The following is a 57671-nucleotide window of genomic DNA, read 5'->3' on the forward strand; positions in this document are numbered from 1 at the left end:
TGGTCGTGAATTTTCCGCTTTGGCGAACTCAACCATTGTTTCTCGTATTGCGACTCGAAGTATCAGTACCGCAGTATCGGTAATGGTACCGAACTCTCTTGGTCCTGGTGAGCTGCTATCGCACTATGGTACGCAAGAGCAAAAAGATTACTGGTTGCCTCGTTTAGCTGATGGTACAGACATCCCTTGTTTCGCCCTAACTGGCCCTGAAGCGGGTTCTGATGCGGGTGGCATACCTGATCAAGGCGTAGTTTGTTACGGCACCCATGAAGGCAAAGAAGTGCTTGGCGTGCGAGTTAGTTGGAATAAACGCTACATCACGCTTGCGCCAGTTGCGACAGTGCTCGGGTTAGCATTTAAACTGCAAGATCCTGAAGGGCTACTTGGAGACAAGAAAGAGGTTGGCATTACATGTGCGTTGATTCCCGCTGACCATGAAGGTGTCGAGATAGGCGAGCGCCATGATCCTCTGGGGTCTGCGTTCATGAATGGCCCAACTCGTGGTGAAGATGTCTTCATCCCTATGGACTGGTTGATCGGTGGCGCTGATTACGCAGGTAAAGGTTGGCGTATGCTGGTTGAGTGTCTTTCTGCTGGTCGTGGTATCTCTCTCCCAGCGCTTGGCACAGCGATTGGTCACCTTACTACACGTACAACAGGTGCTTATGCTTACGTGCGTAAACAGTTTGGAATGTCGATCGGTAAGTTTGAAGGTGTTGCAGAAGCAATGGGGCGCATTGGTGGTCTTACTTACCTACTAGAAGCGACGCGTACGCTAACGACGACTTCTCTCGATATGAAAGAAAAACCTGGGATTGTAACCGCGATTGCCAAGTACCACATGACGGAAATCGCGCGTACCATTCTAAATGATTCGTTTGATATCCATGCGGGTCGTGCGATTCAAGATGGCCCAATGAACTATCTTGCTAAACATTACCTTGGTATCCCGGTTGCTATCACCGTTGAAGGCGCGAATATTCTGACTCGTAACCTGATGATTTTTGGTCAAGGTGCGACTCGATGCCACCCATATGTTCTAAAAGAAATGGAAGCCGCGGCGAATCCAGATTCTGAACAAGGTGCGAAAGAATTTGACAACCTACTCTTTAAACACATCAAGCACGCGCTCGGTAATACATTCGGTGCATTTGGTGCAGCACTAACTGGTTCTCGATTTGTTAACGCGCACATGAGTGGCCCAACGCAGCAATACTACAAAGACATTACTCGTCTTAGTCGTGCACTTGCAGTAAGTGCAGACTTTGCGATGTTAACCTTAGGTGGAGACTTGAAGCGTAAAGAAATGATCTCAGCACGTTTGGGTGATGGATTAAGCTATCTATACATGGCATCTGCTGCCTTGAAAAAGTATGAAGATGAAGGCCGTCAACAAGGCGATCTAGACTTCGTTCATTACGCTGTTCAACACTGTTTGTATAACGCTTCTAAGTCATTAAATGAGGCTTACACCAACTTCCCTGTGAAATACGTTGGCGGTGTGCTTAAGGGGCTATTGTTCCCGCTTGGTAATCATTTCAATAAGCCAAGTGATGAGCTGTGTGTGAATTTGGCTGAAGCGATGATGACACCAGGCGCGCAACGTGATCGCCTCACGCATCTGTGCTACATCGGAAAATCAGAGGATGACAGCGTAGGCTTAATGGAGAATGCATTCCTTGCAATGTACGACATTAAACCTTTGGAGCGTAAACTTATGAAGGCTGCGAAGGATGGTAAAGTGGCTCGTAAAGGTCTGCTGCATGACCGTTTGCAGCAAGCATTTGAAGCAGGCGTGTTAACTGAGCAAGAAATTGATCAAATCATGGCTGCAGATAAATTGCGCTACAAGGCGATTCAAGTTGACCACTTTAGTCATGACTTTTCTGAAGTGCGAACTCATAGCCCAAAAAAGTCGCAGTTGAATCCGGCGGCATAATAGACAACTAATGTTAAGAAAAGCACCTCAATGAGGTGCTTTTTTGTATTCTTGGGGAGTGGATGGTGGGATAGTGCTCCAACCACTTGCCTTTTAAGAGCATTTTTACAGAAATTAGATGCGAAATCCCAACGAAACTTTTATCCTAACAAGGTTTTTTAAAGGAAGTTGAATATGATCATCAAACCTAGAATTCGTGGATTTATCTGTACTACAACGCACCCTGTTGGTTGTGAAGCTAACGTAAAAGAACAAATTGCGTACACCAAAGCGCAAGGTCCAATCAAAAACGCACCTAAGCGTGTTCTTGTTGTTGGTGCATCAAGTGGCTACGGTCTATCTTCTCGTATCGCTGCGGCATTTGGTGGCGGTGCATCAACTATCGGTGTTTTCTTCGAAAAAGAAGGTACTGAGAAGAAACCAGGTACAGCAGGTTTTTACAATGCCGCTGCTTTTGAAAAGCTAGCGCGTGAAGAAGGTCTGTACGCAAAAAGCTTAAACGGCGACGCTTTCTCAAATGAAGCGAAACAGAAAACTATCGAGCTCATCAAAGAAGACTTAGGTCAAATCGATATGGTGGTTTACTCACTGGCATCTCCAGTACGTAAAATGCCAGAAACTGGTGAATTAGTTCGTTCATCTCTTAAACCTATCGGTGAAACTTACACATCAACGGCTGTTGATACCAACAAAGATGTGATCATCGAAGCTAGCGTTGAGCCTGCAACAGAAGAAGAAATCAAAGACACTGTCACTGTAATGGGCGGTGAAGATTGGGAACTTTGGATTAATGCGTTGTCTGATGCTGGTGTTCTTGCTGAAGGTTGTAAGACCGTCGCGTACAGCTACATTGGTACTGAGCTAACTTGGCCAATTTATTGGGATGGTGCACTAGGTAAAGCAAAAATGGACCTAGACCGTGCAGCGAAAGCGCTAAACGACAAGTTAGCAGCAACAGGCGGCAGTGCCAATGTTGCGGTACTTAAATCTGTGGTAACTCAGGCGAGTTCTGCAATTCCTGTTATGCCACTGTACATCGCAATGGTATTCAAGAAAATGCGCGAAGAAGGTGTACACGAAGGCTGTATGGAACAAATCTACCGTATGTTCAGCCAACGTCTATACAAAGAAGACGGTAGCGCGGCAGAAGTTGATGAGATGAACCGCCTACGTCTGGATGACTGGGAACTTCGTGACGACATTCAGCAGCACTGTCGTGAGCTATGGCCTCATATTACGACTGAGAACCTAAAAGAGCTGACTGACTACGTTGAGTACAAAGAAGAGTTCTTGAAACTATTTGGTTTCGGCGTTGAAGGCGTAGATTACGAAGCGGATGTGAATCCAGCAGTTGAAGCAGACTTCATTCAAATCTAATCACAGACTAGATAACCAATAAACAAAAGGCGCTCATTGAGCGCCTTTTTGTATTTCATAGCCAAAGTGAGTATTAACTTAGTATTATCAGTATCGTACCAGCTAGCGTCATTAAAATATTCGCAATCGCATAGGTACCCGCATAACCAAGGGCTGGGATGGTGGACTTGGCGTAGTCGTTAACGACATCCATAGCCGGAGCGCAAGTACGGGCGCCAATAATGGCACCGAAGAGCAGGGCACGGTTCATCTTGAGTACGTGTGCGCCAACTAAGTAAGCCAGAACCACAGGCACAACACTGACAATAAATGCCAAACCAATGACTTTTGGTCCTACTTGCGTTAGGTGCTCGAACATCTTTCCACCTGCACTTAGACCAATTCCCACCATAAAGAACATCAACCCTAGATCTTTGACCATATTCAGCGCCCCTTGTGGGACATAACCGAAAGTAGGGTGATTTGCTCGTAAGAAACCAAGCGTAATACCGGACAACAGAAGACCCACCGCATTACCCAAACTGAAAGACACCTGACCGAACGTCATTGTGATGAGGCCAAACAGAATACCCAAAATAAAGAAGCTACAAAAAGCGAGCAAATCGGCCATTTGACTGTGGATCGAGATGAAACCGATTTTTTCCGCCAGTCCATGTACTCGGCTTTTCTCGCCGCTCACTTGAAGGACGTCTCCTTTAGCGAGCACAATGTCTAAGTCCATAGGCATTTCAATCTGAGCGCGAACTACGCGGTTTAAGAAACAGCCAAACTCAGACAAATTCAAATCCGATAAACGCTTACCAGCGATAGCGTCACTTTTTACGACGATTTCTTCTTCAACGATGCGCAAATCAAGCAAGTTACGGTCGAATACTTCTTTACCATTACGGAAGCTAGGGTCTAAGCGAGCATGGCTGTCAGGGAAGCCAACCAGTGCAATTTCATCTCCCTCTTGCAAGATAGCATCACCATCTGGGTGGGCGAGAATACCATTGCGACGGATTCGTTCAATGTAACAGCCAGTTTGACGATAAATACCCAGTTCTCGCAAGTTTTTACCATCAGTCCAGTCAATTAGCTCTGGGCCCACTCGGTAAGCTCGAATAATGGGTAAATACACTTTTCTCTGGCTTGAATTTCCAAGGCCACGCTCTTGTGCGATTTGCTGCGCGGAATCAGAAAGGTTTTGTTTTTGCAGTTTTGGCAACAATTTAGCAAACATGATCATGCTAATTAAGCCGACCAGATAAGCCATCGCGTAGCCTACGGATAGATTTTCTAATACCAGAGAAAATTCCATATTCCGCGGTATAGTCGCAAGGCCAGAGTTAAGAGCATCTTGTGCACCAACCAGTACTGGCGTTGCGGTCAATGCGCCTGCCATCATACCGGCGGATAAGCCAAAATCGAGGCCGAAATAGTGACTCAAGCCATACGTTAAGCTGACCGCAGACACGAGAACAGTCATGCTTAAAATAAAATAATGCTTACCATCTCTGAAGAATATACCAAAAAAGTTTGGTCCAGCTTCAATGCCAACGCAGTAGATAAACAGCATAAAGCCAATGGTTAAAGCTTCTGCATTAAATGAGAAACCAAGGTGGCCCATAACCAAAGAGGTAATAAGAACGCCAATAGAGTTGCCTAATTGTAATTTGCCAAATCGAATTTTTCCGATGGCAAGGCCAATGGCTAATACGACGAAGATTAGAAGGATAGGGTTTTGTTCGAGAAGGTATACGACGTCTATGTTCACTGTGTGGCTCGGTAGAGTGTGTGCCAAAAAAGATTAAGAACTGTGAATTGTAACTAAATATAGCAAAAAGATAAGTGAATTTTTTTAGGTTTTACCATTAGTTGACTTAACGTAATAACCAGCTGAAAAATAATAAAAAAGCCGCATGAAGCGGCTTTTTTGAAAACAGTCTTTATTACTCGTCAAATAGACCTAGGTGCTCTTTCGCGTATGCTTCGAATTCGTCGCAGCCACCGATGTGCTCTTGGTCGATAAAGATCTGAGGAACGGTTTCAACTGGTTTACCAACTGTTTTCTCAAGATCTGCTTTAGAAATACCCTCAGCGTGAATATCAACGTAACGGTAGTTGAAGTCATCACGTTTTGCTTTTAGCGTTTCTGCGTGCTCTTTTGCACGAACACAGAAAGGACATGCAGGGCGACCAAAGATAACAACGAACATAATCTTATTTCTCCTAAATCTATTCTTTTTTGAAAGCGTACAAAACATAGCGGCTGAGTGCGCTTTCTTTTGTTGGAGTAACTATGCCCGATCCAGATACGGAAATAAAGCGGCAATTACCTCTTGGTTCTATAGGTGAAATCTATCGAATAAAAACTAAACGCGCGTGCTTATTTTACGGCTCTGAAGTATGTGAAGTGACACATAAAAAACATACATTCTAAAGGGTTAATGATGGCAAGGTGGAATTGGTCAATTTTTTTTGTTTAAAAAAATAGCAATCTATTTTGGCTATACGCAAATAACTTCAACTCTTACATAAGTGTTAAATCAGAGGGCGAGAGGTTATTTGGGTATATTCTTTTGGGAGGGTGTGTATGTTTCAGTTTATGACTGCAACAAGGATTATATTTGGTGAAGGTGCACTTCAATCTTCATTGTCCGTTATTAACCAATTTGGCTACAGTGTTTTGCTGGTTACTGGGCAGGATACCCAACGAGCCGCCCCCATTATCCAATATCTTAAAGCTCAAAATATGCGTTACCAGCACGTAGCTATCGTTGGTGAACCATACATCACGATGGTAGAAGAGACCGCAGTGCTCGGTAGAAAATTCCAACCTGATATGGTGGTTGCGATAGGTGGTGGCAGCGTCATCGATATGGGCAAAGCCTTAGCTGCCATTATTCCCAATCAAGGCAATGTTTACGATTACGTAGAAGTGGTAGGAAGAAGCGTCCCTTTAAAAGCAAAGCCTCTTCATTTTATTGCAATTCCTACGACAGCAAGCACCGGTTCAGAAGTGACCAGAAATGCTGTGCTGAAATCTGGACAAGATAAAGTGAAAGTGAGTCTTCGAAGCCCTGATATGCTCGCAGACGTTGCCATTGTAGACCCGACACTTACTTACGGGACCGACCAATACACATCTGGACGTGGCGCAATGGATGCGTTCACTCATTTAATGGAAGCGTATGTGTGTGGTGAGCCAAACCCTCTTACTGATATGGTCTGCGAAGAGGGGCTACGCCGTTTAAGCCGTTCAGTGATTGCCGCTTGTAAGCAAGATAATCATAAGGCGCGCTCTGATTTATCGTTCGCTGCATTGCTTGGTGGTATGGCGATTACTAATGCCAAATTAGGTGCTGCTCATGGGTTAGCATCGGCGTTAGGAGGCAAGTTAGACGCCCCCCATAGCGTTATTACGGCTCGCCTAGCTCCGCACGTGATGCAGGAGAACATTAACGCTGCTAAACTCGCGGGTAGGAATGATGTGATAAGTCGTTATCGTAAGCTGGCCCAATTAGTCACTGAGCGAGTAAATGCTAACGAACACGATGGAATTCTTTGGGCAAATATGGTGCTAGATAAGTTAGCGTTACCGCTACTGGCTCAATTTGGAGTATGCCAAATCTCTTTTGAGCAAGTGGCGAATGATGCGCTTAAATCAATGGCAATCAAAGGGAATCCTTTACCTCTTAATCAGGAACGTTTGATACACATATTGCAGCAAGTCTGTGATTGTAGTGGAGAGTGTGTAGCAGAGAGTGCACAACATGTCAGTTCTGTTGAAGTACTGGAATCAAGAACGGACTTATCGAGTGTCAACGACTTAGGGTGATTGCTCCCTTAGCAGCATTAAAACAAAAGGGGAGCCTTGAGCTCCCCTAGATAAAGTATTGACTAAGCTTTAGTGCTTAGTACTGGCTTAGTTTGTCATAGCGACTGTCTTTCAACGCATCTTTTACGCGTTTTAGGTTCTCACGGAAACCTGTACCACGGCGAAGAGTGAAGCCAGTTGCTAGCACATCAATCACTGTCATTTGTACAACTCGGCTTGCCATTGGCATGTAAACGTCGGTATCTTCTGGAATATCGAGCGTGATGGCCAGCGAGCTTGCCTTTTCTAGAGGAGAATCCTTCGCTGTAATCGCAATAACCGTTGCGCCATTTTCACGAGCAAGGTTCGCTATTTCTACCTGACTCTTTGTTCGACCGGTATGAGAAATAAGAACCACAACATCATTATCACTGCAGTTGATACAACTCATGCGCTGCATAACAATATCTTCAAAACAAGTAATTGGAATATTAAAGCGAATAAACTTGTTTTGTGCGTCTCGGGCAACAGAAGATGATGCACCAAGGCCAAAGAATGAAATGCGCTTCGCTTGCGTTAGCAAATCGACCGCACGGTTCACTTGCATTGGATCTAGGCTATTTTTCGCGACATCTAAACACGCCATCGTCGATTCGAAAATCTTATGGGTGTACGCGTCTGGGCCATCGTCTTCTTCCACATTACGGTTAACGTAAGGGGTGCCGTTTGCTAGGCTCTGTGCCAAGTGAAGCTTAAAATCTGGAAAGCCCTTGGTGTCCAGACGACGACAGAAGCGGTTTACAGTGGGCTCACTAACGTCAGCCATTTTAGCCAGCGTTGCAATGCTTGAATGAATTGCAGTTTGTGGAGACGCCATAATTACTTCCGCAACTTTGCGCTCTGACTTACTGAAATTCTCCAGGTTTTTTTGAATTTTTTCTAATGTATTCATAGTGTTCACGAGGGTATAGAGAACAACTCGCTGGCTCTGCTAACGAAAGGAAACACGAAGATTCCGGAGTAGAGTGGGGCGTTAACGAAAACAACCAGCGCCATAGAATCAGTATAAACCTGATCTTCAATCAGTCTAAACCAATAACGGGTACTATTTAGTGAGAATTTGACAGGCCTCAAACAAAATGTTGTAAAAACTACAGAATTGGATGTGTAAACGAAGTTTTGTTGCGCTAGTCGCACGATAATGATGTTTGAGTTACATCAAAACGAAAAAAAATTTCAAATTGATGTAACTTGATCTGGCCGTTAAGACGATTGAATATCAACAACCAGCTGCTGAATTCTTTTCATCAAATTTGGTGCTTGCTTGGCGATTTCGCGTTGTTCATCAAGCACTGAGCTCAAAATTTCTTTTGTGGTCAGTGGATTTGCCAAAACCACTCTAAACACTATCGTATTCATGCGTTGCCATTGGTCTGGGTTCAGTCTTGTACGTGAAACGAACGATTTGCCCGTTTCGCGCTGACGCTTTTGAATAAACTGTGTTAACTCATTGATCAGCTCATTCAGTTGTTCTTTTTGTGAGCCTTCTGCTTGTGCTAATGCTTCACGGATGAATGGCGGCAAATAACGGTATGTGAGCAGACAAAGCTCTGGTTCAGAAACTAATTCGAAATCATCTTGCTGTTTGATTAAATCCGCAAAGTAGCGAGCTTTTTCAATGCTTTGGTCAATCAGAAGCTCGTAACCTGGGCGACTTATGATGTGCATTGCGGCGTAGACCAACATCGCCATGCCCGAACGTGAGCCTTCTAGTGTATGGCTGCCTAGGTCTTTTGAACCTTTGCGCAATATATATTGAGCGTGATGCTCTATGGATTTCATTGCGTCAGGGTCTTTGAACAGAACCATACCAGCGCCCATCGGGATATAGAGCTGCTTGTGTGCATCAATAGTTACTGAGTCTGCCATTTCCACACCTTTAAGAAGATGACGGTGATGGTTAGACATCAGTGTTGCGCCACCCCATGCGGCATCCACATGGAAGTGACAGCTGTGAGCTTGGCAGACTTCAGCGATTTCAGGCAATGGATCAACATTACCTGTCTCTGTTGTGCCAGCCACACCAATAACAGCAATAGGCTTGATGTTTTGTTTTTCGAGCTCAACAATTTTCGCTTTCAGGTCGTTGACAATAATACGGTTGTTGGCATCGGTTTTAACCGCAACCAAGCCCTCTTGGCCTAGCCCTAATACATCGGCTGCTTTCTTAAGGGAGTAGTGACCACGCTCAGACACTAGCACCGCTAAGCCATCATAGCCATAGTGCTTCATGGCTTTAAAAAGGCCTTCCTTTTCAACGCCTTTAAATGAGCCATTGGCTCTTAACGCTTTGTTACGTGCTACCCAAAGCGCAGTGATATTGGCAATGGTGCCGCCGGAACAAAATGCGCCTAATGAGTGGTTTGCACTGTGCATCCACTGATTGTAAAACGTATCATTCTGACCATATATCAAGCGATGCAGCATACCCAAAACTTGACGCTCAAGTGGCGTAAAGGCTTTGGAAGTCTCTATTTTTACCAGGTTTTGGTTTAAGGCGATCATGATCTTTGACAGTGGCATCAAGAAATAAGGCAGTGCCGATGTCATATGACCAATGAAGCTTGGTGAAGATGTGTGAACTGAGTGCGACACCAAAGTGTCGAGTAAGTGCTCTGTATGATCTGACACGAACTCTGGCTGCTCAGGAATCTGAGCAGAAGAAAAGTCTTTTTCGATTTCGCGTAAAGGCTTTTCTTCTGCCACGATGTGTTCACGAAGAAATTGATTTAGATTTCGCGAGAGGCTCTCGTCAATTTTAGTTAACGTTGAGTCCGGACCTTCTGGGACAGTGAAGATCTTTAGCAAGCTCTCAAAGCTAACATCAGCGGTTTTTTGTTCCTTAACCATAGCAAAGAATCTTTGTAGTTATTTTGGTAATGCGAGCGGCACAATCTAAACTAAAACGGGCGCAAAGTCCCGTTTTAATTGTTGAAACCCAAGTTGTAGAAATGAAAATTTTAGGTGAAGGTTACGATATTCACATTAAAAAATTCTAGATTGAGTACGTTAAAACATTCTAGTGTTTTTGAATGCTAATCAACGACTAATGCGAGCAACCTTAGTCACATTTCTGCTTTTCAATCTTTTCTATTGACTGATTGTACTTATTAAGTGCGGTATCAATTTGTTGGGGATGACTAAGCAGATCAGCGAATGCTGAACGAAGCTCGTAGTTTTTTGGGTGGTTAGTTGATTGACGGTCGCTAAATGTCTGTTTTGCAACTTCACCTAACTTATCGCTTCGGGTCGCTAACTGCTTAACGTCATGTTGCTCTAGTTTTAACCATGCTTCGATTGGCTGTTCCGTCGCAACGCGGCTAGGGTCGTTCTCTAGAAAGTAGTGAACCGCTTCGCGGTTTAATTCAAAGTGATGTTTACGTCCATCTAAGAACCATTGGCTAACTTCTTTCAGATCTGGATATTGGGTAACCGTCAAATCAACTAGATCTTGATACCACTGTAGTGAGGCATCGACGTAGCCATCGTATTTGCTAGCAAGACATTGTTGATCTGCGGCAAGCGTAAAAGTTGAGCTTGTAGCGAGGAGCGCTGCAACGACAAAGCGTTTCATTCTTCTTCCTTCTGGTTGTTATCCCTTTATTAACGCAATGCACATCAGTTGATGTTTCTCCCTTCTTTCTATTTGGTCGTGACAAATCGTTGGGCTGAATGACGAAAAGAAAGAGGGGTCTTGCCAAAAAATATTGACCACTTTGACGTTAACTGGGTATTTAAATTTTTGCCGTATTGTAATGGATGTTAAAGCGAAAACCTGAGATCTAGCTAGCAAGTGATACAAAGAAAAGCATCATAACTGGTACCAATAAACTCAAAATAAAGCCGCTAACGATAGCAACAGGAACACAACGCACACCACCGGTGGTTTGAATAACGGGTAGGGTGAAGTCCATTGCTGTTGCACCGGCATAACCAATTGCGGTGCACGGATAGCTACGAATAAAGAGAGGAATGGCAACCAGTGCGACTAGCTCTCTCATCAATTCAATCAAGAACGACGCGCCACCAAATACCGGACCAAAAGCGTCACCCATTAAAATACCTGCGAGGGAATACCAGCCAAAACCTGAAGCCATTGCGAGTGCTTGATAAAGAGGAAGATCCAAAAGCACCGCTGCAAGAACGCCACCAAGCATACATGTTGCGATGACAACAGCCGCAATGGCCATTCCTTGTTTATTTAATAGGATTTGACGCAGAGTAAGTCCACTATTGCGCAGCTGAATACCAATAAAAAATAGAAGTAGAAAGAGTATCCATTCGCTTGCTGTATCTACCCAACTCAAATCAATGGGTAACAGCAGGCCAACCACTAACCCTCCGCCAACGACCACGATAAGCTTAACAGACTCTAAAGCCATCGAAGATAACGGTAGCTTCTTTTGATTCTGATTGGTCTGGAGTGGAATAATTTTATCAATAATAGGCAGAGCCAACAGGTTGCAGGCACTTAGACACAAAAAAAACGTACTCGCATAGAGGAGAATACTTTGTAAGTTGCTGCTTAAATTATCGAGCGCCGCCAAGCTAAGACCCATCAACGACAAAATGACGTAAATAAGGTAGGACGTTGACTGATTGATCTTCTCCAATAACGAAGATCGAGATATAGGAATTAGATACCCCACCACAAGCGGAGCGAAAATAAATAGCATCCCTGAAAACATAAAGCTCAATGATTCCTTTTTGAGATAACATCAACACGCATAAATCAAATTATCTATCGGTTGAAATTAAAGACATTTCACCACACACAGCTCAGCCTTGAGCGAATCGTTTTATCACGGATAAGGTATTATCAGAAAGCGATAAATTACAAACCGCTAGCATTGAGTACAGCACGGATTTGATCATTGAAGTCAGTATCACTCATGTTACTAAGTTCATACAAGACTTCTGCACCAGTTAAGTTGAATTCAACTTCATGTTCGTCAATGCGTTCATCGTGATTGCGGAACATCAATAAATGATGCGCAATTCTAGCGATGTCGAGATAACTCACTTCTGGTCGCGTTAACTCGTATTTTTCATTTGAGGATACTTCTCTAAAGTCGTTGTCAAACCCCCAACGCTCAAGTACCAGTTTACTTGTGGCAGAACAACGTGTTTGGAAGATCTGCAATGCAATATCTGGGTCTAAGTAATTGCCCCTATCTAAGTACAAGTGGTACTCATTAATTAGGCAAAATAACCCAATATCGGCTAATAGACCGACCAATAACGCCTTTTCTTGCTCTAGATGGCCATAAGTGCCTGGCTCGTGGCTACGAAACGATTGAACCAACATCACCATGACGGCACCGAGCTCACGAGATATCGCGGCACTCTTCACCAAGATGGCATTGCATTCTTTAGTGAGATTAACTGAGTGTTTAAGTTGCTCAATCGCTTGTGCGGTAACAATATCACGTACACGAAGTATTCCGAGACGAGATACCGCTGTAGTTAAGTCGTTGCAGGTGATATTTCTGCGATTGAAAATCACAGAGTTAGCGACTCGTAAAACGACCGCTGCTAATCCGGGATCTTCCAATAAACAGTTAGCAACATCGGCAATCGTGGTGTGTTCTTCGACACATAACTGCTGAATTTTAAGCACGACATCAGGAATAGGAGGTAACGAAATCTTACCCGTGGCGATGGACTGTTCTACCAGCTGAGCAAACTCGGATTCCAGTGCGTTGATAAGCTTATCTTTATTATTTGGCAGCCAAAAAAATGATAAATGTTCCATTGTGACGCTGTACTTGAGATCTTTCGTACAGTGTACCCTTACAGCGTATTCTTTATCAATTAAATGCGTATTATGTGCCCGTAATTGCCAGCGAGATCATAATGATGGCGTGTTTTAGGCATGCTATGCGTCAAAAAAATATCACCACACAAACAATAAGTGTGAAACTAATCACGTATGCAGAATTTATACTTTTTTATATGTGACCTATGTCCTAACTTATTTTTCAACGTTAAGTATGATTAAGCAAGTTGGTGAGCACAACTCACAAAAATATCGCCAACAAATCGACATTTATAATTCGCTATAAGCTGCTGTTTATCTGGTGACATCGCTAATCGGGGTAATTTATTCAGATTAAAGAGGTCAATGGACATGACAGACCAAGCTTTTTTTAAATATGTACGCACCTTCAGTGAGTACCAAAAACGTTCTATGTTCGGTGGTATTGGTTTATTCACCGATGATGCTATGTTTGCGCTTGTCAGCAATGATTGCTGCTACTTACGTGGTGGTAATGGGCTAGATGAAGTGTTTACTCAACTGAGCTGTGAGAAGTATAAGCACGTCAAAAAACAGACGACGGCAACCGTAAATTATTATGATGTAACCGATTTATTCGAATCCGGATATGTAGGGCTTGATGAACTGGTACAGAAATCAATTGAATACTCAATTAAGGAACGGAAATATCAAAAGTCCTCTGCCAGTAGACGCTTAAGAGACTTACCCAACATGCAACTAACCCTTGAACGTATGGTCAAGAAAGCCGGTGTTGATGACGTAGAAACCTTTTTAGAACTTGGACCTGTAAAAGTCTTCAACAAAGTTAAAACGGCTTACGGTAATGATGTTGATGTAAAGCTACTGTGGAAATTTGCTGGTGCAACTGATGGCGTACATTGGAAACTGATCCAAGAGCCGCGTAAAAAACAGTTATTGGCACTGTGTGACTAAGCGAAGCTGATCGCACAATGATTGACTCGTTTCGATGGAGTTAGCGGGTCGTAAAAGCAAGTGTGAAAAGCGGAAAAAGGACGTTGAAGTTTTTTACCACTTCATTGAGTTAGTCATTAAATTAGACAAAAAAACCGAGGCAGAGACCTCGGTTTTTGTTTTTTTAATTTGCTCTTTTCTTACAGCACAAATCTTAAAACTTAAAACGCGTAGTGAACATTACCTGATCACCGTAAAAATCGTTGATACGAGCTTCAGCACCCAAAGAGAAAAGCTCTGTTGAGTGGAATCGAGCGTAGGCAGAGCCAGTCCAATCGTCATCGTTATCGATAGAAACGTAGCCGACTTTGCCGCCTACTTCTAATTGAGGGCCCAACCATTGGCGAACACCTAAGTTAAGCTCCATACCAACATCTGTGCTGCTCTCATTCGAAGGTTGCACAACGCGCATTAGCATTTCACCAGTAAGATCTGCCCAGTTGTTTAGCGGAGAATGGAAGCCAAAGCCTGCAGCTGAGTCAAAATCACTTTCAAACTCAGAGTCAATACGAGCAATAACATGCGCGTTCGGGTGAATTGATTTGCTGAATCCAGCACCAAATGTCACAGGACTTGCGCCAATACGTGCTTCGAAATAGTCGTAGCTAAAGTTGCTCATAGTTGCTGGCGCATTGCGATCGTTTGCAGCTAGGGCATGGCTTGATGCCACTAGTAAGGCAGCGGCTAATAGTGTTTTACGCATAACTAACGATAAACCTTGTTCATTATTTCCATGGATTCAAGCAACCACTTGAACCGTAATCTGATTTGTCCGACATCATAATAAAAAGGAAGGTCCACGACCAACAAAAATGTGTCGATGTTTTGTCAATTAACTTAATAGTTCCTTGGTTTAAGCAAAAACTACGCCATATACGTAGTGTCCGAGAATTTCACTCGGACAAGTAACGATGTTTTTCTAACCTCATTCGACTATGCGAGGTTAGGTGGTGCAATGAGCATCGTTGAGTTCAAGTTAGAACCAAACACTTTATTACTCGCCAAAGCTTGCTCTTCTTTCTGCCATGGCGTTGAGGATTGCCTCAGAATCAAGGATTTGAGTCCAGGATAGCAGGTTATCATCATTCTCAATCACAAACGCGGTAAGCTGAGACACGATTGCTTTTCTCAATGCTTCACCTTTCCAAGGTTTGGCAATGTAATAATCGAGACTCGCGTTATTTACGGCTTCTACGGTGTCTTCCAAACCAGCTTGTCCTGTGAGTAAAACTTTGCGCGCTGCTTTTGTGTCACCATTTTGACTGAGTTCGATTAAGAAGCTGATCCCAGTTTGTTCCGGCATAATGTGGTCACATAAAATGAGCGCAAGCTGAACTTCTTCTTCCGCCATCTCCTCAATCACTTGCCGAGCTTCAGTCACCGATTCCGCTCCTTCGACGACAAAGTTCTCCTCGAAGGGAGCAAGATCTTGGAGCACGCTATCCAAGACTTCTCGTTCGTCATCGACACATAAAATTAGATACTTGGTCATGTTTCATCTCCTTCTTCGATGACTGGTAACCAGACGGTCATTCGTGTGAACTGGCCGATCTCTGATTCGACGTCAATCCACCCTCTGTGTGCTGTTACGATTTGCTGGCAGATGGACAGCCCGATGCCTAAGCCAAAATTACCTTCTTTTTTTGTGGTGAAGTTCAGCTCGAAAATGGCGTCTCTTTGCGATTCAGGAATGCCACATCCATTATCTTCAAATGAGATAACGGCATAATGTGTGTGCTCTTTTTCTATAAGGCGTGTTTGTATGTTTAACACACCTTTCTCTGGAAATGCGTCAATGGCGTTAGAGACCAAGTTCGTCCACACCTGTTGGAGTGCGATCGGTTGACAAAGGATGGAAGGCAAGTTTGCATAGTCGGTTGAAACTTGGTGCATTTTTAATTTGTTCTCGAAAATCACCAAGGTGTCTTCAATGCCCTCATGAATATCGGCATAGTGCAGGGTCTCATCATCTGACCGAGCATATCCTTTCAGGCTTTTTACCATATCAGCAATTCGTGCTGCACAGACATTAATTGAGCGAAGTGTAGAACCTGCTTTGTGGTATTGCTCTAGTGTATTGAGAGCATGATAAGACGCTTTCTGCTTTCTCGTTAGTTGGGTAAGTAGCTCTTGATCGGACTCTAATCCAAGGCTCACCACTTTTTTTGCCAATGCTCGGTCTGGAAGAGTATGGCTAAGCGCTTTTACGCGTGATCTGAGCTCGGCGGTTGAAGCGGGTTTTGAGGTTTGCGCTTTGCTCAGTAATTCAATGCCTTTGCTTTGTATATCGGAACTGGGCGCATCGTTAAGTAATCGTTCTAGCGTATGCGTTAAATTCTCTACGCCCCTCAATATCGCGGCTACTGGATTGTTTAGTTCGTGTGCCACTCCCGCAACCAATTGGCCAAGCATCGCCATTTTTTCTCTTTCAATGAGCTGCTGGTGGGCTGATTCTAAAGATTCGAGCGTTTTTTGAAGTTGCAGTTTGGTGTTGATGCTTCTTTGCAATCGGCGGTTGAAGTGGCGTAAGAGCAAGTTTGTAAAAAGAGGCAGTAAGTTTGAGTCGCTTTGCATCACTTTATTGAATACGTTGCGATCGAGTTTGATAACTTCTGTTTTGGTTAGTGTCAGAGCTGTCGAGAAAGAACATTCCCCAGTAACAAACGACATGCCTCCGACAATATTCCCTTTGTTATGGCGTACAACCTCTCGCTGCATGCCTTGCTCATCGCGCTTGTACAGAGCCACTTCACCTTCGGTGATAAACCACAAAAAGCAATTTGGCTCGCCTTCCACGGTTAATAAGTGTTCAGGTGAGTATGTACGGCACGCTCTTGTTTCGTCATTATCTTTAAAAAATTGCTGGAGAGCGGAGATCACTTGCTCGGCTAACTCGGCATCAGACATCGAGTGGTAGTCGTGTAAGAATCCGGCTTGATAATGGCTCATCTGGTTATTGATGTGCGCTCGCAACAAGCTGTGATGATCCAATATCTGACTGTAACTTAGCAGGTCTTCTTTGCCATTTCGCAAGATAAATTGGGTCAGCTCTTTTTGCACTGTGTTAAATAAGACGTGATCTGGCAAAGGTTTAGTGAGGCAGTGGTCGAGCCTGCCCTCATTAACGGCAGTGAGAATTGCCTCTATATCAGACGAGCAGCTAATAAGAATTTTTCTTGCTTGCTCGGTATGTGGCATCCGGTCTAAACCAATAAGAAAATCCACGCCGTTAAAATGAGCGTGATGGCTCGCTATAACTAAAGCAACAGTCTGTTCTCTTTCTTCTAGATACTCTAAAGCGCTTTGAGCCTCTTCTATCGATTCGACAGAAAAAATATCAAACTTACTTGAGAAGGCAGACAGCTCCAATCGAAACTGTTCAGCACTGATTGGGTTGTTGTCGAGACACAACACAGCATAACGATTCACAGATGTTTTAGCTCCGGTTAAAACTTAGCCACGCAAACTTTAACAATAAAAGGACATGATGAGTGGGAGCCAAGTATGATTCCTGATTAATGGACTAGAATAAGCATCAATAGTCTGATTTGTCTCAATGTTTTCTCCGCAGGTGGTTTGGGGTAGACTGACCGAAAATATCTAATAAGTGACGTTATGCAAAATCTTAAAAAAATCGGCGCCATTGGTGGTGCTATCTCATTAGCACTGTGTTGGCCATTGGCTGTCGGACAAATTGGTCAGTCCATCATTGAAGATGGTATTACCAATATGAATGATGAAATGATTAAAGGCGAAGTGGTCGAGTATCAGCGTGGCTATTTGTCTTCAGTCGTGCTGACTCGTTATTCAGTTGTTGATCCTGAGCTTAAAACGCAGTTAGAGCGTGATGGTATGCCAACGACGTTTGACGTAACCAGTGATGTTAGCCACGGTCTAACAAGCCTAACAGCAGATTCAAAATTGGTGGACAATGACTTTTTGCCTCTCACGATGCATAGCCAGACTCAACTAAATGGCAATACAGCATTTATCCTCGACCTAGACAGTTGGCATTATCGTAACGAAGCGCAAGGTGTTTCTGTTTCTACAAGCCCTGCAAAAGTAACAGGTGATGTTACGGTATTGGGTGATCTCAATTACCAAGTTTCCGTTCCTTCTGTTCAAGTGGATTTTGAAAACGGTGAAGAGCTTCATCTGAATGCATTGACAGGGCAAGGTAAAGGAAAGCAAGCAAAAGGCTACTGGTTAGGCGAGCAATCTTTCTCTCTAGAGAAGCTAGATGTGGTTGATGCGAACTTAACGCCTGTCTTTTTGATTGAAAATGCGAGCTACCGTGGTAACACTACGATGAGTGAGTCTGGTGATAAGCTGAACAGTCAATTAAACCTAGATGCTAAGAAACTACGTTTAACTGATGGGACGGATGTCGATAACTTTAAGTTGGATTTCTCAATTGCAGATGTGGATAGCCAGTCTTTTGATCAAATTATGTCTATCTATCAAAGCTCTCCTATGTTAGATGAGCAGGAAATTGCGAATTTATTGCCGCATGTCGATACGCTGTTTAGCAAAGGTTTTGATTTATCCGTGAACGAGCTTTCACTCGCGTTCGGTGACGGCAAGTTCCACAACGAGTGGCAACTATCCATCCCTGAAGGTACTAAGCATATTACTCAAGATCCAATGAAGTTGGTGACGGCCACTACTGGTGAACTTAGCACTTACTTCTCTGATGAATTAGTAACGCATTACCCATTTATTCAAGAAGGGATTGATGAGCTCCTTATTATGGAGTTGATCGAAAAAGTAGAGGGCGGTTATCAATTAAAAGCAGAAATTGGTGAAGGCAAATTGAAGTTCGAAAATGGGCATGAGTTCCCATTGGTGGCTCTACTTATGCCTGCTTTGATGCAGCAACAGTAATTCGTGTTGTTGCGAATTTGTTCCAATTCAACGCTTAGTCTTTAAAAAGAGGTCGTAAGACCTCTTTTCTTGTTTTTATCACTGCAAAAACGTGATATTAATTTCGTAATATTTACATAGCAGGAGCAATGAGCATCATGGAACAAAATACGGACAACGTATTTAACTTCAGTGCAGGACCAGCAGGTCTGCCTAAAGCAGTTATGCAGCAAGCACAACAGGAACTAATCGATTGGCAAGGCCTTGGTACTTCGGTCATGGAAATCAGCCACCGAAGCAAAGAGTTCATCAAAGTTGCAGAAGAAGCCGAGCAGGATTTACGTGATCTTCTGAATATTCCGGACAACTATAAAGTGCTGTTCTGCCAAGGTGGTGCTCGTGCTCAGTTTGCTGCTGTTCCTCTAAACTTACTTGGTGATGCCGATACGGCAACTTACATCGATGGTGGTTATTGGGCTGAAAGCGCGGTAGCTGAAGCGAAAAAATACTGCGAACCAGACGTGTTTGATGCAAAAACAGAAATCAACGGGAAAGTCGCGGTTCTACCTGCAAGTGAATGGAAAATTGCTCCAGAAGCGGCTTACGTTCACTTCTGTCCAAATGAGACCATTGATGGTATTGAGATTAACGATCTTCCTATCACCGACAAACCGATTGTTGCTGACATGTCTTCGACAATTCTTTCTCGTGAAATCGATGTGTCTAAATACGGTGTGATTTACGCGGGCGCTCAGAAAAATATTGGTCCTTCCGGCATTGCTATTGCTATCGTGCGCGATGATTTATTAGGTATGGCGAAGCAGGTACTACCAAGTATTTTGGATTACACTGTTTTGGCAGAAAAAGAATCAATGTTCAACACGCCACCAACCTTTGCATGGTACTTGTCTGGTCTTGTTTTCAAATGGCTGAAGGCACAGGGTGGAGTAAAAGCGATTGAGCAAGTGAACCGCGCTAAAGCCGCGCTACTGTATGATTACATCGATCAGTCTGATTTCTACCGTAATGGCGTGCACTCAGCAAACCGTTCTTTGATGAACGTGCCATTTCAACTTGCTAAGCCTGAACTGGATGCAACCTTCCTTGAGCTAGCAGACTCTAAAGGGCTGAAAGCGCTAAAAGGTCACCGAGCAGTTGGTGGTATGCGAGCATCCATTTATAACGCAATGCCGCTTGAAGGCGTTCAAGCGTTAGTAGACTTCATGCAAGAGTTTGAGAAAAACTACGCGTAAGCTCAAACTGATAGTTGTTCTCCAAAGCGTCGCTATTGCGGCGCTTTTGTTTATCTCAACTCACATCATTCCAGGAAGGTAAAATGACCAAGGCAAATATTGAAGCGCTGACTAAGCAGTTCCCACTCTTGGCAGCACTTATTGATCTTGAAGAGGTTTGTTGGTTTAACCCCCATATCACTTCCTTGGAGGAAGGCTTACCTCATGTCGGGTTAGATGAAGAAGATATTCAAGCGGCGAGTGAACGGCTAGCACGATTTGCGCCTTATTTGATGAAAGCGTTTCCCGAAACGGAAACGTCGCGTGGCATTATTGAGTCCCCAGTGGTGGATATTCCCAATATGAAAGTGCGTTTGGAGCAGCAATACGACACGCCAATATTGGGCCGTTTAATGCTCAAAAAAGACAGTCATTTGCCAATTTCTGGTTCGATCAAAGCGAGAGGTGGTATTTATGAAGTGCTCACTCATGCAGAAAAGTTGGCGTTTGATGCTGGCTTGCTCTGTGAAAGCGATGATTACAGCAAATTGTTCAGCAATGAGTTTCGGCAGTTTTTTAAGCAGTACAGTATTGCGGTTGGCTCAACCGGCAATCTTGGTATGTCCATCGGCATCATGAGTGCGAAGCTGGGTTTTTCAGTTTCAGTCCACATGTCTGCGGATGCGCGGGAATGGAAGAAAAATAAGCTCCGGTCACATGGTGTTAATGTCGTAGAGCACCAAGAAGATTATGGTATTGCTGTCGAGCAAGGTCGTAAAGAGGCAGAAAAAGATCCCAACTGTTTCTTTATCGATGATGAAAACTCACGGACGCTGTTTCTAGGTTACTCTGTTGCGGGTGAGCGTCTTAAGCAGCAGTTTGATGACTTGGGAATCGTTGTTGATGAGCATCATCCATTGTTTGTTTATCTTCCTTGTGGTGTTGGCGGCGGGCCTGGTGGCGTGGCATTTGGCTTGAAGGTAGCATTTGGCGAGCATGTCCACTGTATTTTCGCAGAGCCAACGCACTCACCGTGCATGCTGTTGGGCGTACATACAGGCTTGCATGACGATATTTCGGTACAAGATTTGGGTATCGATAACATCACCGCCGCTGATGGCTTGGCAGTCGGGCGTGCCTCGGGATTTGTCGGAAGAGCGATGGAAAGGCTACTTGATGGTTTTTACACCATTGATGACGCTCGTATGTATCACCACTTGGGTGAGTTAAGTGAACTGGAAGGTATTAATCTAGAGCCTTCTGCATTAGCCGGTATGATTGGTGCAGTGCACGTCTCGAATAACCATGCTTACCAGTCTCGAATGAAATTTGACGAAGAAAAACTCAAAAACGCAACACATCTTGTTTGGGCAACAGGTGGGGGCATGGTTCCGGAAGATGAAATGGCGGCTTATCTCAAAAAATCTGGTCGGTAAATCAGCACTGTATACGTGCTTAATTAGGTAACTAATAATACAGGAATAACAAAAGGGCTCATCATTTGATGAGCCCTTTTAGTCACTGAAAATCGAATTATAGAGATTGTAATAGCTGGTAGTAACGACCTTTTTGAGCGAGTAGCGTTGGATGGTCGCCTTGCTCGATGATCTCACCTTGTTCCATCAAACAGATGCTATCCATACTTTCTAGCTCTATCAGTCGGTGTGTAATGAATACTACTGTCTTATTAGCAAAGTGTTCATTGAAAAGCGCCATCACTTTTTGTTCCGTACGCTTATCGAGGCCTTCAGTCGGTTCATCTAAGAGTAGGATTGGGGCATCACGTAGCAATGCTCGAGCAATGCCGATTCGACGTTTCTCACCGCCAGATAACTGACGACCGCCGTCGCCTAACCAAGCGTCTAACCCCGGCTCTTCAAGAAGTCCGCCAAGCTCGACTTTTTGTAAAATAGTAGACAGTTGCTCATCACTTGCATCCGGAGCGGCCATGAGTAAGTTGTCACGTAGTGTCCCGTTTAGTACATCTACGCGTTGACTGACCACAGTCATTGCTGCTCGCAGGTCCGACTCGCTCCAATCTTGCAGTTTTGTACCACCGATTCGAACTTCACCTTGGTTAACATCCCAGTAGCGGCAAAGAAGCTGAATCAGTGTTGATTTACCTGAACCTGTTTGACCTACAATTGCAGTTTTAGTGCCCAACGGTAGTGAGAGTGACAAGTCTTTCAGCACCTTTTGCTGACCGTCAGGGTAAGTAAAATCTATGTTGTCGAATTCAATGTCTAACGTTGTGTCTTTATGTTTCGACTGCTCAGGGAAGACAACGTCAGGTTCAGCCAAAATTACTTCATTTAAACGACGAGCAGAGGTCAACGTTTGACCGAGATACTGGAATGCGCCCGCGATAGGCATCAGAATCTCAAAGCTCGCCATGGTTGCAAACGCAAACAGCGCAATCCAAGGATCAGGAGCACGACCACCTACGCCGTCTGCAGCAAACCAAAGCATCACAACCAGTGTAATGCCGTTCACCAGCATAAGCAGGCCTGAAGCCATGCCCGTTAAATTCGCGTTCACAAATTGGTTAGACAGCAACTGCTTCTGCTTCTCTAGAATGAGATTACGATAACGTTCTTCTGCTCCAAAGATACTCAGTTCACTGTAGCCTTGAAGCCAGTCCAGTGTCGCCACTCGCAATTGCGCTTTATGATGAGTGAGATTCTCGCCATTAATTTTACCCAGTTTATAGAACAGCACTGGCCATACAAACAACATGACGGTAAGAATCGAGCCAAGCAGTAGGGCGAGATGCCAATCAAAGAACGCCAGGACAGCCGTTAAACTCAATATGCCAAAAATACCAATCACGACAGGGCTGATAAGTCGAAGGTATACGTGATCCATCGCATCTACGTCCGCTACTAAGCGGTTGAGCAGATCGGCATCACGCATCGTAGAAACACGACCCGGAATCAGTGGTGCAAGTTTCTTAAAGAAGAAGATACGTAGATCGGTAAGCAGCTTGAACGTTGCATTGTGGCTAACGACACGTTCTCCCCATCGACCTGCGGTTCGAGCCATTGCAGCGCCGCGTACCCCGGCACCTGGTAACATGTAGTTGAAGGTCTCACGAGCAACCGTCAAGCCTGCCACCGCTGCGGCTGAAATAAACCAACCTGATAGCGTTAATAAGCCAATAGACGCCGCTAAGGTCAGAAATGCCAGTAGCATACCTAGCGAAAGACCAAACCAGTGTTTTTTATAGAGTTTTAGATAAGGGAGTAAATCACGCATCTAAGTTCCCCTTGTCTGTTTCACGTTGTGCGAGGTTCGCTTCCAACATGTCTTTAAATAAGCCATCTTCTGTCGACAGTGTGGCGTAATCACCACGTTGAACAATCTGGCCGTCCTGCATAACAAGAATTTGCGATACGTTTTGTAAAGGCGCAAGTTGGTGAGTAATCATCAAATTCGTTGTGGCATGCGCATACTTGTTAATGCCTTCCATCACGAGTTTTTCACTGCGAGCATCTAAGCTTGCGGTTGGTTCATCTAATAACCAAAAACGACCATTTTGTAGCATGGCGCGAGCCAGTGCTAAACGCTGCGCTTGGCCGACAGATAAACCACCAGAACGATCAGATATCGGATAATCCAACCCATGCATTTCAACAAATTCAGCAGCGTGAGAGTCATTCAACACAGAATGTACGTCTGCATCCTGAATATTGTGCTTACCTAGTGTGATGTTATCTCGAATGCTACCGTGTAATAGCATCGGGTTTTGACCAATCCAGCTTACTGCCTCTCGCCATGTGGCTAGATCCAGTTGCGACAATTCACAACCATTAATCTTCAAGCTACCTTGATAAGGCATGAAACCGAGGATGGTGTTTACCAAACTTGTTTTACCTGCACCACTTGGTCCAACCAAAGCGGTACTTTTGTTGGCTTCAAGAGAGAAGGATAGGGGACCTGCGAGCTGCTTACCTTCCGGACTAAAAATGGTTAACTGGTCCGCTTCAATATGGATAGGGCTGTTTTTATCTAACGCTTGGGTACCATCTTTGATTTGATCGACTTCTAAATCCAGAAACTCGACAATGCTTTCTGCTGCGCCAACCGCTTGCTGTTTCGCATGATAGAACGTGCCCAAATCACGTAATGGCTGATAAAACTCTGGAGCAAGAATCAGAATGAACAAACCAGCAAAGAGCGTAACACCTGTGCCGTAGTAGCCGAAGTCCAGCTCCCCGATATAACTAAAGCCAAAGTAGACAGCGGTAATTGCGATAGAAATGGAAGTGAAAAACTCTAACACCGCAGAAGACAGAAACGCGATTTTCAGAACGTCCATGGTACGAGTACGAAAGACTTCTGAAGCACCCTTTAGCGTCTCAGTTTCAGATTTTGTTCTATCGAATAAGCGAATGGTTGTCATTGCTTGCAAGCGGTCATAAAAGTGACCCGACAAACGCTGCATCGCTTTAAAGTTTTTACGGTTTGCTTCTGCGGCTTTCATCCCAACCAGTGCCATGAAAATAGGCACCAGTGGTGCAGTGACCAGGAAGATCAAGCCTGCTGCCCAGTTTACTGGGAATACGACAACCAAAATGATGAAAGGCACTAGTACCGATAATGACATTTGAGGCAAGTAGCGTGAGAAGAAATCTTGCATATCTTCTACCTGCTCTAAGATGAGCGTTGCCCAACTGCCAGCAGGTTTGCCTTTGATGTAAGCTGGCCCAAGTTTATGAACTTTATCTAAAATGAGTTGGCGAATATAAACTCGAATTTGCTCCCCGCAACGGTAACCGGCAAGCTCTCGACCCCAGGTACAAGCAGCTCGACCGATAACCGTGCCACCGAGCCCAACAAAATGCCAAATGAGGTCGGCTTTGTCGACTTGGTCAATGATTAACTGGTGCAGAATGGAGGCGAGCAGGGCTGCTTGAGCCAATAAAAACACGCTTGAAAGTACGCCTAGGCCTATCGCAATCATAAGCCAGCGCTTGGCTAACTTACTTTGTTGCTTCAGCCACTTATTCAAGCTGCTTTGCTTTTTCTTATCCATCGTGAAGGCTTAATGATAATTGTTTTAATGAGGCGGTAGTATACAAAAGAAAACCCAGCGGGAATACCGCTGGGCTTTAAGGATATGACACAAATGTGAAAAGTTATTTGTCACCAAGTGAGTCTAAGAAACGTTCAGCATCTAATGCAGCCATACAACCTGTACCTGCAGAGGTGATCGCTTGACGGTAGTTGTGGTCCATTACGTCGCCAGCTGCAAATACACCTTCGATACTAGTTTGTGTTGCGTTGCCTTCAAGACCTGATTGAACGATGATGTAGCCATCTTTCATGTCTACTTGGCCTTCAAAGATTTGTGTGTTTGGCTGGTGGCCAATTGCGATGAATGCACCCATTACATCGATATCTTCTGTCGCACCGCTGTTCACGTCTTTAATGCGGACGCCCGTTACGCCCATATCGTCTCCCAGTACTTCATCGAGAGTGCGATCGGTATGAAGAACGATATTACCGCTTTCAACTTTATCCATCAGACGTTTCACAAGGATCTTCTCTGCGCGGAATGAATCGCGGCGGTGGATCAGGTGAACTTCTGACGCAATGTTAGATAGGTATAGCGCTTCTTCAACAGCCGTGTTACCACCGCCCACAACTGCAACTTTCTGATTACGGTAGAAGAAACCGTCACAGGTTGCACAAGCAGAAACGCCGCGACCTTTAAATGCTTCTTCAGACTCAAGGCCAAGGTATTTTGCTGATGCGCCGGTAGATATGATTAAGGCATCACAAGTGTACTCACCTGAGTCGCCTTTTAAACGAAATGGGCGTTGTGATAGCTCTACTTCATTGATGTGATCAAATACGATTTCAGTTTCGAAACGCTCGGCGTGTTCTTTCATGCGATCCATCAATGCTGGACCTGTCAGTCCCTCAGCATCGCCTGGCCAGTTTTCAACTTCAGTTGTGGTGGTTAGCTGACCACCTTGTTGCATTCCCGTCACAAGCACAGGGTTTAAGTTTGCACGCGCTGCGTAGACGGCAGCTGTGTATCCTGCAGGACCAGAACCAAGAATTAATAATTTACAGTGTTTTACGTCGCTCATTATGGCTCCAAAAAGGGCGTAACATTTCCCTCGATTGTATGGAAATTCTTAGTGCTTTAAAAGCATAAACAACGATTGTGATCGAATAATTGGTTATAGATTAGAACCCACTAAATATTGATTGAGAACGTTGACTTCTAGCATAAAATTCTATTCGTAGTAGAGAAGTCTAGTTTCAAATATTGTCAAAGCGTAAAACTGAAACATGGCTCTGTTTTTGTGGTTTGGTTTGGTTTGTTATGTTGTTTTCGTCGTTTTGTTGAAGCTATCAACGTTAAAAGCTGGTAATTGCAGAATATTTGCGTAACCTAGTGTGTAAATTAAATGTTAATTAATGTGCCTCATTAAAGGAGCAAATGATGTTACATTCACGTGAGAATACTCTACATTTAACACAGCTCAGCATGGCAGCAATTGAGCAGCTTTCCCCATCGTTTGAAGAACTGCCTCGTACCGAACATGCAGATGGTCAGTATCGACTACGACGTTATTCTGTGGTTGGTTTTGATAACGGCAAAGTCATCGACTTAAATAAAAATAGCTTTGTTCAATCCTCTGATATCAACCGATTTCAAGGTGATGTTGTAAGACAATTCGAGCCAATTGAGAAGGATATTCTTACCAGCGATGGATTTCGAGAAATGTGTGAATTGTTTGTCAATGCGAATCATCTGCCAAACGGTCAAGAAATAGAAATTCACCAAATCCGTATCAGGGCACTGGAAGAAGAAACCCAAGTAGCACCTGAAGGTGTGCACCAAGACGGTTTTGATCACATTGCAATGGTTGGTGTGGGACGCCATAACATCATCGGTGGCGACATCATGCTGTACAGCAGCCATAACCAAGCCCCATTTTTCCGTAAAGTGCTAGAAACCGGAGAGGTCGCAATCTTGGCTGATAGCAAGCTGTGGCATAACGCGTGCCCAATCCGCTCTGTTATTGATGACGAAGCGGGCCATATGGATGTATTTGTACTCACGGCTACGGATAAGCGTAATGAACTTCAATCTTAATCAGATCAGAGAGCAATTTCCGGCGTTGGCTCAATACCACAACGACAAGCCCGTGACGTTTTTTGATGGTCCAGGTGGCTCACAAGTGCCTCAATCAGTACTAGACAGCATGGTTGGGTATTTAGGTCGTTTCAACGCTAACTTAGGCGGGCATTATTTTTCTAGCCAAGTGACCGTTGACGTAATGCAAAATGCGCGTGAGTCGGTTCAGGCTCTACTTAATGCCCCTTCATCTGGCAATATTGTCTTCGGTGCCAATATGACCTCACTAACCTTTCAGCTTAGTCGCGCGATTAGTCGAGATTGGCAAGCAGGAGATGAGATCATTGTCTCCGCTTTGGATCACTATTCAAATGTATCCAGCTGGCAGCAAGCGGCAGAAGATAAAGGCGTTACGGTTCATCAAGTTCGTATCAACGAAGAAGATTGTACGCTGGATATGGAGCATTTAAGCCGCCTTCTTTCTGATAAAACGCGCCTTGTCGCTGTGACTTATGCATCGAACACGACGGGCTCTATTGTGGATGTACAGCAAGTAGTCAGCATGGCGCACAATGTTGGGGCACAAGTTTATGTGGATGCCGTCCATTATGCGCCTCATCATTTGGTTGATGTTCAAGCGTTAGGTTGTGACTTTTTAGCTTGCTCAGCTTACAAGTTTTTCGGACCGCACGTTGGTATTGCTTACATAGCCGATCAGTGGCTCCACAGTATTCGCCCTTACAAAGTCGAGCCTGCCACTAATATAGGTCCAGGTCGATTTGAAACAGGAACGCAAAGTTTTGAAGGTCTTGCTGGTGTCGTTTCTGCGGTTGAGTATCTGGCTCAATTTGGTGAAGTCGGTTTACCTCTTCGCCAACGGTTGGAGCAAAGCTACCAACTGTATGAACAACATGAACAGCGCTTGAGTGAGCGTTTCTTACAGCGTTTGAATGCATTAGATGGTGTCAATCTATTCGGTATCGCAAAGGAAGATAGCCAACTCCGCACGCCAACTTTTGCGCTAACGTTTGACCGATATTCTCCAGAGTTCATCGCGAAAACACTGGGTGAACATAACATTTGTGTATGGAATGGTCACTTTTATGCGTTGGGCTTAGTTCGTCAACTTGGTTTAGAAGAATCGGGTGGTGTAGTGCGAATTGGTTGTATGCATTACAACACAATAGAAGAAGTCGATATGTTATTCGATGTGCTAGAAAGCATCCTTGACGCATAACTAACGATTTCTTCCTAATAGAAAAACAAAAGCTCGAGTCAAACTCGAGCTTTTTTCATTTTTATTTGAATCAACGCGTTCTGCAAGCGATTACTCACTAACTTCAACTTCATAGGAAGTGAATTTTCTTACATTAATAACGCCAGTATCAAAGATGAGGTATTGACCTTTAATGCCTTGCAAAGTGCCAGTAACAACCGGGTTTTTATCGAAGTTATGCGAAGTGATCTTCGTTGGGTGCTGTTGTACCGGGTAGCTAAGGTCGGTAATGCTTTCGTTTAATACTTCAATGGCATCTTCGCCGAATTGCTGTTTTATCTCGGCAATTTTCTCTTCGACTAAAGGCAATAGCTCAGCAAAACGGTCCTGCAATGCCATAGGTTCACCGTCACCTTTAAGCAGTGTGCGCCAATTGGTCTTGTCTGCGATATGTTTCGCCAGTTCAACTTCAATTAAACCGGAGATATGGCGAGTTTTTACTTTAAAAATTGGCAAGCCCTGAGTCGCGCCTTGGTCAATCCAACGAGTCGGGATTTGAGTATGACGAGTAATACCAACTTTTAAGCTGGATGTGTTGGACAGGTAGACAAAGTGATCCACCATGCAATTCTCTTCACCCCATTGTGGTTCGCGACAAGTCCCTTGATCGTAGTGGCAGGTCTCTGGCTTCATGATACACATGTCGCAGCTTGCTAGCTTTTTCATGCATACAAAACAGTGGCCTTGCGAATAACTCTTTTTCGTTTTCTTTCCACATGAGCAACAAAAAATATTGCCAGTGTGAGTCAGTGTGAGCGTTTTACCCAGAAAAGGAGTTAAGTCGATTTCTTCCTCACCGACAGGAAGACGGTAGTTGACGGCACCGTCCAGAGAAGCACGCATTTTGTTTAGCGTGCCAGTTGCAATTAATGACATGACATTACTCATTATTGTGTTTTCGCACAGTATATACTGAAGTGGAGAAGAGATGCAGGGTTGACAGGAGCTTTAAAGTAAATGTCTTGCACTAAATTATTATGCATCGTGTTTTATTTTCTAAAAATTATGGCTGTGAAATGCTTCGCAAATAGAAGTTGGGCTGCACTTTTTAGAAATTTTAAAACGTGATAACGGTTCAAAATCCGTTACCATGTGTCGAAACTAAGAATTGAATGAAAAAGCGATTTTATTTCTTGATAAATCACCTTGATTTCATTTTTGAAATTATTGAACCCCACGTATTGTATAATCTCAGCAGGTCACTTGCCCATGAAGTGGATCCATAACTTTATCTTTGCTCTTTCTATTTGCACTATCAGTTTGGTTGCCCTTTATAGTGTGCTTGGCGATACGCGAAAGCTGACCATTACACCTGAGCATTTCAATATCTATGCAACTAAAGATGCCAGTGAAGGAGGTGTGAGTGAGGCAGATATCACATACGATTGGCAAAGCCTAGTCCTTAGCTGTGAACTAAAGCAGAGCTCGTATGCTTGGCCTTACTGCGGAATCTCGGTTTATACCGATTCAGCAACGCCAACACAGGGTATTGACCTTTCCAACTACCATACGATTCGATTGAAGGTGCGATATGAAGAGGCAGGAATAGGGGCTAACCCTAGCCACGACCTACGTTTGTATCTTCGCAATTATAATTCTGAGTATTCCAAGCCGGACGACGAGTACACCATTAAATATAATGGCATGCAGTTTTCTCCGTCGGGTTCGAGCGATATTGTCGAAATTCCGATTAAAAATCTTCAGGTGATGACCTGGTGGTTAGCAGATAACGGAGTCGCGATTGAGCACTCTGCACCTGAATTTTCAAACATCACACGTATTGATATTGCAACTGGGTCTGGTGCGGCACTTGGTAAACATAGAATTGTGATTGATAAAATTGAGTTTGAAGGCGCTTACCTTGCGCAAGAAACATTGTTGTATGCATTATTACTCTCTTGGATGGCGCTTGGACTGGCTTTTTCACTGCATGAGTTACGAAAAAATAGAGTGGCTTATGAAAAAGCGCAAAAGCGTCACCGTCATTTGGAAAAGGTGAATGATACTTTGCGAGCTCAAAACTATGAGTTTGCAGAGCTAGCGCATCGAGATGCTTTGACGGGCGCGATGAACCGATATGCTGTGCAACACTGGCTGGAACAACAATCTCGTCAGGTTCGCTGGGGGCATAACACCTTCAGTATTCTCTATTTGGACTTGGATAAGTTTAAAAAGGTGAACGACAAATTTGGGCACCAAATGGGGGATGACATATTGCGCGAATTTGTCATGGTGGTAGCGACTTCTATTTACTCAGACGATCGACTCGTTCGTTGGGGCGGCGAAGAGTTTGTCGTATTTTGCCCTGATACCAATATTGAACAAGCGTTAGAGAAGGCAGAAATGATTCGCAAAAATGTGGAGGATCATTTGTGGGTGCACGGTGAATCATTAACTTGCAGTATTGGCGTTGCCCAAATGCAGAATGAACGCGTCTCAGAAACCATGGCGAGAGCTGACGAAGTGCTGTATCAGGCGAAGCGCAATGGTCGCAACCGAGTGGAAGCTCATTATGGTTTACTTGCTTGCGAAAAGAAGCAAGCCTGATAGCCGTTCACTAAAAGGAAAGAAAAAAGGTGGCCAACTGGCCACCAAGAGGGAAACTGCTGAACACCACTTAGGGGGGAAGTTTGGGTTATCGATACGATTACCGTGAGCAGCAGTGTAGTGCTAATCGAACTTGCTATTTTTACCAGAACAACCAAGCGAAAAGCGTTAGTGCAGCAATACAGGCAATGTTTAATACGAAACCAATTCGCATCATTTCTTTTTGCTTGATATGACCCGTACCGAACACAATCGCGTTTGGAGGTGTTGCAACAGGTAACATAAATGCACAAGATGCAGCGACGGCAATCAGTGCAGAGAGAATAACCGGAGACATGCCTAAGGCTTCTGCAATGGTCGCAAATACAGGGACAAGTAGCGCAGCACTGGCGGTGTTACTCGCAAACTCAGTTAAGAAGACAACAAAAGCAACCACTGCAAGAATCGTTAAGAGAATACCGGCTTGCTCAAGGAAGCCTGACAAGCTATGAGCCAAAAATACGCTTGTTCCGGTTGCTTTTAGGACGTTACTCAGACAGATACCACCACCAAATAGGATTAACACACCCCAGTCGGTTGTTTTCTCAATATCTTTCCACTCGACGGCGCGAGAAGCACCAAGTAGAAGGATGGCGCCAATGGCTACAAGAGTATCGAACTTCGCGAAGCCACCCAGCATAGCGTTAATAGGCTTACTGAATATCCACAAAGTTACGGTCAGTAAGAAAATCGCCAACGTAATCATTTTGCCGTTTGTCCATTCGACTGGTTGATGGTCAAGGTCAAACTTGTGGCTAAGGTCAGGCTTAGTCATCGTGTACAATACGAGGATAGCGATTGGCATTAATACTAGGGAAATAGGTACACCAAACTTCATCCATTCAGTGAAGCTAAGGCCAACTTCAGCTGCTGCAATTGCGTTTGGTGGGCTACCAACCAGTGTTGCAATACCACCAATTGAAGCACTGTAAGCGATACCGAGTAGAACAAACAAAAAGGTGTTGTGGTTTTTCTTAGCGTCTAGCTTTGTCATCACACCCAGCACAAGCGGTAACATCATCGCGGCGGTGGCGGTGTTTGAAATCCACATTGACAGGCCAGCACTCACACCAAATAGCATGAATACAGCGACAGACATTTTTCCTCTTGCCAGCAATAGTACTTTATCTGCAATAGCTTGATCTAACTTTTGTTTATGTAGAGCCGCAGCTAGTGCAAAACCACCCAAAAATAGAAAAATGATGGAGTTGGAAAAGTTATTCAGTGCGGCTTGAGTGTTGAACACACCCAAAAATACCGCAAGTAGTGGTATGAGCAGCGCAGTAATGCTGACGTGAATCGCTTCGGTTAGCCACAAAATAGCAACAAAAACTAAGATGCTCAGGCCGGTTACTACTTGTGGTTCAAAGGGTAAGGTATTAAACAAGATAATGAACAATAGGATATTCGCGTTCAAAATCATGCTGTTGCGAGTGAAGAACCAATTCTTCAATGTCACAGCGAGTGCGGTCATGGGTAGTGCTCCTTTTGCATTGCCTTTTGTCGGTTTTTTATGGCAAAGTAACTGACTTGTAGTTATTTATTGATGAAATGTTACTTTGAATGCGAAAAAGAGTTTTGCCTGAATCGTAGAGCAAATTAGAAAGTGTGATGTTGAGAATTGGAAATGGGTAGAAAACTACCCATTTGTTTTATAGAAATGTTACTAGGCTTGTGAGCCACGTTATTCCTCTATTCGACGGGGACTTGAAGAGGCTCGTTAGCTGCTTTATTTGGCTCTTTTACTGCGACGATAGGTTCTTGAGGGCCAAGAAACTTAGGCTGCGTATTGATAATATACAGGTCTAAAAACGCTTTCACACGGGCTAGCAGTTCTCGAACACGCATCGATGTTTTTTGCTTGTTGGCCGTCGGCCCTGCTACCGCGAGACACTGTGCATCAATGCTGTAAGCATCAGCGATGAACAGTGCGCGTTCGCAGTGAAAGCGTTGAGTCACAATCAGAAATCGCTCCGAAGCAAAAATTTTTTTTGCTCGTACAATCGAATCTAAGGTACGAAAGCCAGCATAATCAAGGTGAATCACTTCTTCAGGCACGCCTGCTTTAAGTAAGTCGCGTTTCATTGTCCACGGTTCGTTGTATGAACGGTGGGCGTTATCACCACTCAATAAAAACTGTTTTACTTTGCCTTGGTTGTAAAGCTCAATCGCCGCATTAATGCGATGAGTGTAGTAAGTGTTGAGGATCTTTCCGATGTATTTACTGGTACCAAGAACTACGGCAACCTCATGTTGAGGGATTTGCTCGTATTCAGTGAAAATGCTCTCTTTGGCTTGTAAAACCACCCACCGGTCGATGGCAATAACAGAAACAAGCAGACTAAGTGCAGAGATCGACAAAATCAAAGCAAATCGCTTCCAGGAAAATTTCAGCTTCCACTTTGATCTTATGCGAGAAAACAACAAAACGTTTTATATCCTTAACTAAAAATGTAGTTCTCATCATATCTGATAGAAACAAAAAGAGAGAAGCCCATTTATGCCAAAATCTGGTTAGGATGATAAAAAAATAAAAGCCCCTACATGGTAGGGGCTAATTATTAAACGAATTGTCTCAAGCTTAGAACGCAGTGCGTTTGTAACGGCGGTAAACAGGTTGCCAGAACGACTGTTCAATTGCCACGTTCAATGCTTCATCAGTAATTTCTAATGCGACACCTTGTTCAATTGCCTTTTTACCAACGGCAAATGCGATTTTTTTCGATACTAAGTGGATCTCTTCTAGTGGTGGAAGTAGAGCCCCACGACCGTTGATTGCTAGAGGAGAACATGTTGCGAGCGCGCGGCTTGATTCCATTAGCATCTCGTCAGTGACACGTTTTGCATTGACAGCAAGTACACCAAGGCCAATGCCTGGGAAGATGTAGCTGTTGTTACATTGTGCAATAGGGTAAGTGCGACCTTCATGAACCACTGGCTCAAATGGGCTACCTGTTGCAACCAGTGCTTCACCATTTGTCCAACGAATGATGTCGTTCGGTGTCGCTTCCACGCGGCTTGTTGGGTTCGACAATGGGAAGACAATCGGACGCTTACAGTGTTTATGCATTTCTTCGATGACTTCTTGGCTAAATAGGCCAGGCGCACCAGAAACACCAATTAGTACCGTTGGCTTGGCGTTACGCATAACATCGAGTAGTGAGAAGCCATTTCCTTCATTTTCCCACTCTTTCGTATTGGTATGCTTTTGCACCAAGCGTTGTTGGAAATCAAGAAGGTTAGGCATGCCTTCTTGTAACAGACCCCAACGGTCAACCATGTAAACTTGTGAGCGAGCTTGCTCGTCAGAAATTCCTTCCGATACCATTTGTGCGATGATCGCTTCTGCGATACCACAACCAGCAGACCCTGCGCCTAGGAAGGTAATACGTTGTTTAGAAAGCTGAGTTCCTGCTGCTTTACAGGCGGCAAGTAGAGAGCCAACAGTAACAGCTGCAGTACCCTGAATATCATCATTGAAGCAACACACGCGGTCTTTGTAACGCTCTAGAAGAGGCATCGCATTTTTCTGAGCAAAGTCTTCGAACTGGATCAAAGCATCAGGCCAACGGCGCTGTACCGCTTGGATAAACTCTTCTACAAATGCATCGTATTCTGCACCCGTAATACGAGGATGACGCCAACCCATGTACATCGGATCAGCTAAGCGTTGCGGGTTATTGGTACCCACATCAAGCACGATTGGTAGCGTGTAAGCAGGGCTGATACCACCACACGCGGTATATAGTGACAGTTTACCGATAGGAATACCCATGCCGCCGATACCTTGGTCACCCAAGCCAAGGATACGTTCTCCATCTGTCACAACAATCACTTTAACGTTGTGGTTTGCTGCGTTGTTCAGCAAGTCGTCAATACGGTCACGGTTCGGGTATGAAATGAACAGACCGCGACCACGACGGTAAATGTTAGAGAAGTTTTCACATGCTGCGCCAACAGTCGGCGTGTAGATGATAGGCATCATCTCAGAAATGTGATTTTGCACTAGGCGGTAATACAATGTTTCGTTGGTGTCTTGGATATTACGCAGATAAATGTGTTTATCCATATCGCTTTCGAAACTTTTGTATTGCTGGTAGGCACGTTCCACCTGCTCTTGGATAGTTTCGGTCGACTCTGGAAGCAGACCTTCTAAGTTGAATGAACTACGTTCTTCAGCAGAGAATGCACTGCCTTTGTTCAAAAGAGGGGTTGCTAAAAGAGCCGGACCCGCATATGGAATATATAGTGGGCGTTTATCGTTGTTCATTGGGTGCCTTATGTAGGGTTGAAGGATGCGCACCAAATTTTAACGGGTTCACTATTTAGTTGTAAACATGCGTTGATGCACATCAATGTAATGTCGCAAAAAAATTCAGATACCGACGAAAATATCGGCAATATTGGTTGTTTAGAGATACCTAAAGCAGGATTTTTTTACTTGGGTATAATGTTTTGCATCATCAAATCAAATCCAATTTCTATGTTTCAACTACCTATCGACAGCCTGCAAGCTGAGTTTGACCATCATGTAAGGCTTAACCATCTTGTGGTGGAAGCCGAAACCGGGTCGGGTAAATCTACCCGCTTGCCCATGTGGGCGGCAAAACACGGACGCGTTCTGGTTATTGAACCACGTCGAATTGCTTGTACCTCGTTGGCTGAATTTCTTGCGGAGCAATCTGGAGGGCCAATAGGTCGCAAAGTCGGTTACGCGATCAAGCTTCATGCCTACTTTGATGAAAAAACCGAAGTTGTATTTGTGACTCCGGGGGTTGCACTGCGTTGGTTTTCGGAAAACAAGCTAGCAGACTTTGATGTCGTGATAGTGGACGAATTTCACGAGCGACGCTGGGATATTGATCTATTAACCGCCATTTTGAAGCAAGAAAATCAACATCGATTGATCGTCACTTCCGCTACCTTAGAAGGCGAAAAGCTTGCTCGTTACCTGAATGCTAAGCGCCTGAGTTCGGAGGGACGTTGCTTTCCAGTCACGGTGACACATCGTTCTACAGACAGCCGCTATTTACCGAACAAAAAGGGATGTGAACAGGAGGTTGTCGGAGCGGTAAAAGAAGCACTGGAAGATGAAGATGGCGATATTCTTGTTTTCATGCCTGGACGCAAAGAGATCACCCAATGTGCTCAGATGCTACAAAGTTGTGGCGATGTCATGGTGGTTAAACTTCATGCCTCGGTCAGTGATGAAGAACGACATCGTGCGTTGACGGTACAAAAGCAACGGAAAGTCGTATTGGCAACCAATGTCGCAGAAACCTCTCTGACCATTCCTAATATCCGGGTGGTAATCGATAGCGGCTTAGAGCGCAGAACTGTACAACGAAATGGACGTACAGCACTGACGTTAACCAACATTTCTAAGGCCAGTGCCGCGCAGCGAATGGGGCGAGCAGGTCGCGTTACCGAAGGGGCTTGTATTCGTCTATATGGTGAGCACGCGCCTTTAGAGTTGGTGACACCTCCAGAATTACACAGAGAAGAGCTCGTCGAGCCCATGCTGGCAGCGGCTTGTTGTGGGTACCGTCTCTCAACACTCGATTTTCTCGACTCAATTCCAGAAAAGTCGCTAGAGGCATCTCATTCGACGTTGTTATCCATGGAAGCGATTGATGAGGATGGCAATGTCACGCAGCACGGGAGAAAAGTATATCCACTACCCATTGATGCACTGTTTGCCGATCTCGTTACCAGAATTCAAGCGAAGCCAGAGAAGGAAGCAATGATTGATTTGGCTGCCGCCTTATCTGTGCCTGCGCAGCTCTATCAGCGACAAAGTGGTGAAGTTGCTGAGCTTCTATCTCAAGAGGAGCCATGCGGATGTGATGCCTCTTTGTTGATCCGTTTGGTTCGGGGGGAGCAACTCTCAGGCATTATCATTGATGCTAGCGCGCTCGAAGAGGCACAAGGTTTAGCGAAACAAATGCGAGAAGTGTTTGAATTGCCGGAACTTGACGTTGCCTCTCGATATAAACGTGAAGCGCTCTTTTTCTCCATCGCCTCATTGCACCCTGAGCTTGTGTTTGTCCGACGAGCTCGTCGAAGGGATGCTCTAGGAAATGGCGTAGTCGAGATGCTGGTTGGGCGTAACAGCCGCTTTCCTGATAAAGAAGAGGCGGCCATCGTGCTAGATAGCCATAGCGTGCCAGGACGAGGTGTTAAGCAAACACTAAACCTCGCATCGGTTATGATGCCTATCCCGCTGACGTTATTACGCGAACTTGAGCTAGGGGAGTGGCAACAAGGTGAGACGAATTATGAAGAAGAGACCCCAAGAGCAACGATGCACTTGGTCTACGCCGGGCGAATAATCTGTACTGAACATCAAGCGTTAAAAGGTGATGTGGCAGTTCAGTCTATTGTCGAAATGATAGAAGACGAGACACTGTTACCAGGTTTTGCTTCTCAAAGAAAACAGCAAATACAACACTGGAAGCTCTATAACGCATTGGGCCTTAATGCCGAAGGAGAAGAGGTTAACGGCTTGGCCTCCTTGACATTTTCTAGCTGGTTAAAGGATCAGTTGGAAACACTAGGCGTTGAAAATATCGATGATATGGCGTTGTTTGAACCAGAATACTTAACATTTAACGGTGTTCCAGAATGGGAATACGACGATTTCACGGAGCAGTACCCTTTAGAACTTTCGCTGCCAGAACTCCAACTAGATGTCGAGTATTACGCGTCTCGCAAGCTGGTACAGGTCGTTTATCGAGAGGGAAACCGTAAGGGAGACCCGAAGCGTTGGGAGCTGCCACGCTGGGCTGGTTGGAAGATACAGTATAAAAAGGCCAGTCGAGTGATTGATGTGAAGTAGGTCGGCGGATGACGTTGTGACAAGAATTGATATTTTCTTGGTGAATCTATAATGATTTCATATTGATAGCGTTACTTGTGTGTTGTTTTTAGTTTCTTAATTGAAATATTAATCAATTGAATGCTTATATATGGCGAAGCTGTACATCAGTTGTTACAAAGCTGGTTTTAATATTTCCTTTTGTATGTATATTAGGGCATAAAAGACGAATGTTTTATATCCCATTGCTATATCAAAACAGTTGAACGATATTTGGTATATCTCATTTTCGAGTGTCGGGGGCATAGAATGGATCAACAAGGAAAGACGTGCATTGAATTCGACTACACTAGCTTTTTAGGAGCGACAGGTAGTAAGAAATGGACCTTTTTAGAGGCATTTGCCACCATCGCGCCTATTTTCGGTTTGATGTGGAAACAGAACATTGCGGAATTGAGCAAGCCTGAAGATCGGTTGTGGGATGCCGCATTAAAATCGATGTCTTCTCGTAAAAGTGATGAATCCAATTTGGTCCGCTTAACCCAGCTAGCTAAACATGAAGGGATCAATGAATTGCGAGTCGTTATGCCATATTCGCTCGATGTTCAGCAAATCGAGTACATAGAATCTCGCAGTCAGTTGAAGGTGGATACGTCAGAACAAGATGTCCTTAACATCAAGTTTTAGGCTGAGTATTTCCACTTCATCGATGTACTACTTAACAATAGTGCAATGAAAAGCGACCTCAAAGTAGGTCGCTTTTTATTTTGAGGTTTTTGTCACAGGTCTTAGGAAATGTGATGAATATAGAGTATTTGCACTTAAATTAACAAAAATGTAACGTTTGGAAATGCAATTGTCATAACTAGCTTCTAACTTTGTGTTTTTAGGACAAATTACCGACTAAGTGGTTGGTACTGTAAGTTCGAATTAACGTCCCTTATTGGCATACAAGGATGATCGAGTCACCACGTCATTTGGGCATAAAAACAAACACAATAAGAAAGGAAGTGAATATGTCTTTGTCTCGTCGAGACTTTATGAAAGCTGCCTCTTCAACGGCGATTGTTACCGGGCTGGTGGGCTGTGGTAGCGATGCTAGTGAATCTGCTGCGGTTACCTTTGAGCACGGAGTGGCGAGTGGAGATCCTACTCAAACACAAGTAATCATTTGGACTCGTGTTACAACCTCAGCGAGCTACGCAGATGTAAGCTGGCAAGTTTCATCTAACGAAAATTTTACTGATATCGTGCAAAGTGGCACTTTTGCCACAGACACGAGCCGAGATTTCACGGTAAAAGTCGATGTTCAAAATCTCAACGCAAATTCTCGCTACTACTATCGATTCATGGTTGGAGATGTCACTAGCGAAGTCGGGCAAACTCAAACATTACCAGAGGATGGTGTAGAAAAGGCATCCATGGCGGTTGTTTCTTGTGCAAACTATCCTGCTGGCTATTTCCATGTGTATCGAGAGATTTTAAATCAACATGAGCAAGACCCGTTTGATGTGGTGCTTCATCTCGGTGATTACATTTATGAGTATGGTGCTGGTGGCTACGCTAGTGAAGATGCTGAGGCACTAGGGCGAGAGCCAAGCAAAGGCACTGAATGTATTACCTTAGATGATTACCGAAAACGGTATGCGCAATATCGCCAAGATGCTGATCTGCAAGCGTTACATGCGAGCCTACCAATGATTGCTGTCTGGGATGACCATGAGCTTGCAAATGATACTTGGAAAAATGGTGCGGAAAACCATCAAGAAGAGGAAGGCAGTTTTAATGATCGTCGTGCATCTGCGGCTGCCGCGTGGACAGAATGGTTGCCCGTTCGTGAAAACACTTTCTCAAACATGCTGATTTACCGTCAGTTTTCGTTTGGAAGTTTAGTCAATTTGATGATGCTCGACACGCGACTTGTGGGGCGTGATAAACCGTTGGATTATTTCTCGCTCAGCTCACCAACGATGGAAGCTATTGGCGGTTTAGTTGCTCAGTCGCGCAGTCAAGACCGAGAGCTGTTAGGCGGTGACCAACTCGCTTGGCTGATGGATGCGTTCAGTACGCACGACGCAACTTGGAATGTGCTAGGGCAACAAGTGTTAATGTCTCGTATGGAGTTGCCAAGTTCGGTTATGACCGCGATGTTTCAATTGTTTACTGCCACTGAAGAACAAAAAACAGAGGCGTTATTAGCGGTAAACTCTGCGATTACGGGTTATCTCTCTGACCCAAGTTTAGATACCATTGCTTTGCCATATAACCTAGATGCATGGGATGGTTACTACGTTGAGCGAGAGAAAGTTTATCAACTGGCCAAAGCCAGCAGTGGTAACTTTGTCTGCTTGGCAGGAGATACGCACAACGCATGGGCAAGTGAGCTTAAAGACATATCTAAGCATCCTATCGGGGTAGAGTTTGCGACTAGCTCTGTGAGTTCCCCTGGGTTAGAGGCCTACCTCGCGTTAGACCCTGTCGCGATCGCTCAAATGGAATACACGCTGCCGCACTTAGTGTCAGAATTACAGTGGGCAGACATCAAACAGCGTGGCTTTATGCGCGTTACTTTTACGCCCGACAAAGCAGAGTCGACCTGGTATTTCGTATCAACGATTAAAGACAAAACATATCAGGTGACGACCAAGTCAGCCTCCACAACAGATGGCACTACGTTAAATATCGGCTAAACTGAGCCTAATACGAAAAAAGTCCGCAAGCTAATGCGGACTTTTTATTGGAAAGCGTTTAGCAATCTAGCGACAGTGCTAGTCAATCAATCCGTATTCTTTGCTCAGAACTTCGATGATTTCCGCTTTCGGATTATCACTCAAATGAATCGGCTTGCCTGTAATCTTCTCGGCAATACCAATGTAAGTGCTCGAAATCGCCATCAAAGATTCGACGGGTAAAGCATTATCACGAGCGAGTGCTTCGCGCTCTGGCATACGTTCTTTGTTTAGCAAGATATCTGGGTCAGGGAAGTGGTTAAGTAGGAACTGGCGGAAACCTTCTTTTGAGTTCTCTACGATGTGACCTGCTTGGTACTCTTTAGCATCCCATATACGAGACGAGTCTGGTGTACCCACTTCATCCATGTAAATCAGCTTTTCATTGCCAGCAGCATCATGAACATAACCAAATTCGAATTTGGTATCGACAAAGATTTGGTCGATTTCTTCTAACGCTTGGCTGATAACGTTAAAGCCTTCTTTCAGCAGTTTTTCGTAGAGTGCGATATCGTCGGCACTTGAGAAGTTAAATGCTTCGTAGTTGTCTACGATATTTTGACGAGTAATATTAACGTCATCCGCTTCTGGCACACCGGGAATACCTTTTAGAATGCCTTTTGTGGATGGGGTCATTAGCAACTCTGGCAGTGCTTTGTCTTTTCCTAACCCTTCAGGAAGTTGGATTCCACAAAACTCGCGCTCGCCATTTGCGTAAGCGCGCCACATCGAACCCGTGATGTATTTGCGGCAGATGGCTTCGATTTTTACCGGTTTGGCTTTTTGTACAATCCAAACAAAAGGGTGAGGAATGTCTAGAATATGGCTATCTGCTAAGCCATTTTCTTTGAACAGTTTGAACCAGTGATTAGAAATCGCATTAAGCGCAGCCCCTTTACCCGGGACACCATTAAGACCACCTTCAGCATGCCAAATACAATCGAATGCAGAGATTCGGTCGCTAATCACCATGATAGCCAAAGGCGCATCTGGAGCGACATTGTATCCTTTTTCTTTGATCAGTCGGGCGCTGTCTTCTTCAGTTAACCAGTAAACTGAACGAACTTTTCCACTATGAACGGGTTTATGGGTGCGAATTGGCAGGTCGTCATTGACGGCAAGTACTTGATTAGCAAGGCTCATTGCGACATTCCTATCATCTTAATCAAACGTCAGAAAGAGAAGATATTCAGCAAAATGTGGGCGCTGAATAAATCGAATGTGGGCATCATACCAGAACTATTTTAACTCGCCAGAGAAAAAGCAAACGTTTGCCTGTTTTCTTTAATACAAAAAAAGCCCCCTTAAAAAGGAGGCGAGATGCAGGATGGATAACGTCGAACTTATTAGTGGTACTTATTAACTCTGCCTTCGACGAAAAAGACTTCACACTGATAGCGCTGCGCCATGTCGCGCAACATAGATTGATTCATAAGTGCAATTTTATTGGATGCGACAACAGCACTGGCATTGCCTGAGCGGATGGCTTTTATCACGATCTCGACTTCTGAAAGCTGTTGAGAGGGCTTCATTTGAATAACGTTTTTACAGCAAATATTAGAAGCAGTGAGTTGTTCAAAGTCTGGACGAGGGCAGTCTGATGTAAACAAAATCCATTGTTTCTGCTGCGATAAAACAGCCAGCTTAGATAGAAGTTGATCCGAAACGGCCATGGGCTTAGTTGCTTGTGCCAATACGTTGTAACGAGAGTATGTATGAGATTGACTTTGTAACTGCATCTTACTGTTCCTTTATACATGCTGTATGTGTATACAGTAGTTTGTTTTGGTGACCTGATCAACCAGTTTCTCAAAAGTTATTTGCGGTTTTTTGAGAAGGAAATAAAAGGATTTGATTCTAAGTAATTGAATTTATGTGGTTGTTTTTCATTTTTGATATGTCTAACATCAATTTAAAAATGTGAGGTGAGTAGAAAACTGGACGAGAGACATACAGGGGTTTACTACTGTATATACAGGTGTTTTTCACGGACAATGGTTTGTATACAGTGGGAGAGGGCTGATAACCGATGCGACGTGCTATGTAAGATAGGAGGGAATACGAGATAGAGATTGGAAATAGGGCTTGGCCGATCAAAAAAGCGCCTTAAGAGGCGCCTTTGAAAATCAGTTCCGTTGATTCCGTCTTGCTTAGCTCGCTCGTTGCAAGCGTTCGCGCATTTGTAATTCGCCTTGGTTAAATAGGCGCACGTCGATTTTCGCCATGTCGTAACAAGCTTTACATGAGTAGTGGTGCTTGCCATCTAAATAATCGTGACGAGTTACAAGGCTAGGTTTTTTACACCAATCACAGGTGCCTTCTTCAGTGAACATTGATTTTCTCCCCACCTAGATTAATTTGAGTCGTTAGGTGTTATTTTGCGCCGGGCATTATGGCATAAAAGCGCGACTTAAGTTAAATGTCTGTTAATTTGTTTGAGAGGGAGATCGATTGCGGCGCTTGATTATATAGGTCTAAAAGCATGCTAGCCAAAGTATTCTGACCTATTTTTACTGTTTTGTAACATTTTGTGAGACGAGCTTAAAGGCATGATTGAGTCGCTTCATTTCTTCTTCACTGCCTCTTGTGTCAGGATGATAAAGCTTTGATAGCTGCCTATAGCGTAGCTTGATTGCTTGTAAATCAGGGATGTGTTGTGGTGTGTAGCCAAACATAGCACACGCGACGCTTAGCTTATGGTTCTCTGCCTGGGTTTTGGATTTCTTAAATTCTTTGAATACTTTCTCTAGCTGGCGTTTCAGTTGCTTGTTCGTAAACTCTAGCTCTTTTATTTTTTTCGCCATTCGTTGATTTTGGCTTTCCTCTTTGGCTTCAAGCGCTTTTCTATTTTGCTTAAGTTTCTTGATTACGAGAAAACTTAAGCCGCTGATGATGAGTATCGCCGCTAGCCAGATCAGCCATAAAAACTGCGAGTGTTCTACTTTGGGGTTTGCAACTGTGCTTTTCTCTTCCTGTGCTTGCTCAGCCTTTTTATCGAGCGACTTTATTTGGGAGACTTGTTTAGCTCGCAGTTGGTTGAAGCGCTGCTCTAACAGTTGATTATAAGCTTGTTCTGCTGCTGGATTATGCTGAGAAGCCATTTGATACAAGGCTTCAGTCAATTGAGCAGTTGTGACCTTATCTGGATTGCGCTGAATAAAATCGGCGAGAAGAAAGCCACGATCGGTTGGGTCATTGAGTGCGATAGAGGTTAGCCAATATAACGCTTGTGTTTCATTTTTTTCGCCATTTATCCCTTTAGCAAAGTCGTTCGCGAGCTGTTTTTGCGCAGGGAGGTAACCTTGGTTGGCGGATTGCTCTAGCCAGTAGCGCGTTTCTGGTGAGGCTTCAGCTTTGTTTGATGCCAATAATTGTTGTGCGTACTCGTATTGTTCGATGGGGTCATTTGGAGCTTGAGAGGCAAGTGAGTAGCCAGAAAAGCTGAGGCTAAATAAGCAGAGTAGGGCAGACGTTTTGACAGACATTAATATGTCAGGCCTAACGATAATGGTTAGGCCTGCTCCGGTAATTTTTTATTATTACCGTTATGGTGCAACCAAATTACTTCAGTGGCAAGATCTGGATTTCAACACGACGGTTGCACGCACGACCTTCAGAAGTTTGGTTTGAGCAAATTGGGTTACGTTCGCCGTAGCCGCGTGCAATTGCACGACCAGGTGCAACGTTTTGAGATACTAGGAATTGACGTACGGACTCTGCACGGCGCTCTGACAACGTTTGGTTGTATGACTCACTGCCTGTGCTATCCGTGTAACCATCAATAACGAGACTGGTATCTGGGTACTCAACTAGGATGCGAGCAACACCGCTTAGAGTATTATGGATACTAGCATCAAGTTGGTAAGAGCTTGAAGAGAAGCCGATACCGTTTTCCATACGCAGTAAAAGCTGATTTTCACCAACACGCTGAACTTGTACGCCAGAGTTTAGCAAAGCGCGACGTAATTCCGCTTCTTGTTGGTCAAAGTAGTAACCAACGCCAGCGCCAGTCGCTCCGCCTGCGGCTGCACCAATGAGTGCATGCTGACGACGTTCTTTAGCATCATCACCCGTTGCTAGGCCGATTGCTGCGCCAGCGATCGCACCAATAAGCGCGCCTTGCGTGGTGGAGTTAGTTTCGTATTCACCCGTTGTTGCATTTTGGCGTTGAGTGGCTTGACAGCCAGTAAGAGCTAGCACTAGAGCTAGTGCAATAGGCATCTTTTTCAAGGGAAAATCTCCGTATAAAACTGAGGCGAAACCATGCCTCATAATGGGATGCGAATTATGAATAAACAAGCATTAATATTTGTTATGAGAAAGTAAGATTGATAAGAGTTTCTGTAAGAAAATTCCTATCAATACTGCCAAAGCTCTCAAAGTAAGCCCCATCGACATCGAAGTCATTGCTGCTTATGTGAATCCTTTACTATTCTGGCTATTTCGATGAATCGCCCAACATTTTGCGTGCTTGTTCGCCGCCCACTCCACGATTAACTGAAACCTTTCTACCTTTCTTTAAGCCCACTTCGTAGTCTTCAGTTAGGTTTTTCATCGCTTCTTTCAATTGCTTCTTGAACGTTTCGCGGTCAATGTTTTGGAATTCTTTATCAATATAGTCATTAATTTTATTGGCCGACTCTTCATCTGGAGAAATAATTGGCAATTTTTCAATCGCGCCTTCCACCCAGCCAGATACAAATGAGTTCACACGGCGAGTCACTTCCTGAGAAGAGGTGCCGGTGCCAGCAAAGCTGTTTCGGAATTGTCCGGTACTTTCGTTCATCTCGCGATAAACAATATCGAAAGCAAATGCAGCAAAAATAGCGCGATCTGCTTCACCGATAAATTCGACACGTTTGAGCCCTTTGTGATTCAACAATACTGCTTCGACACCGAATTTTGTGTTAATGCCGCGAATCACTCGCAATATGGTAGAACTGATGTTCGCTGGTAGCAGATGAGAAGATTGTGTTTTTCCCATTCTGATGAACTCAATATCGTCTTTATCGAGACCATATTTAAGCATGAGGCGATGTGCCATTTTGATAGCATTGGCAGCCTCATTAACATTAGCGGAATTGCCCAGTTCTAAGCACTTGGCGATTTTTTTCAGAGCTTTTTGTTTATCCATCGACAACCAGTAACGAAAGCAGAAAATTTATGAAGTCAGACATATTACCTTTTTTGACATAAAAACGAAATACAAGGTGGGACTGAAGATAATTTCTGCACATAAAAAGAAGCCTCGCATTAAGCGAGGCTGGCGTTTTAGTTCGTCGTAATCAGTATGAAGTCGTACTTGTGTCTAAGAAGCCATTCTTCATTAAGATTCGTTAGAATTACAACCCGAGCTGGTTGAGCAAGTCATCGGCATCATCGTTTGATCCCGACGATTTAGATTCTTTCTCAGCCAACTGTTTACGTGTTGCCTCTAAAATGTCGTCTGGGTTTTCGTCTTCAGCAACTTCAAACTCTTCCAGTTGGATGAACTCAGTTTTATCCATTGCTAGTTCGAGATAGAAAATATTGTTGTTTTCGGTGGAGAACGTCACTCTGCGCGCTTGAGGGCGGTCAAGGTTGGTATCAACTTGTAAGATAACTTGCTTATTCAGCGCTAGCATTTTTGGTTGGTTTTGTGTGATGTTCGTTTGCAGGTCTTTACGAATTTTATTAGTGAAGTCTCCGACCAGTTGATTCATGAGTTCACCCAGAACATCGCCTACCTCGTCAGAAGTATGAGATATTGCCAGTTCTTCTTCTGGCATGCCCATATTACGCATGTAGTTCGTGTAGATCTCCAGTGCGGCTTTTGCCGTAAAATTAATCACAACTAGCCCGGTAAATCCGCCATCAAACAGAACAAAACAGCCAAAATCTGGTTTGAGGCTAGTCTTGTGGATTTTTTGCACCATTGCTGAATAATTTACTTGAGAAGATGTCGCCGAAGTAAGTACGCCAGAAACAGACTGGCAAAGTTTGAGAAGGATATCTTCAGTGGTCACAATTTTATTTTTTTTCATTCTGAAAACTCATCTAGAAACGCGATTCGTTCCCCAATGTAAGGCATCAAGCGTGAAAAAATAAAGCATAAGTTTAATTATTGTATCGAGATTCTGATTTGCTCGTCTTTTTAAATGTTGTAAAGTGACGAAATTCAAAGAATATTACTTCACTAACTCTTTTGTGGTGTTTTTTTTTCGCTTAGCGCCAATTTGTATGAGAAGTGAGCAAATAATTACATAACCCGCAGCTGATCGGATCAGCGTCGTAGGGGCAGGAAGCAAATGTTACCAAGATTACACTCGCAAACTGATGTCGATCCTCTTGTTCTTAGTTTTCTGAAAGAGCTTGAGCACGCCGGATTCACTGGCGATATCGAAAGCCAATATTCAAGCCGACTAGCGGTTGCCACTGACAACAGTGTTTACCAGCAACTTCCTCAGTCTGTCGTTCATCCCAAAACGACTGAAGATGTTTCTCTCCTCGGGAAACTGAGCAATAAAGAAAAGTACGAACGAATTACCTTTTCACCTCGTGGTGGCGGCACAGGGACCAATGGTCAGTCGCTAACCAAAGGTATTGTGGTGGATATGTCTCGTCACATGAACAAAGTGCTTGAGATTAATGAGAAAGAAGGCTGGGTTCGTGTACAAACTGGTGTAGTGAAAGACCAGTTAAATGACGCTGTTCGTCCTTATGGCTACTTCTTCTCTCCAGACTTATCTACCAGTAACCGTGCAACGATTGGCGGCATGGTCAACACCGATGCTTCTGGTCAAGGTTCTCTGAAATACGGAAAAACATCCGATCATGTTTTGTCGCTACAAGCGGTGTTTGCTGATGGTTCAATTTTAGAGTCGGACTTGTCTCATGGTTACCCAAAAGAAGGCGAGTTTGCTGCCAAGGCGCTACGTGTAACGGAATCCGTATGTCGTGAAAAACGCCAGCAGATCGTAGATAAGTTTCCTCCTCTTAACCGATTTTTAACGGGCTACGATTTAAAAAATGCCTTGAATGAAGACGGTAACCGTTTCGATATCACACGAGTACTGTGCGGCGCGGAAGGTTCATTGGCATTTATTACCGAAGCAAAGCTGAACCTGACGCCAATTCCGAAAGCACGTACTTTGGTTAACGTTAAATACAACAGCTTTGATTCTGCACTGCGTAATGCACCGTTTATGGTAGAGGCGAAAGCGCTGTCTGTAGAAACCGTTGACTCAAAAGTGCTTAATCTCGCGAAGCAAGATATCGTTTGGCACACCGTGAGCGATTTACTTACCGATGTTCCAAATAAAGAGATGCTTGGCATCAATATGGTGGAATACGCAGGTCAGGACGAAGAGGAAGTTGCTGCTCAGGTTGCAGCATTGACCGCCAAGCTCGATACCATGTTGGAAACAGAAGAAGCGGGCATTATCGGCTACCAAGTTTGTAACGATGTAGCGAGCATTGGGCGTATTTACAACATGCGTAAAAAAGCGGTGGGTTTGTTAGGCGCAGCAAAAGGTCGTGCTAAACCGGTCGCATTCGCTGAAGATACCTGTGTGCCACCAGAAAACCTGGCGGACTTTATTGTAGAGTTTCGAGAACTGTTAGACAGCAAGTCTCTGAATTACGGCATGTTTGGTCACGTCGATGCTGGGGTGCTTCACGTACGTCCTGCGTTGGATTTGTGTGACCCGCACCAAGAAGCATTGATGCACGAAGTTTCTGATGAAGTGGTCAAGCTGGTGGCGAAATACGGCGGTTTGATGTGGGGTGAACACGGCAAAGGTTTCCGTTCAGAATATGGCCCTGAGTTTTTCGGCAACGAGTTGTTTACTGAACTGAGACGTGTGAAAGCGGCATTCGATCCACACAACAAAATGAACCCGGGCAAAATCTGTACACCGCTGGATAGTGATGCAGAGCTTGTAAAAGTTACCGATACCAAACGTGGTTACTATGACCGTCAGATTGACGTTCAAGTACGTGACAGCTTTAAACAAGCGATGGAATGTAACGGTAACGGTTTGTGTTTTAACTACGATACTAGCTCGCCAATGTGTCCATCGATGAAAGTAACAGCCGATCGTCGTCATTCACCAAAAGGTCGTGCAGGCTTGGTTCGTGAGTGGTTGCGTCAGCTTACTGAGCAAGGCATTGATATTCTTGACTTAGAAAAGCAAACACTAGAAAACAAAACATCAATCAAAACCATGATTGACCGCGTACGTCATTCTATCAATCGTCGTCACGAGTATGACTTCTCTCACGAAGTGTATGAAGCGATGAATGGTTGTTTGGCGTGTAAAGCGTGTGCGAGTCAGTGTCCGATTAAAGTCGATGTTCCGAGCTTTCGCTCACGCTTTTTAAACATCTATCACTCTCGTTATCAACGTCCTGCAAAAGACTATCTGGTTGCTAACATTGAAACTATGCTGCCGATGATGGCAAAAGCGCCAGGTGTCGTAAATGGTGTTTTGAAGCAGTCGTGGGTGAAAAGTTTAACGGCATCTACGGTCGGGTATGTCGATGCGCCGTTGTTATCAGTACCCACCTTGAAACAACGAGTAGAGTCGCTGACAACGCCTTATGATCTGCAAGCGCTCAGTGGTTTGTCTTCGTCTGAAAAGAGCAAGCATGTTTTAATTGTTCAAGACCCATTCACTAGCTACTACGACGCTGATGTCGTTGAAGACTTCGTTAAGTTATTGAAAAAGCTGGGTATGCATCCGGTACTTCTGCCGTTTAAGCCGAATGGTAAAGCACAACACATTAAAGGGTTTTTACGTCAGTTTAAGGACACAGCAGCCGACACTGCGAAGTTCTTGGCGATGGTAGCGGATTTGGATATCCCATTAGTTGGCGTCGACCCTGCTTTGGTGCTGTGTTATCGAGATGAATACGCTGAAGTGCTTGGCAGTAAGCGAGGTAATTTCGATGTACTAACAGCCCACGAATGGCTTTACCCAAGACTAGAAGCGTTTGAAAGCGGAGAGCATAAGGCGCAGGAACCTTGGTATCTGTTTGCGCACTGTACTGAAAAAACCAAAATGCCAAATGCGGAAAAAGAGTGGGGCGCTATTTTTGCTCACTTTGGTGCAGTTTTGAATACGGTACCTGTTGGTTGTTGTGGTATGGCGGGTACGTTTGGTCATGAGGTTGATAAGTTGTCGATGTCGAAAGATATTTACAATTTAAGCTGGAAGCCAAGCTTAGATAAGTTGGATAACGAGAGATGTTTGATTACAGGCTATTCTTGCCGCAGCCAAGTTAAACGCTTTGAAGGAACGAAGCCCAAGCATCCCGTTCAGGCATTGTTAACTTTGTTGTAATCGGACTAAATCAAGCCCAGTTTTACTGGGCTTTTTAGAAACCGTATTTAGAACCTTTCAAAGGATATGAATCTTGAAAAAACTTGAACTCAAAGTCCCACCTGTTGTGGTGTTTTTGTTGGTCATACTTTTGATGTACGGACTTAAAGTTTTGACGCCGAGCATGAACATTCGAGTACCCTTTGTTGAATTTGTAGTAGGTGTATTAACTTTGTTGTCTGGCTACATGGGCATTGCTGGCGTGTATGAATTTCGCAAGGTAAAAACCACAGTGAACCCAGTAAAACCTGAAGCGGCATCTTCTGTTGTAAGAACTGGTGTGTTTGCCTTTTCACGCAACCCTATGTACACGGCATTATTGCTTCTAATCATAGCAACTGGTTTGTGGTGGCAGCACTTGAGTGTGGTGCTTTGTGGCGTGATATTTGTCAGTTATATGAATCGGTTTCAAATCAAGCCTGAGGAACGCGTTTTAGAGCGATTGTTTGGTGAAGAGTATGTGGATTATAAAAACCATGTTCGTCGTTGGCTCTAAGCATTGCGTTTAGTTTTGTTTGGATGAGACATAAAAAGAAAGCCCAACGGTCGACGTTGGGCTTTCTTTTAGTAAACACTTTTTTTGTGCGCTTCTGATAGGGCAGTCGACTAGGCTGCCTTAACGAACTTTGCTAGGAATGCATCCTTACGTTCATTAAAGCGGCGTACAAGGTCGTCAACCGCTTCTTGGTCATATGGCTTCAAGCCACTTGCAACCATGCGCTTAATACCTTTACCAACGACTTCACCGTCTTCTTTAAACGCAAAGTTTAAGGTGACTACACCTCGTTTTCCTTTTACGTCGAATGTTGCGCCAGTGAAATCCACCTCTGGATGCGTAAGGTCTAAGCGTGAAAATTCGACTTCCATGCTTTCATAAATAACTAATGGACGCTGGCAGTTAATCATCATTTGCTTCTCTTCCATAAGAGGAACCATGATGTGAGGGAAGTTCATACCAGAAAATTGCACGTAATTTGTCACTACATGCTCAATAAATGCCGGATCGTGGTTAGTTTCACCTTCACGGGACATGTGTAAGTATTCTTTACCTGCCTCGTCAACAACAGCGCTTTCTTTGTCACACTTATTTTCAATATGAAGTGCTACACCATCGTTTACCATGCCAGAGAAGTTAAAACGCATCTTTTGGCTAACGCCTTCTTTACTAAGAAGCACAGCGAAAAGTAAATCTCCAGGGACACAAAAGCGTTTGTTGTCTTCATCATGAATTGGGTTGTAGTCACCTGCGACACGTTTTGCAAAGTGGCTTGCTTGTTCGCGAGTGAACTGAAACTGGTGATTAGTGTTTGAAAAATAAGGTGTTAGAAACATAATTTTTACGTAGTAACCAAAACTGTGTGGGATTATATGCGAATATCTGAGTAGCAATGGTCCATCCAGTGAAAACTTCACCGTATCCTAACAATAAGACACTATTTCGGCGGATAAACCGTTAAAAACGCATACTTTAGCAACGCTTTTATTTGTGAAAACAATAAACAACGACCTTTTCGCTCGCCTATCTTTTAAAGTATAGCCATCAAAGTAGACAGGCGTTCATAAATAGTGCCATCAACATGTTTAATCGTATGTAAAAAGGCTCCACGCTGAACGTAGAGCCTTCAAGTCATTATCTGTTTATTCGATGAAATGCCAGTTATGCTTGGTTATTGAACACTTGGTAACAAGCTCTCTGGCATGAGCGTGTTGTGGATAGCCAGCTTAAGCAGAGTATTTGCCTGTTCAATGTCTGGAGCAAAGTAGCGATCTTTATCGTAGAACGATACTTTTTCACGCAACATTTGTTTCGCAATCTCAATACGCTCAGAGGACTTGTTTGGTGCTCTAAAGTCTAGGCCTTGTGCTGCTGAGAGGTATTCTACCGCCAGAATACCGCGAGTGTTTTCGCCCATTTCTTTCAATCTGCGAGCCGCGAATGTTGCCATTGACACGTGATCTTCTTGGTTTGCAGATGTTGGCAAGCTGTCTACTGACGCTGGGTGAGCGAGCGTTTTGTTTTCACTTGCTAACGCAGCAGAGGTCACCTGAGCGATCATGAAACCAGAGTTCACACCACCATTGTCGACTAAGAACGGTGGTAGTTTTGATAGCGCGCTATCGATAAGTAATGCCATACGACGTTCAGACAAGCTACCGATCTCGGCAATCGCAAGTGCTAGGTTGTCGGCTGCCATTGCAACAGGCTCCGCGTGGAAGTTACCGCCAGAGATGATGTCACCATCTTCAGCAAACACCAACGGATTATCTGATACGGAGTTCGCTTCTACTTGTAATACTTCCGCCGCATTGCGGATTTGCTGTAAACACGCGCCCATCACTTGAGGCTGACAGCGCAAAGAATACGGGTCTTGTACTTTTTCACAGTTAGTGTGCGAATCACCTATTTCACTCGATGTGTCTAACAAATGACGGTATGCGAGTGCTGCGTCCATTTGGCTGCGATGACCACGTACACGGTGAATGCGCGGATCGAATGGACGTCGGCTGCCGAGAGCGGCTTCAACAGACATTGCACCACAAACGGTTGCTGACGCGAAAAGGTCTTCCGCGATAAACAGGCCTTCCAATGCGAACGCTGTGGATGCCTGAGTCCCATTTAGTAGCGCTAAGCCTTCTTTTGGCGCCAGAGTGATAGGCTCTAGACCTGCGATTTTTAATGCTTCTTGCCCGGAAATGATTTTACCGTTGTGGCGAGCTTGTCCTTCTCCCAGTAATACAGTGCTCATATGGGCTAGAGGAGCTAAGTCACCTGATGCGCCAACAGAGCCCTTTTTAGGTACACAAGGGTAAACTTGTGCGTTGACTAGGTCGGTCAGCATATTAATGACTTTTAGGCGAATCCCAGAAAAGCCACGAGACAGACTATTGATTTTTAATACCATCATCAGACGAACCGTTTCATCTGACATAAACTCACCGATACCTGCCGCATGAGAAAGAACGATACTGCGTTGCAGTGTTTCTAAATCTTCTGGTGCTATTCGTGTGTTAGCCAATAGCCCAAAACCAGTGTTAATTCCGTAAACCGTTCGATCTTCCGCGATGACTCGGTCTACGACCTGTGTGCTTTCTTCAATGGCCGGAATGGCTTCAGGATCCAAAGTAAGGTTGACTGGTGAACGGCTCACTTGGCGTAGTTCGTTTAAGCTAATATGACCTGGCTTTAGCGTTAAATTTAACATCTCTTTCATCCTTACTTGAGCTTCTTCAGTTCTTCGTTGAGCATTGGCAAATCTAGCCCTTGCTCTGCTGCACATTGTTTAGCGATATCGTATCCCGCATCAGCATGACGCATCACGCCTGTTGCTGGGTCGTTATGCAGCACGCGGGCAATACGTTGTGAGGCATCTTCACTGCCGTCACAGCAGATAACCATACCTGAGTGTTGCGAGAAGCCCATACCTACGCCACCGCCGTGGTGCAGTGAAACCCAAGTTGCGCCGCCCGCCGTGTTGAGTAGCGCGTTTAATAATGGCCAGTCTGATACGGCGTCAGAACCGTCCATCATACCTTCGGTTTCACGGTTCGGGCTTGCTACAGAGCCAGAGTCTAAGTGATCTCGACCAATGACAACGGGCGCTTTAAGTTCGCCATTTTTCACCATTTCGTTGAATGCTTGACCAAGACGCTCACGATCTTTAAGACCAACCCAGCAAATACGCGCAGGTAAACCTTGGAACTGGATGCGTTCGCGAGCCATATCTAGCCAGTTATGTAAGTGCGGATTATCTGGAATTAGCTCTTTTACTTTTTGGTCGGTTTTATAAATGTCCTCAGGATCGCCAGAGAGAGCAGCCCAACGGAAAGGACCGATACCTTCACAGAATAGAGGACGAATGTAGGCTGGAACGAAGCCAGGGAAATCAAATGCGTTTTCTACGCCTTCTTCCAAGGCCATCTGGCGGATGTTGTTACCGTAGTCGAGTGTTGCGGCGCCGCGATTTTGCAGCTCTAACATCGCTTGAACTTGCACAGCCATGGATTTTTTCGCTGCTTTTACGACCATTGCTTCATCTTGCAAACGCATTTCTGCTGCGTGAGACATGCTCCAGCCTTGTGGTAAATAGCCATTGAGCGGGTCGTGTGCAGACGTTTGGTCTGTTACGACATCAGGCGTGATATTACGTTCTACCAGCTCAGAGAAAACGTCTGCTGCATTACCTAGTAGACCAACCGATACTGGTGTGTCTGACTCTTTAATGATAGCTAGCGCTTCATCTAAAGAAGTCGCTTTCTTATCGACATAGCCTGTACGTAGGCGGTAATCGATACGTGATTCATCACACTCTACTGCAATCATGGAGAAGCCCGCCATTGTACCAGCGAGAGGTTGAGCACCCCCCATGCCACCAAGACCACCTGTTAGAATCCAACGGCCCTTTGCTTCGCCGCCAAAGTGTTTTTTTGCAACAGATACGAACGTTTCGTATGTGCCTTGTACGATACCTTGCGAGCCAATGTATATCCAGCTGCCAGCGGTCATTTGGCCGTACATCATCAAGCCTTGTTTATCGAGCTCGTTGAAGTGTTCCCAGTTTGCCCAATGCGGAACAAGGTTTGAGTTTGCGATAAGCACGCGTGGGGCATTTTTATGAGTAGGGAAAACACCAACAGGCTTGCCTGATTGAACTAAAAGCGTTTGGTCATCTTCGAGTCTTTCAAGTACTTCAACAATCTTGTCGTAACACTCCCAGTTTCGCGCTGCTCGGCCAATGCCGCCATATACAACCAGTGAATGTGGATGTTCTGCAACATCAGGATCAAGGTTGTTCATCAGCATACGAAGAGGGGCTTCGGTTAGCCAAGATTTTGCGCGCAGTTTATCTCCGTGAGGTGCACGAATTGTTCTGCTTGTATCAAGTCGTGGATCTTGTCCCTGGCGCTGTGTCATTTCAGACTCCTTTAGTTTCTCGTGATGACCAAGTACTTGCTTGGTCGTAATAATCAGTGGCATCTGGGATGCATTATGGTTTGTGCTGTTTTTCCGCCATTGCGTTGGCGATATCCCAACACAAACGGGCAGCTAATCGTGCTGTTTGACTATCGACGTCATAATTTGGGTTGTATTCGGCGATATCAGCCAGCATTAACTTATTTTTGTAATGAAGAATTCGATCTAAAAAGGGGGCAATTGTGTCGTAACTCACTCCCCGAGCTGCTGGTGCGCTGACTCCAGGTGCGGTTGCGGCAGGAAATACATCTAGATCAATAGTCAAATAGAGGTAGTCACAGTCGTCAATAAAATGCTGAAGCTGAGTTAAGTGATAACTGTGGTTTAAGTAGCAGAGCTGATTGTCCTCTACATACCAAACATTTAACGCATCTGCTTTTTCAAATAGCGCTTTAGTGTTGCTACTGCGGCTTACACCAATACAAGCGTAATGAAAGTCCCAATCGTTACGTTGACAAAAATGATGAATTTGGTTGAAGGGTGTACCAGAGCTCGGTCTTATGTCGGCGAGGTTACTCTCGAATGCGCGCAAATCGAAATGCGCATCGAAATTGATAATGCCGATTTTAGGCTTCTTCTCTGGATGGTGCGCTTTAAAATATTCCGCTAAGCCGGAAAACGAGGCCCACGCAATCTCATGCCCACCACCCAGCACGATGACTGGCGTATGGGGCAGTGCGCTTGAAATGGTTGCTGCACATAGAGCTTGGCTCTCTTCCAGTAAGTCGTCTTCACACACCACAGTACCTAAGTCATATAGTGGGGCGTCTTGGTGCCATGCTAAATTAGCGAGTGCTCGTCGGATTAAGTCTGGCGCTTTTTTCGCGCCAATGCGTCCTTTGTTTCTCGCAACGCCAGCGTCGGTAGCAAAACCGAGTAATGAGACGCCATGCGCAACGGCACTCAACTCATCTGCTTTTTGGCGTTGAACAACGTGATGAATTCGCTGACCAAGCTTGCCGTCCTCGGCATCATGACGGCCTTGCCAATGAAATAGGGGAGAGTGTAGGTCGAATTGAGACATATTATTGGCCTCCGTGTGAAATGTATTCACCATTTACTATACGACCTACCAGACGTTTTGCTCCGACTTGATAGCTTAAATCCGCAGGGCTTTCGATATCCCAGATAGAGAAGTCCGCATCAAACCCTACTTTGATTTCGCCACGTGAGTTTTGATAACCCAGTGCTTTGGCTGCATGTTGCGTTACACCACGCAGTGCTTCTTGCGGTGTAAGGCGAAATAGCGTGCACGCCATATTCAGCATGAGTGTGAGATCAGAAAATGGTGATGTACCTGGGTTGACGTCCGTAGCAATTGCCATCGGCACGTTATGCTCTCTCAATAACTCAATCGGTGGTAACTGAGTCTCTCTTAGAAAATAAAAAGCGCCAGGCAATAGAGTGGCGACGGTGTTTGATCGAGCAAGTGCTTTAACACCTTGCTCATCTAAAAACTCGATGTGATCCGCTGACAGACCGTTGTATTGCGCAGTGAGGGCTGTACCACCGAGATTAGAAAGTTGCTCAGTATGCCCTTTAACCTTTAAGCCGTGGCGTTTTGCAGCTACAAACACTTTTTCTGTTTGTTCAAGATTGAAACCAATCGATTCACAAAAAACATCGACACTCGTAGCTAATTCTTCCTTTGCGACAACAGGGATTATGTCCTGACAAATGTGCTCAATATAATCATCTGCACGACCTTGAAACTCTGGCGGAATAGCGTGAGCGGCGAGAAGTGTAGTGGTGATTTTAACTTTGCGCTCTTGCTCTAGCATTTTGGCGGCACGGAGCATTTTTATTTCATCATTCAGTGTCAATCCATAGCCAGATTTCACCTCGACAGAAGTGACGCCACTCGCGAGTAACCCATCTAAACGTGGTAACGCTAACTCAACTAGTTGTGCTTCGGTTGCAGAGCGTGTCGCATGTACCGTTGAGAGAATCCCGCCGCCTTGTTTGGAAATTTCTTGATATGGCACGCCGTTTAAGCGCATTTCAAATTCGTTGGCACGATTGCCCGCGTAAATAAGATGAGTGTGGCAGTCGATCAAACCTGGCAGAACTAACTGGCCTTGAAGATCGATACTCTGAGGGTAATGTTGGGCAGACAACAGAGACTCGGTTTGCGGTGCGTCTTCACCAATGGCACAGGTACTGATCGCAACGATTTTTCCAGATTGAATACCAATGCGCGCTGGAGGCGTTGGAAGGTATCCGCATTCTCCCGATTGCATGGTAACTAGACGTGCGTTTTCAATCAGCAAATCCATGTTTGTGTCCCTGTGTTTATTTGTATCATTAAATGTATATACAAATAAATAGAGCAAAATAAGAACACTGACAAGATTGATGTTGCTAAAATGTGATCAAAACGTAGATCTAGAGGACAAATCTTGTCCTTAAATGAGCACTTTTGAGCTCAGCTTATATTTGTTACCAGGGTGATAAAGTAGGGCGGTACTGACTAACTTATCTTGGCTCCACGTTCTGCGATTCAAGAGAAGGCAAGGTTCATTGGCTTGCATTTTTAAGTCTTGCTTAATACGGCTTTCAGGCACAATTGCCTCTACAGTATGTTCTATCGCGCTGAGTGGGCAATTATCTGACAGGTATTGATTTGGAGTGATTTGTGTGAAGTCTTGATTTAAATAACTCGGGGCATATTGGCTATTCACCCAGCGGAGCTCCAATTGAATCGGCGTTTGGTCTTCATAGTGAATAATTTCACTGTAAAACACTGTCGTGCCTAACATAACGCCGAGTTTTGTCGCAATGTTGTCATCTGCTTTTATAGCAATCTGTTTGA

Annotated in this window: 45 protein-coding genes (2 of these 45 running past the window's edge); 15 read left to right on the plus strand and 30 right to left on the minus strand. The window is 44.4% G+C overall.

Features of this window, described 5'->3' with window-relative positions; translation table 11 throughout:
* Together R7M72_RS15165 and fabV are read left to right on the plus strand one after the other, a co-directional pair.
* A protein-coding gene (locus R7M72_RS15165; RefSeq protein ID WP_017634878.1) for an acyl-CoA dehydrogenase crosses the window boundary here: on the plus strand, positions 1-1939 show its 3' portion. It extends 344 nt beyond the left edge of the window; the window shows 1939 of its 2283 coding nt (coding positions 345-2283); its start codon lies beyond the left edge, outside the window; it ends in the stop codon at positions 1937-1939.
* A 174-nt stretch (positions 1940-2113) separates the two neighbouring features.
* The gene (fabV, locus tag R7M72_RS15170) at positions 2114-3316 is read left to right on the plus strand and encodes an enoyl-ACP reductase FabV (RefSeq protein ID WP_054577927.1); all 1203 of its coding nucleotides are present in this window, start codon (positions 2114-2116) and stop codon (positions 3314-3316) included.
* Between the two features lie 73 nt (positions 3317-3389).
* Here fabV and R7M72_RS15175 read toward each other — a convergent pair whose 3' ends face one another.
* Positions 3390-5072, minus strand: a complete 1683-nt coding sequence (locus R7M72_RS15175; RefSeq protein WP_005378028.1) for an aspartate:alanine antiporter — start codon at positions 5070-5072, stop codon at positions 3390-3392.
* 175 nt (positions 5073-5247) lie between these two features.
* On the minus strand, positions 5248-5514 hold the full coding sequence (locus R7M72_RS15180) for a GrxA family glutaredoxin (RefSeq protein WP_005378026.1): 267 nt from the start codon (positions 5512-5514) through the stop codon (positions 5248-5250).
* Positions 5515-5891: 377 nt separating this feature from the next.
* Between R7M72_RS15180 and R7M72_RS15185 the strand changes: the two genes are divergently transcribed.
* On the plus strand, positions 5892-7136 hold the full coding sequence (locus R7M72_RS15185; protein WP_262636860.1) for an iron-containing alcohol dehydrogenase: 1245 nt from the start codon (positions 5892-5894) through the stop codon (positions 7134-7136).
* A 76-nt stretch (positions 7137-7212) separates the two neighbouring features.
* Here the strand turns inward: R7M72_RS15185 and R7M72_RS15190 are convergent, their stop codons facing one another.
* From R7M72_RS15190 to R7M72_RS15210, 5 genes are all read right to left on the minus strand, one after another.
* Entirely contained in the window at positions 7213-8067 is an 855-nt protein-coding gene (locus R7M72_RS15190) for a MurR/RpiR family transcriptional regulator (RefSeq protein ID WP_005378021.1), read from the minus strand.
* Positions 8068-8378: 311 nt separating this feature from the next.
* Positions 8379-10025 (minus strand): pyridoxal-dependent aspartate 1-decarboxylase PanP, encoded by a 1647-nt coding sequence (gene panP, locus R7M72_RS15195; RefSeq protein WP_025766849.1) that lies wholly within the window; start codon positions 10023-10025, stop codon positions 8379-8381.
* A gap of 211 nt (positions 10026-10236) precedes the next feature.
* Positions 10237-10749, minus strand: coding sequence for a hypothetical protein (locus R7M72_RS15200; protein WP_017634875.1), 513 nt, complete (start codon positions 10747-10749; stop codon positions 10237-10239).
* A 208-nt stretch (positions 10750-10957) separates the two neighbouring features.
* Positions 10958-11863, minus strand: a complete 906-nt coding sequence (locus tag R7M72_RS15205; RefSeq protein ID WP_005378011.1) for a lysine exporter LysO family protein — start codon at positions 11861-11863, stop codon at positions 10958-10960.
* A gap of 146 nt (positions 11864-12009) precedes the next feature.
* Positions 12010-12930, minus strand: coding sequence for an HDOD domain-containing protein (locus tag R7M72_RS15210; RefSeq protein WP_005378009.1), 921 nt, complete (start codon positions 12928-12930; stop codon positions 12010-12012).
* Positions 12931-13299: 369 nt separating this feature from the next.
* Between R7M72_RS15210 and R7M72_RS15215 the strand changes: the two genes are divergently transcribed.
* Positions 13300-13887, plus strand: coding sequence for a TfoX/Sxy family DNA transformation protein (locus R7M72_RS15215; protein WP_005378007.1), 588 nt, complete (start codon positions 13300-13302; stop codon positions 13885-13887).
* Between the two features lie 193 nt (positions 13888-14080).
* Here R7M72_RS15215 and R7M72_RS15220 read toward each other — a convergent pair whose 3' ends face one another.
* From R7M72_RS15220 to R7M72_RS15230, 3 genes are all read right to left on the minus strand, one after another.
* Complete coding sequence (locus tag R7M72_RS15220; RefSeq protein WP_005378006.1) at positions 14081-14629, minus strand: hypothetical protein; 549 nt, start codon at positions 14627-14629, stop codon at positions 14081-14083.
* 291 nt (positions 14630-14920) lie between these two features.
* Positions 14921-15418 (minus strand): response regulator, encoded by a 498-nt coding sequence (locus tag R7M72_RS15225; protein ID WP_005378005.1) that lies wholly within the window; start codon positions 15416-15418, stop codon positions 14921-14923.
* Positions 15415-17355, minus strand: a complete 1941-nt coding sequence (locus tag R7M72_RS15230; RefSeq protein WP_053349539.1) for an ATP-binding protein — start codon at positions 17353-17355, stop codon at positions 15415-15417. Before R7M72_RS15230 ends, R7M72_RS15225 begins: the two co-directional genes overlap by 4 nt.
* Before the next feature lie 186 nt (positions 17356-17541).
* Between R7M72_RS15230 and R7M72_RS15235 the strand changes: the two genes are divergently transcribed.
* From R7M72_RS15235 to R7M72_RS15245, 3 genes are all read left to right on the plus strand, one after another.
* Positions 17542-18810 (plus strand): DUF945 family protein, encoded by a 1269-nt coding sequence (locus R7M72_RS15235; RefSeq protein WP_042521988.1) that lies wholly within the window; start codon positions 17542-17544, stop codon positions 18808-18810.
* Positions 18811-18947: 137 nt separating this feature from the next.
* Entirely contained in the window at positions 18948-20042 is a 1095-nt protein-coding gene (serC, locus tag R7M72_RS15240; RefSeq protein WP_005378000.1) for a 3-phosphoserine/phosphohydroxythreonine transaminase, read from the plus strand.
* Positions 20043-20125: 83 nt separating this feature from the next.
* The gene (locus R7M72_RS15245; protein WP_085569572.1) at positions 20126-21457 is read left to right on the plus strand and encodes a D-serine ammonia-lyase; all 1332 of its coding nucleotides are present in this window, start codon (positions 20126-20128) and stop codon (positions 21455-21457) included.
* Between the two features lie 97 nt (positions 21458-21554).
* Here R7M72_RS15245 and cydC read toward each other — a convergent pair whose 3' ends face one another.
* From cydC to trxB, 3 genes are all read right to left on the minus strand, one after another.
* Positions 21555-23276 carry a heme ABC transporter ATP-binding protein/permease CydC gene (gene cydC, locus R7M72_RS15250; protein ID WP_315956962.1) on the minus strand — a complete coding sequence of 574 codons (1722 nt, stop codon included), beginning with the start codon at positions 23274-23276 and terminating at the stop codon, positions 21555-21557.
* On the minus strand, positions 23269-25056 hold the full coding sequence (gene cydD, locus R7M72_RS15255; RefSeq protein ID WP_005377993.1) for a heme ABC transporter permease/ATP-binding protein CydD: 1788 nt from the start codon (positions 25054-25056) through the stop codon (positions 23269-23271). Before cydD ends, cydC begins: the two co-directional genes overlap by 8 nt.
* A gap of 103 nt (positions 25057-25159) precedes the next feature.
* Positions 25160-26119 carry a thioredoxin-disulfide reductase gene (gene trxB / locus R7M72_RS15260; RefSeq protein ID WP_005377991.1) on the minus strand — a complete coding sequence of 320 codons (960 nt, stop codon included), beginning with the start codon at positions 26117-26119 and terminating at the stop codon, positions 25160-25162.
* 359 nt (positions 26120-26478) lie between these two features.
* Here trxB and R7M72_RS15265 point away from each other — a divergent pair, with 359 nt between their 5' ends.
* Both R7M72_RS15265 and R7M72_RS15270 read left to right on the plus strand, forming a co-directional pair.
* Entirely contained in the window at positions 26479-27135 is a 657-nt protein-coding gene (locus R7M72_RS15265; protein WP_005377989.1) for a 2OG-Fe dioxygenase family protein, read from the plus strand.
* On the plus strand, positions 27119-28354 hold the full coding sequence (locus R7M72_RS15270; protein ID WP_315956963.1) for a cysteine desulfurase-like protein: 1236 nt from the start codon (positions 27119-27121) through the stop codon (positions 28352-28354). The genes R7M72_RS15265 and R7M72_RS15270 overlap by 17 nt, the downstream gene beginning before the upstream one ends.
* Positions 28355-28444: 90 nt before the next feature.
* Here the strand turns inward: R7M72_RS15270 and R7M72_RS15275 are convergent, their stop codons facing one another.
* Positions 28445-29269, minus strand: coding sequence for a DUF2797 domain-containing protein (locus tag R7M72_RS15275; protein ID WP_005377984.1), 825 nt, complete (start codon positions 29267-29269; stop codon positions 28445-28447).
* A gap of 333 nt (positions 29270-29602) precedes the next feature.
* On the opposite strand from R7M72_RS15275, the gene R7M72_RS15280 reads away from it, so the two are divergent.
* Positions 29603-30940, plus strand: coding sequence for a GGDEF domain-containing protein (locus R7M72_RS15280; RefSeq protein ID WP_258494135.1), 1338 nt, complete (start codon positions 29603-29605; stop codon positions 30938-30940).
* A 142-nt stretch (positions 30941-31082) separates the two neighbouring features.
* Here R7M72_RS15280 and R7M72_RS15285 read toward each other — a convergent pair whose 3' ends face one another.
* The 3 genes from R7M72_RS15285 to R7M72_RS15295 all read right to left on the minus strand — a co-directional run bounded on the left by R7M72_RS15285 (position 31083) and on the right by R7M72_RS15295 (position 35249).
* Positions 31083-32453 carry an SLC13 family permease gene (locus R7M72_RS15285; protein WP_017634863.1) on the minus strand — a complete coding sequence of 457 codons (1371 nt, stop codon included), beginning with the start codon at positions 32451-32453 and terminating at the stop codon, positions 31083-31085.
* 218 nt (positions 32454-32671) lie between these two features.
* On the minus strand, positions 32672-33406 hold the full coding sequence (locus R7M72_RS15290) for a vancomycin high temperature exclusion protein (protein ID WP_005388862.1): 735 nt from the start codon (positions 33404-33406) through the stop codon (positions 32672-32674).
* A 154-nt stretch (positions 33407-33560) separates the two neighbouring features.
* Positions 33561-35249: an NAD-dependent malic enzyme gene (locus tag R7M72_RS15295; RefSeq protein ID WP_005377977.1), complete on the minus strand. Its 1689-nt coding sequence runs from the start codon at positions 35247-35249 to the stop codon at positions 33561-33563.
* A 213-nt stretch (positions 35250-35462) separates the two neighbouring features.
* Here R7M72_RS15295 and R7M72_RS15300 point away from each other — a divergent pair, with 213 nt between their 5' ends.
* The 3 genes from R7M72_RS15300 to R7M72_RS15310 all read left to right on the plus strand — a co-directional run bounded on the left by R7M72_RS15300 (position 35463) and on the right by R7M72_RS15310 (position 40486).
* A complete protein-coding gene (locus tag R7M72_RS15300) occupies positions 35463-37817 on the plus strand; it encodes a helicase-related protein (protein ID WP_318056241.1) in 2355 nt (784 codons plus the stop codon).
* 288 nt (positions 37818-38105) lie between these two features.
* Positions 38106-38483, plus strand: coding sequence for a hypothetical protein (locus tag R7M72_RS15305; RefSeq protein WP_005377965.1), 378 nt, complete (start codon positions 38106-38108; stop codon positions 38481-38483).
* A 329-nt stretch (positions 38484-38812) separates the two neighbouring features.
* A complete protein-coding gene (locus tag R7M72_RS15310; protein WP_318056239.1) occupies positions 38813-40486 on the plus strand; it encodes an alkaline phosphatase D family protein in 1674 nt (557 codons plus the stop codon).
* 78 nt (positions 40487-40564) lie between these two features.
* Here the strand turns inward: R7M72_RS15310 and R7M72_RS15315 are convergent, their stop codons facing one another.
* The 7 genes from R7M72_RS15315 to R7M72_RS15345 all read right to left on the minus strand — a co-directional run bounded on the left by R7M72_RS15315 (position 40565) and on the right by R7M72_RS15345 (position 46548).
* A complete protein-coding gene (locus R7M72_RS15315) occupies positions 40565-41668 on the minus strand; it encodes a phosphoribosylaminoimidazolesuccinocarboxamide synthase (RefSeq protein WP_053303175.1) in 1104 nt (367 codons plus the stop codon).
* Between the two features lie 203 nt (positions 41669-41871).
* A complete protein-coding gene (locus R7M72_RS15320; protein WP_315956965.1) occupies positions 41872-42264 on the minus strand; it encodes a SulA-like leucine-rich domain-containing protein in 393 nt (130 codons plus the stop codon).
* Positions 42265-42675: 411 nt separating this feature from the next.
* Positions 42676-42858: a hypothetical protein gene (locus R7M72_RS15325; protein WP_005377960.1), complete on the minus strand. Its 183-nt coding sequence runs from the start codon at positions 42856-42858 to the stop codon at positions 42676-42678.
* Positions 42859-43035: 177 nt separating this feature from the next.
* On the minus strand, positions 43036-44010 hold the full coding sequence (locus tag R7M72_RS15330; protein WP_054577920.1) for a molecular chaperone DnaJ: 975 nt from the start codon (positions 44008-44010) through the stop codon (positions 43036-43038).
* 76 nt (positions 44011-44086) lie between these two features.
* Positions 44087-44746 (minus strand): OmpA family protein, encoded by a 660-nt coding sequence (locus tag R7M72_RS15335; protein ID WP_169644525.1) that lies wholly within the window; start codon positions 44744-44746, stop codon positions 44087-44089.
* A gap of 217 nt (positions 44747-44963) precedes the next feature.
* Positions 44964-45659: a DUF2786 domain-containing protein gene (locus tag R7M72_RS15340; protein WP_005377954.1), complete on the minus strand. Its 696-nt coding sequence runs from the start codon at positions 45657-45659 to the stop codon at positions 44964-44966.
* 208 nt (positions 45660-45867) lie between these two features.
* The gene (locus R7M72_RS15345; RefSeq protein ID WP_005388843.1) at positions 45868-46548 is read right to left on the minus strand and encodes a DUF3334 family protein; all 681 of its coding nucleotides are present in this window, start codon (positions 46546-46548) and stop codon (positions 45868-45870) included.
* A gap of 264 nt (positions 46549-46812) precedes the next feature.
* Here R7M72_RS15345 and R7M72_RS15350 point away from each other — a divergent pair, with 264 nt between their 5' ends.
* Both R7M72_RS15350 and R7M72_RS15355 read left to right on the plus strand, forming a co-directional pair.
* Positions 46813-49848: an FAD-binding and (Fe-S)-binding domain-containing protein gene (locus tag R7M72_RS15350; protein ID WP_053306950.1), complete on the plus strand. Its 3036-nt coding sequence runs from the start codon at positions 46813-46815 to the stop codon at positions 49846-49848.
* A gap of 73 nt (positions 49849-49921) precedes the next feature.
* The gene (locus R7M72_RS15355; protein WP_053306949.1) at positions 49922-50383 is read left to right on the plus strand and encodes a methyltransferase family protein; all 462 of its coding nucleotides are present in this window, start codon (positions 49922-49924) and stop codon (positions 50381-50383) included.
* A gap of 110 nt (positions 50384-50493) precedes the next feature.
* Here the strand turns inward: R7M72_RS15355 and R7M72_RS15360 are convergent, their stop codons facing one another.
* The 6 genes from R7M72_RS15360 to hutC form a co-directional block, all read right to left on the minus strand.
* Positions 50494-51219 carry a DUF3581 domain-containing protein gene (locus R7M72_RS15360; RefSeq protein WP_053306948.1) on the minus strand — a complete coding sequence of 242 codons (726 nt, stop codon included), beginning with the start codon at positions 51217-51219 and terminating at the stop codon, positions 50494-50496.
* A gap of 335 nt (positions 51220-51554) precedes the next feature.
* On the minus strand, positions 51555-53090 hold the full coding sequence (hutH, locus tag R7M72_RS15365; RefSeq protein ID WP_017821814.1) for a histidine ammonia-lyase: 1536 nt from the start codon (positions 53088-53090) through the stop codon (positions 51555-51557).
* 11 nt (positions 53091-53101) lie between these two features.
* A complete protein-coding gene (gene hutU / locus R7M72_RS15370) occupies positions 53102-54799 on the minus strand; it encodes a urocanate hydratase (RefSeq protein WP_053306965.1) in 1698 nt (565 codons plus the stop codon).
* A 73-nt stretch (positions 54800-54872) separates the two neighbouring features.
* Positions 54873-55883 (minus strand): formimidoylglutamase, encoded by a 1011-nt coding sequence (gene hutG / locus R7M72_RS15375; protein ID WP_033905138.1) that lies wholly within the window; start codon positions 55881-55883, stop codon positions 54873-54875.
* 1 nt (position 55884) lies between these two features.
* Positions 55885-57135 carry an imidazolonepropionase gene (hutI, locus tag R7M72_RS15380; RefSeq protein WP_017634852.1) on the minus strand — a complete coding sequence of 417 codons (1251 nt, stop codon included), beginning with the start codon at positions 57133-57135 and terminating at the stop codon, positions 55885-55887.
* 129 nt (positions 57136-57264) lie between these two features.
* On the minus strand, positions 57265-57671 hold the 3' portion of the coding sequence (hutC, locus tag R7M72_RS15385; RefSeq protein ID WP_017634851.1) for a histidine utilization repressor. It continues 301 nt past the right edge of the window; 407 of the gene's 708 nt are visible here — the last part of the coding sequence; its start codon lies beyond the right edge, outside the window; its stop codon occupies positions 57265-57267.

This window comes from Vibrio sp. YT-18 (genome assembly GCF_033337345.1).
GTDB lineage: Bacteria > Pseudomonadota > Gammaproteobacteria > Enterobacterales > Vibrionaceae > Vibrio > Vibrio alginolyticus.

Bases quoted from the DNA above. Each gene is read 5' to 3' on its own strand.
- fabV (WP_054577927.1), top strand. From the start codon at position 2,114: ATGATCATCAAACCTAGAATTCGTGGATTTATCTGTACTACAACGCAC.
- R7M72_RS15180 (WP_005378026.1), bottom strand. From the start codon at position 5,514: ATGTTCGTTGTTATCTTTGGTCGCCCTGCATGTCCTTTCTGTGTTCGT.
- R7M72_RS15185 (WP_262636860.1), top strand. From the start codon at position 5,892: ATGTTTCAGTTTATGACTGCAACAAGGATTATATTTGGTGAAGGTGCA.
- R7M72_RS15190 (WP_005378021.1), bottom strand. From the start codon at position 8,067: ATGAATACATTAGAAAAAATTCAAAAAAACCTGGAGAATTTCAGTAAG.
- panP (WP_025766849.1), bottom strand. From the start codon at position 10,025: ATGGTTAAGGAACAAAAAACCGCTGATGTTAGCTTTGAGAGCTTGCTA.
- R7M72_RS15200 (WP_017634875.1), bottom strand. From the start codon at position 10,749: ATGAAACGCTTTGTCGTTGCAGCGCTCCTCGCTACAAGCTCAACTTTT.
- R7M72_RS15205 (WP_005378011.1), bottom strand. From the start codon at position 11,863: ATGTTTTCAGGGATGCTATTTATTTTCGCTCCGCTTGTGGTGGGGTAT.
- R7M72_RS15210 (WP_005378009.1), bottom strand. From the start codon at position 12,930: ATGGAACATTTATCATTTTTTTGGCTGCCAAATAATAAAGATAAGCTT.
- R7M72_RS15215 (WP_005378007.1), top strand. From the start codon at position 13,300: ATGGACATGACAGACCAAGCTTTTTTTAAATATGTACGCACCTTCAGT.
- R7M72_RS15220 (WP_005378006.1), bottom strand. From the start codon at position 14,629: ATGCGTAAAACACTATTAGCCGCTGCCTTACTAGTGGCATCAAGCCAT.
- R7M72_RS15225 (WP_005378005.1), bottom strand. From the start codon at position 15,418: ATGACCAAGTATCTAATTTTATGTGTCGATGACGAACGAGAAGTCTTG.
- R7M72_RS15235 (WP_042521988.1), top strand. From the start codon at position 17,542: ATGCAAAATCTTAAAAAAATCGGCGCCATTGGTGGTGCTATCTCATTA.
- serC (WP_005378000.1), top strand. From the start codon at position 18,948: ATGGAACAAAATACGGACAACGTATTTAACTTCAGTGCAGGACCAGCA.
- R7M72_RS15245 (WP_085569572.1), top strand. From the start codon at position 20,126: ATGACCAAGGCAAATATTGAAGCGCTGACTAAGCAGTTCCCACTCTTG.
- cydC (WP_315956962.1), bottom strand. From the start codon at position 23,276: ATGCGTGATTTACTCCCTTATCTAAAACTCTATAAAAAACACTGGTTT.
- cydD (WP_005377993.1), bottom strand. From the start codon at position 25,056: ATGGATAAGAAAAAGCAAAGCAGCTTGAATAAGTGGCTGAAGCAACAA.
- trxB (WP_005377991.1), bottom strand. From the start codon at position 26,119: ATGAGCGACGTAAAACACTGTAAATTATTAATTCTTGGTTCTGGTCCT.
- R7M72_RS15265 (WP_005377989.1), top strand. From the start codon at position 26,479: ATGTTACATTCACGTGAGAATACTCTACATTTAACACAGCTCAGCATG.
- R7M72_RS15270 (WP_315956963.1), top strand. From the start codon at position 27,119: ATGAACTTCAATCTTAATCAGATCAGAGAGCAATTTCCGGCGTTGGCT.
- R7M72_RS15275 (WP_005377984.1), bottom strand. From the start codon at position 29,269: ATGTCATTAATTGCAACTGGCACGCTAAACAAAATGCGTGCTTCTCTG.
- R7M72_RS15280 (WP_258494135.1), top strand. From the start codon at position 29,603: ATGAAGTGGATCCATAACTTTATCTTTGCTCTTTCTATTTGCACTATC.
- R7M72_RS15285 (WP_017634863.1), bottom strand. From the start codon at position 32,453: ATGACCGCACTCGCTGTGACATTGAAGAATTGGTTCTTCACTCGCAAC.
- R7M72_RS15295 (WP_005377977.1), bottom strand. From the start codon at position 35,249: ATGAACAACGATAAACGCCCACTATATATTCCATATGCGGGTCCGGCT.
- R7M72_RS15300 (WP_318056241.1), top strand. From the start codon at position 35,463: ATGTTTCAACTACCTATCGACAGCCTGCAAGCTGAGTTTGACCATCAT.
- R7M72_RS15305 (WP_005377965.1), top strand. From the start codon at position 38,106: ATGGATCAACAAGGAAAGACGTGCATTGAATTCGACTACACTAGCTTT.
- R7M72_RS15310 (WP_318056239.1), top strand. From the start codon at position 38,813: ATGTCTTTGTCTCGTCGAGACTTTATGAAAGCTGCCTCTTCAACGGCG.
- R7M72_RS15315 (WP_053303175.1), bottom strand. From the start codon at position 41,668: ATGAGCCTTGCTAATCAAGTACTTGCCGTCAATGACGACCTGCCAATT.
- R7M72_RS15320 (WP_315956965.1), bottom strand. From the start codon at position 42,264: ATGCAGTTACAAAGTCAATCTCATACATACTCTCGTTACAACGTATTG.
- R7M72_RS15325 (WP_005377960.1), bottom strand. From the start codon at position 42,858: ATGTTCACTGAAGAAGGCACCTGTGATTGGTGTAAAAAACCTAGCCTT.
- R7M72_RS15330 (WP_054577920.1), bottom strand. From the start codon at position 44,010: ATGTCTGTCAAAACGTCTGCCCTACTCTGCTTATTTAGCCTCAGCTTT.
- R7M72_RS15335 (WP_169644525.1), bottom strand. From the start codon at position 44,746: ATGCCTATTGCACTAGCTCTAGTGCTAGCTCTTACTGGCTGTCAAGCC.
- R7M72_RS15340 (WP_005377954.1), bottom strand. From the start codon at position 45,659: ATGGATAAACAAAAAGCTCTGAAAAAAATCGCCAAGTGCTTAGAACTG.
- R7M72_RS15345 (WP_005388843.1), bottom strand. From the start codon at position 46,548: ATGAAAAAAAATAAAATTGTGACCACTGAAGATATCCTTCTCAAACTT.
- R7M72_RS15350 (WP_053306950.1), top strand. From the start codon at position 46,813: ATGTTACCAAGATTACACTCGCAAACTGATGTCGATCCTCTTGTTCTT.
- R7M72_RS15360 (WP_053306948.1), bottom strand. From the start codon at position 51,219: ATGTTTCTAACACCTTATTTTTCAAACACTAATCACCAGTTTCAGTTC.
- hutH (WP_017821814.1), bottom strand. From the start codon at position 53,090: ATGTTAAATTTAACGCTAAAGCCAGGTCATATTAGCTTAAACGAACTA.
- hutU (WP_053306965.1), bottom strand. From the start codon at position 54,799: ATGACACAGCGCCAGGGACAAGATCCACGACTTGATACAAGCAGAACA.
- hutG (WP_033905138.1), bottom strand. From the start codon at position 55,883: ATGTCTCAATTCGACCTACACTCTCCCCTATTTCATTGGCAAGGCCGT.
- hutI (WP_017634852.1), bottom strand. From the start codon at position 57,135: ATGGATTTGCTGATTGAAAACGCACGTCTAGTTACCATGCAATCGGGA.